This window comes from Vibrio sp. 2132-1 (assembly GCF_033344315.1).
The window spans coordinates 1-54,035 of sequence record NZ_JAWPON010000025.1 but is presented as its reverse complement, the minus strand read 5'-3'; the positions used below and the strand labels follow the sequence as shown (position 1 = coordinate 54,035).

The 54,035-nt window shown below is 45.3% G+C and carries 53 protein-coding genes and 1 riboswitch; of the genes, 36 read left to right on the top strand and 17 right to left on the bottom strand.

The features are described from left to right. Nucleotides 1–715 precede the first annotated feature (715 nt). Genes R8N47_RS21555 through hemC form a run of 4 tightly spaced genes read right to left on the bottom strand, consistent with a single transcriptional unit; the run spans nucleotide 716 to nucleotide 4,795 of the window. A complete protein-coding gene (locus tag R8N47_RS21555) occupies nucleotides 716–1,897 on the bottom strand; it encodes a heme biosynthesis protein HemY (protein WP_064354410.1) in 1,182 nt (393 codons plus the stop codon). Next, nucleotides 1,897–3,108 (bottom strand): uroporphyrinogen-III C-methyltransferase, encoded by a 1,212-nt coding sequence (locus tag R8N47_RS21550; RefSeq protein WP_005378751.1) that lies wholly within the window; start codon nucleotides 3,106–3,108, stop codon nucleotides 1,897–1,899. The genes R8N47_RS21555 and R8N47_RS21550 overlap by 1 nt, the downstream gene beginning before the upstream one ends. Nucleotides 3,109–3,125: 17 nt before the next feature. Then, nucleotides 3,126–3,854 (bottom strand): uroporphyrinogen-III synthase, encoded by a 729-nt coding sequence (locus R8N47_RS21545; protein ID WP_053350816.1) that lies wholly within the window; start codon nucleotides 3,852–3,854, stop codon nucleotides 3,126–3,128. 2 nt (nucleotides 3,855–3,856) lie between these two features. Further along, a complete protein-coding gene (hemC, locus tag R8N47_RS21540) occupies nucleotides 3,857–4,795 on the bottom strand; it encodes a hydroxymethylbilane synthase (protein ID WP_005383388.1) in 939 nt (312 codons plus the stop codon). Between the two features lie 346 nt (nucleotides 4,796–5,141). Between hemC and R8N47_RS21535 the strand changes: the two genes are divergently transcribed. Continuing rightward, nucleotides 5,142–7,670 (top strand): class I adenylate cyclase, encoded by a 2,529-nt coding sequence (locus R8N47_RS21535; protein WP_053350817.1) that lies wholly within the window; start codon nucleotides 5,142–5,144, stop codon nucleotides 7,668–7,670. A gap of 69 nt (nucleotides 7,671–7,739) precedes the next feature. On the opposite strand, the gene cyaY is transcribed toward R8N47_RS21535, so the two are convergent. Continuing rightward, nucleotides 7,740–8,054: an iron donor protein CyaY gene (gene cyaY / locus R8N47_RS21530; protein WP_005383391.1), complete on the bottom strand. Its 315-nt coding sequence runs from the start codon at nucleotides 8,052–8,054 to the stop codon at nucleotides 7,740–7,742. Between the two features lie 74 nt (nucleotides 8,055–8,128). Here cyaY and lptM point away from each other — a divergent pair, with 74 nt between their 5' ends. The 7 genes from lptM (at nucleotide 8,129) to R8N47_RS21495 (ending at nucleotide 15,374) form a co-directional block, all read left to right on the top strand. After that, complete coding sequence (gene lptM, locus R8N47_RS28865; protein WP_005378746.1) at nucleotides 8,129–8,245, top strand: LPS translocon maturation chaperone LptM; 117 nt, start codon at nucleotides 8,129–8,131, stop codon at nucleotides 8,243–8,245. A 61-nt stretch (nucleotides 8,246–8,306) separates the two neighbouring features. Further along, on the top strand, nucleotides 8,307–9,560 hold the full coding sequence (lysA, locus tag R8N47_RS21520; protein ID WP_005378745.1) for a diaminopimelate decarboxylase: 1,254 nt from the start codon (nucleotides 8,307–8,309) through the stop codon (nucleotides 9,558–9,560). A 10-nt stretch (nucleotides 9,561–9,570) separates the two neighbouring features. Continuing rightward, nucleotides 9,571–10,401, top strand: a complete 831-nt coding sequence (gene dapF, locus R8N47_RS21515; protein ID WP_005378744.1) for a diaminopimelate epimerase — start codon at nucleotides 9,571–9,573, stop codon at nucleotides 10,399–10,401. Next, nucleotides 10,395–11,126: a DUF484 family protein gene (locus tag R8N47_RS21510; protein ID WP_081248199.1), complete on the top strand. Its 732-nt coding sequence runs from the start codon at nucleotides 10,395–10,397 to the stop codon at nucleotides 11,124–11,126. The genes dapF and R8N47_RS21510 overlap by 7 nt, the downstream gene beginning before the upstream one ends. Further along, nucleotides 11,092–12,024, top strand: coding sequence for a tyrosine recombinase XerC (gene xerC / locus R8N47_RS21505; protein ID WP_005378742.1), 933 nt, complete (start codon nucleotides 11,092–11,094; stop codon nucleotides 12,022–12,024). Before R8N47_RS21510 ends, xerC begins: the two co-directional genes overlap by 35 nt. Nucleotides 12,025–12,032: 8 nt before the next feature. Beyond that, nucleotides 12,033–12,749, top strand: coding sequence for a 5-amino-6-(5-phospho-D-ribitylamino)uracil phosphatase YigB (gene yigB / locus R8N47_RS21500; protein ID WP_053350826.1), 717 nt, complete (start codon nucleotides 12,033–12,035; stop codon nucleotides 12,747–12,749). Between the two features lie 138 nt (nucleotides 12,750–12,887). Next, nucleotides 12,888–15,374: an EAL domain-containing protein gene (locus R8N47_RS21495; RefSeq protein ID WP_104979846.1), complete on the top strand. Its 2,487-nt coding sequence runs from the start codon at nucleotides 12,888–12,890 to the stop codon at nucleotides 15,372–15,374. 83 nt (nucleotides 15,375–15,457) lie between these two features. On the opposite strand, the gene R8N47_RS21490 is transcribed toward R8N47_RS21495, so the two are convergent. Together R8N47_RS21490 and R8N47_RS21485 are read right to left on the bottom strand one after the other, a co-directional pair. Continuing rightward, a complete protein-coding gene (locus R8N47_RS21490; protein WP_033907272.1) occupies nucleotides 15,458–16,054 on the bottom strand; it encodes a tRNA-uridine aminocarboxypropyltransferase in 597 nt (198 codons plus the stop codon). After that, complete coding sequence (locus tag R8N47_RS21485; protein ID WP_104979845.1) at nucleotides 16,054–17,604, bottom strand: COG3650 family protein; 1,551 nt, start codon at nucleotides 17,602–17,604, stop codon at nucleotides 16,054–16,056. Before R8N47_RS21485 ends, R8N47_RS21490 begins: the two co-directional genes overlap by 1 nt. A gap of 47 nt (nucleotides 17,605–17,651) precedes the next feature. On the opposite strand from R8N47_RS21485, the gene R8N47_RS21480 reads away from it, so the two are divergent. After that, the gene (locus R8N47_RS21480) at nucleotides 17,652–18,122 is read left to right on the top strand and encodes an EVE domain-containing protein (RefSeq protein ID WP_005378735.1); all 471 of its coding nucleotides are present in this window, start codon (nucleotides 17,652–17,654) and stop codon (nucleotides 18,120–18,122) included. A gap of 50 nt (nucleotides 18,123–18,172) precedes the next feature. Here the strand turns inward: R8N47_RS21480 and R8N47_RS21475 are convergent, their stop codons facing one another. Next, on the bottom strand, nucleotides 18,173–18,997 hold the full coding sequence (locus R8N47_RS21475; RefSeq protein ID WP_017636084.1) for a Cof-type HAD-IIB family hydrolase: 825 nt from the start codon (nucleotides 18,995–18,997) through the stop codon (nucleotides 18,173–18,175). Nucleotides 18,998–19,241: 244 nt separating this feature from the next. Beyond that, the gene (locus R8N47_RS21470) at nucleotides 19,242–20,252 is read right to left on the bottom strand and encodes an alpha/beta fold hydrolase (protein WP_005378733.1); all 1,011 of its coding nucleotides are present in this window, start codon (nucleotides 20,250–20,252) and stop codon (nucleotides 19,242–19,244) included. 65 nt (nucleotides 20,253–20,317) lie between these two features. Here R8N47_RS21470 and rhtB point away from each other — a divergent pair, with 65 nt between their 5' ends. From rhtB to R8N47_RS21435, 7 genes are all read left to right on the top strand, one after another. Further along, nucleotides 20,318–20,935, top strand: coding sequence for a homoserine/homoserine lactone efflux protein (rhtB, locus tag R8N47_RS21465; protein ID WP_005378732.1), 618 nt, complete (start codon nucleotides 20,318–20,320; stop codon nucleotides 20,933–20,935). 24 nt (nucleotides 20,936–20,959) lie between these two features. Next, a complete protein-coding gene (locus R8N47_RS21460; RefSeq protein ID WP_318070400.1) occupies nucleotides 20,960–22,183 on the top strand; it encodes an EAL and HDOD domain-containing protein in 1,224 nt (407 codons plus the stop codon). Between the two features lie 154 nt (nucleotides 22,184–22,337). Next, nucleotides 22,338–22,673: a metalloregulator ArsR/SmtB family transcription factor gene (locus R8N47_RS21455; protein ID WP_005378730.1), complete on the top strand. Its 336-nt coding sequence runs from the start codon at nucleotides 22,338–22,340 to the stop codon at nucleotides 22,671–22,673. A gap of 42 nt (nucleotides 22,674–22,715) precedes the next feature. Continuing rightward, the gene (locus tag R8N47_RS21450) at nucleotides 22,716–23,717 is read left to right on the top strand and encodes an ArsJ-associated glyceraldehyde-3-phosphate dehydrogenase (RefSeq protein ID WP_005383630.1); all 1,002 of its coding nucleotides are present in this window, start codon (nucleotides 22,716–22,718) and stop codon (nucleotides 23,715–23,717) included. A 13-nt stretch (nucleotides 23,718–23,730) separates the two neighbouring features. Continuing rightward, the gene (locus R8N47_RS21445; protein ID WP_137282443.1) at nucleotides 23,731–24,225 is read left to right on the top strand and encodes a cyclin-dependent kinase inhibitor 3 family protein; all 495 of its coding nucleotides are present in this window, start codon (nucleotides 23,731–23,733) and stop codon (nucleotides 24,223–24,225) included. 254 nt (nucleotides 24,226–24,479) lie between these two features. Next, nucleotides 24,480–25,697, top strand: coding sequence for an organoarsenical effux MFS transporter ArsJ (arsJ, locus tag R8N47_RS21440; RefSeq protein WP_137282442.1), 1,218 nt, complete (start codon nucleotides 24,480–24,482; stop codon nucleotides 25,695–25,697). A 283-nt stretch (nucleotides 25,698–25,980) separates the two neighbouring features. Next, entirely contained in the window at nucleotides 25,981–26,994 is a 1,014-nt protein-coding gene (locus R8N47_RS21435) for an acyltransferase (RefSeq protein ID WP_017821298.1), read from the top strand. On the opposite strand, the gene R8N47_RS21430 is transcribed toward R8N47_RS21435, so the two are convergent. Further along, nucleotides 26,991–27,320: a DUF2500 domain-containing protein gene (locus R8N47_RS21430; protein WP_005378719.1), complete on the bottom strand. Its 330-nt coding sequence runs from the start codon at nucleotides 27,318–27,320 to the stop codon at nucleotides 26,991–26,993. The two genes, R8N47_RS21435 and R8N47_RS21430, sit on opposite strands and share 4 nt — an antisense overlap. 328 nt (nucleotides 27,321–27,648) lie before the next feature. On the opposite strand from R8N47_RS21430, the gene R8N47_RS21425 reads away from it, so the two are divergent. The 4 genes from R8N47_RS21425 to R8N47_RS21410 all read left to right on the top strand — a co-directional run bounded on the left by R8N47_RS21425 (nucleotide 27,649) and on the right by R8N47_RS21410 (nucleotide 30,710). Continuing rightward, nucleotides 27,649–28,017 carry a hypothetical protein gene (locus R8N47_RS21425; RefSeq protein ID WP_005378717.1) on the top strand — a complete coding sequence of 123 codons (369 nt, stop codon included), beginning with the start codon at nucleotides 27,649–27,651 and terminating at the stop codon, nucleotides 28,015–28,017. 1,090 nt (nucleotides 28,018–29,107) lie between these two features. After that, nucleotides 29,108–29,728, top strand: a complete 621-nt coding sequence (locus R8N47_RS21420; RefSeq protein WP_005389670.1) for a lysoplasmalogenase — start codon at nucleotides 29,108–29,110, stop codon at nucleotides 29,726–29,728. A 69-nt stretch (nucleotides 29,729–29,797) separates the two neighbouring features. Beyond that, a complete protein-coding gene (locus R8N47_RS21415; RefSeq protein WP_005378711.1) occupies nucleotides 29,798–30,019 on the top strand; it encodes a YecH family metal-binding protein in 222 nt (73 codons plus the stop codon). Nucleotides 30,020–30,125: 106 nt separating this feature from the next. Beyond that, entirely contained in the window at nucleotides 30,126–30,710 is a 585-nt protein-coding gene (locus tag R8N47_RS21410; protein ID WP_005389671.1) for a YhgN family NAAT transporter, read from the top strand. A gap of 57 nt (nucleotides 30,711–30,767) precedes the next feature. Here the strand turns inward: R8N47_RS21410 and R8N47_RS21405 are convergent, their stop codons facing one another. Both R8N47_RS21405 and rsmD read right to left on the bottom strand, forming a co-directional pair. Continuing rightward, nucleotides 30,768–31,034, bottom strand: a complete 267-nt coding sequence (locus R8N47_RS21405) for a DUF1145 domain-containing protein (protein WP_005378704.1) — start codon at nucleotides 31,032–31,034, stop codon at nucleotides 30,768–30,770. Nucleotides 31,035–31,059: 25 nt separating this feature from the next. Continuing rightward, on the bottom strand, nucleotides 31,060–31,659 hold the full coding sequence (gene rsmD / locus R8N47_RS21400; protein ID WP_064354406.1) for a 16S rRNA (guanine(966)-N(2))-methyltransferase RsmD: 600 nt from the start codon (nucleotides 31,657–31,659) through the stop codon (nucleotides 31,060–31,062). A 230-nt stretch (nucleotides 31,660–31,889) separates the two neighbouring features. On the opposite strand from rsmD, the gene ftsY reads away from it, so the two are divergent. From ftsY to glpG, 6 genes are all read left to right on the top strand, one after another. Further along, the gene (gene ftsY, locus R8N47_RS21395; RefSeq protein ID WP_151514319.1) at nucleotides 31,890–33,110 is read left to right on the top strand and encodes a signal recognition particle-docking protein FtsY; all 1,221 of its coding nucleotides are present in this window, start codon (nucleotides 31,890–31,892) and stop codon (nucleotides 33,108–33,110) included. 22 nt (nucleotides 33,111–33,132) lie between these two features. Next, nucleotides 33,133–33,807: a cell division ATP-binding protein FtsE gene (gene ftsE / locus R8N47_RS21390; protein WP_005378697.1), complete on the top strand. Its 675-nt coding sequence runs from the start codon at nucleotides 33,133–33,135 to the stop codon at nucleotides 33,805–33,807. Continuing rightward, nucleotides 33,797–34,765, top strand: coding sequence for a permease-like cell division protein FtsX (gene ftsX / locus R8N47_RS21385; RefSeq protein WP_005378695.1), 969 nt, complete (start codon nucleotides 33,797–33,799; stop codon nucleotides 34,763–34,765). The genes ftsE and ftsX overlap by 11 nt, the downstream gene beginning before the upstream one ends. A 176-nt stretch (nucleotides 34,766–34,941) precedes the next feature. Next, nucleotides 34,942–35,799, top strand: coding sequence for an RNA polymerase sigma factor RpoH (gene rpoH / locus R8N47_RS21380; RefSeq protein ID WP_005378693.1), 858 nt, complete (start codon nucleotides 34,942–34,944; stop codon nucleotides 35,797–35,799). Between the two features lie 493 nt (nucleotides 35,800–36,292). Next, nucleotides 36,293–36,613, top strand: coding sequence for a thiosulfate sulfurtransferase GlpE (gene glpE / locus R8N47_RS21375; protein ID WP_005378691.1), 321 nt, complete (start codon nucleotides 36,293–36,295; stop codon nucleotides 36,611–36,613). Next, complete coding sequence (gene glpG / locus R8N47_RS21370; protein WP_047103977.1) at nucleotides 36,613–37,455, top strand: rhomboid family intramembrane serine protease GlpG; 843 nt, start codon at nucleotides 36,613–36,615, stop codon at nucleotides 37,453–37,455. The genes glpE and glpG overlap by 1 nt, the downstream gene beginning before the upstream one ends. Nucleotides 37,456–37,517: 62 nt before the next feature. On the opposite strand, the gene R8N47_RS21365 is transcribed toward glpG, so the two are convergent. Further along, nucleotides 37,518–37,928 (bottom strand): flagellar basal body-associated protein FliL, encoded by a 411-nt coding sequence (locus R8N47_RS21365; protein ID WP_005378687.1) that lies wholly within the window; start codon nucleotides 37,926–37,928, stop codon nucleotides 37,518–37,520. Nucleotides 37,929–38,089: 161 nt separating this feature from the next. Here R8N47_RS21365 and R8N47_RS21360 point away from each other — a divergent pair, with 161 nt between their 5' ends. Further along, the gene (locus R8N47_RS21360; protein WP_005378686.1) at nucleotides 38,090–38,629 is read left to right on the top strand and encodes a chorismate lyase; all 540 of its coding nucleotides are present in this window, start codon (nucleotides 38,090–38,092) and stop codon (nucleotides 38,627–38,629) included. Then, entirely contained in the window at nucleotides 38,630–39,484 is an 855-nt protein-coding gene (gene ubiA / locus R8N47_RS21355; protein WP_005378684.1) for a 4-hydroxybenzoate octaprenyltransferase, read from the top strand. 64 nt (nucleotides 39,485–39,548) lie between these two features. On the opposite strand, the gene plsB is transcribed toward ubiA, so the two are convergent. Further along, nucleotides 39,549–41,975 (bottom strand): glycerol-3-phosphate 1-O-acyltransferase PlsB, encoded by a 2,427-nt coding sequence (gene plsB / locus R8N47_RS21350; protein ID WP_064354404.1) that lies wholly within the window; start codon nucleotides 41,973–41,975, stop codon nucleotides 39,549–39,551. Nucleotides 41,976–42,343: 368 nt separating this feature from the next. Between plsB and lexA the strand changes: the two genes are divergently transcribed. The 3 genes from lexA to dinF all read left to right on the top strand — a co-directional run bounded on the left by lexA (nucleotide 42,344) and on the right by dinF (nucleotide 45,358). Next, nucleotides 42,344–42,964 (top strand): transcriptional repressor LexA, encoded by a 621-nt coding sequence (gene lexA / locus R8N47_RS21345; RefSeq protein WP_005378682.1) that lies wholly within the window; start codon nucleotides 42,344–42,346, stop codon nucleotides 42,962–42,964. Between the two features lie 194 nt (nucleotides 42,965–43,158). Further along, entirely contained in the window at nucleotides 43,159–43,953 is a 795-nt protein-coding gene (locus tag R8N47_RS21340) for a class I SAM-dependent methyltransferase (protein ID WP_005378679.1), read from the top strand. Nucleotides 43,954–44,008: 55 nt separating this feature from the next. Next, nucleotides 44,009–45,358, top strand: a complete 1,350-nt coding sequence (gene dinF, locus R8N47_RS21335; protein ID WP_064354403.1) for an MATE family efflux transporter DinF — start codon at nucleotides 44,009–44,011, stop codon at nucleotides 45,356–45,358. A gap of 57 nt (nucleotides 45,359–45,415) precedes the next feature. Here the strand turns inward: dinF and sthA are convergent, their stop codons facing one another. Then, the gene (gene sthA / locus R8N47_RS21330) at nucleotides 45,416–46,846 is read right to left on the bottom strand and encodes a Si-specific NAD(P)(+) transhydrogenase (protein ID WP_005389689.1); all 1,431 of its coding nucleotides are present in this window, start codon (nucleotides 46,844–46,846) and stop codon (nucleotides 45,416–45,418) included. Between the two features lie 263 nt (nucleotides 46,847–47,109). On the opposite strand from sthA, the gene fabR reads away from it, so the two are divergent. Further along, complete coding sequence (gene fabR / locus R8N47_RS21325) at nucleotides 47,110–47,751, top strand: HTH-type transcriptional repressor FabR (protein WP_005378632.1); 642 nt, start codon at nucleotides 47,110–47,112, stop codon at nucleotides 47,749–47,751. Continuing rightward, complete coding sequence (locus tag R8N47_RS21320; RefSeq protein WP_005378634.1) at nucleotides 47,751–48,116, top strand: YijD family membrane protein; 366 nt, start codon at nucleotides 47,751–47,753, stop codon at nucleotides 48,114–48,116. The genes fabR and R8N47_RS21320 overlap by 1 nt, the downstream gene beginning before the upstream one ends. 64 nt (nucleotides 48,117–48,180) lie before the next feature. On the opposite strand, the gene trmA is transcribed toward R8N47_RS21320, so the two are convergent. Further along, entirely contained in the window at nucleotides 48,181–49,290 is a 1,110-nt protein-coding gene (trmA, locus tag R8N47_RS21315; RefSeq protein WP_047104456.1) for a tRNA (uridine(54)-C5)-methyltransferase TrmA, read from the bottom strand. A 184-nt stretch (nucleotides 49,291–49,474) separates the two neighbouring features. After that, a riboswitch (cobalamin riboswitch) is annotated at nucleotides 49,475–49,675 on the top strand. 55 nt (nucleotides 49,676–49,730) lie between these two features. On the opposite strand from trmA, the gene btuB reads away from it, so the two are divergent. From btuB to murI, 3 genes are read left to right on the top strand one after another with little or no spacing between them, the layout of a single operon-like run. Then, nucleotides 49,731–51,566 carry a TonB-dependent vitamin B12 receptor gene (gene btuB / locus R8N47_RS21310; protein WP_005378674.1) on the top strand — a complete coding sequence of 612 codons (1,836 nt, stop codon included), beginning with the start codon at nucleotides 49,731–49,733 and terminating at the stop codon, nucleotides 51,564–51,566. 59 nt (nucleotides 51,567–51,625) lie between these two features. Then, the gene (locus R8N47_RS21305; RefSeq protein WP_005378675.1) at nucleotides 51,626–52,318 is read left to right on the top strand and encodes an ATPase; all 693 of its coding nucleotides are present in this window, start codon (nucleotides 51,626–51,628) and stop codon (nucleotides 52,316–52,318) included. Nucleotides 52,319–52,349: 31 nt separating this feature from the next. Then, nucleotides 52,350–53,153: a glutamate racemase gene (gene murI, locus R8N47_RS21300; RefSeq protein WP_064354402.1), complete on the top strand. Its 804-nt coding sequence runs from the start codon at nucleotides 52,350–52,352 to the stop codon at nucleotides 53,151–53,153. On the opposite strand, the gene R8N47_RS21295 is transcribed toward murI, so the two are convergent. Beyond that, nucleotides 53,116–53,571 (bottom strand): RNA-binding protein, encoded by a 456-nt coding sequence (locus tag R8N47_RS21295; protein WP_064354401.1) that lies wholly within the window; start codon nucleotides 53,569–53,571, stop codon nucleotides 53,116–53,118. The genes murI and R8N47_RS21295 overlap by 38 nt on opposite strands. Nucleotides 53,572–54,035: the final 464 nt, after the last annotated feature.

Genomic DNA, 54,035 nt, shown 5'->3' with positions numbered 1-54,035 from the left:
GGTTGAAAGCACCGGTCTTGAAAACCGGCATACGTTAATAGCGTATCTAGGGTTCAAATCCCTATCTCTCCGCCACTATTAAGAAGCCTCGCTAGAAATAGCGAGGCTTTTTTCATTTCCGCACATCTTTATTACTCTATCTATGCTTGCCAAAAATCAATTCCATATGCGATCTACTTTTCGACAAAGTAATATTGGTATCGGTATTGGTTGTGACGTTTTGATTTTTGCTAAGAAGTGCAGTTGCCTCTAACGCTGTTCATCCTCATCACTGCATGCTGTCCCGATATATATTGCCTTATTGTTCTCTTAAAGCACTACCATTGCTTCTCTAGCCCCTTTTACGGGATAGACCGAACAAATAAGCATACTCAAATAGTCACTGTTTCACTGATGTATCTTTTTGTTTTACTCAGTCTAGCGACGCGCGTGCTCTATTGCCTAAATCTAGCTACGTCTTAAAACCATACTTCTACAGGCTAAAGTTACGTATTCCTGCATCTTTTAAAATTGTTTTGGATTCTGCTGGAATGACAGGATCAGAGTGGTCAAAAGAGAAAAGGAAAGTGAAACGATAGTGAGTTGCTAGGAAGTTGAGAACTACTTGGGAGCCAATGAATTGGATAAACATATTGATGACTAAGGACTAAAGGGTTAATAGCAGGCAATAAAAAAGCCGACAGGTAAGCTGTCGGCTTAGTTAGGTCATCTTAAGTTAGTCATTCTGGACGAGCGTGAGAGCTTTACGAGAGACTTCGTGAGCAGCTTTGGTTAGATTTTGCTTCTCTAGTGTGTCTGCTAGGAATGCATAGTCAGAGACGTCAGAGCGAAGCTTTAAGGCGATCTCAAAGTGATCCTGGGCTTCTTGCCACTTCTCTTGACGGAAATAGAAGTGCGCTAATGCGCTATGGGCAGCGGCGTTATCCGGTTCTTTCTTCACTACTCCCTCTAAGAAGACCACGACAGGGTGGGTATCTGGCAGATTTAGATCTGGCAGTAGTTGATAAAGCTCTGGGGCTGGTTGTTTTTTTAATGCTTCTTTTAGCACGGTAAAGGCTTCTGCATCAGCTTTTCGTGTGATGAGTTCTCGAGCAAAACAGGCAACGAGGTGTGTGTCTTGTTTCACTTTACGTGAGAGGCTATTCCAATGGGAGATTAGCCCTTCGCTACCCTGTTGCTGCGCTACTTCATGGAGTAAGCCGCACTGCGCCTTTTGAATCAGCTCTGCATGTTCTTCTTCCGAGATGAGTTTTGCTTTGGTGAGTTGTGGCAAGAGGTCAATAAGAGGTTGCCACAACTTTAGCTGCATGTACGTTGTTTTCAGCAAGTTCAATACAATAGAGTTACTCGCATACTGACTTTTTAACGATTGCAAGGTATTGAAAGCGGACTCGAACTCGTTGTCGCGGATAAATTGTTTCGCTCGAGTCAGTTCTACTGCGAGATGGGCGTTCTCTTGTTGGCTCGCTAGCTCTAGATAGTGATCTCGTTTTGCTTTATCACCTTGGCCTTGTGCGGCTTCAGACGCAACCAAGTAGCAAAGCAGCGGCATATCGTGATGATTTGCCCAGCGAGTTACTTTCTTCTCAGCACCTTTCCAGTCACCTTCTAGAAGTTTAATAATGCCTTCATTGGTGTATCGGCGGGAATGGCGCATTTTGCGAACACTGAAGTAGTTCCATGTTGTAGAACTAGCATAAACTAACTTCTTAATCAGGTACTCAAGCAGAAAAAGACCTGCGAGTGCAGCGATAACGAAAACCACTAATGTCGTTACGCTCATCTCGATCGTTTTCTCGGCAATGGAGATGAGTACATAGCCTTGCTGACCAGAAAACTGGGTGCCAACAAATAGTCCTGCGCCTAGTACAACAAATAGGAAAATAAGACGAAACATTACTTATCCTCCATGCCTGTCATCGTTGTGACTTCACGACGTAGGCGTTCACGGATGACATCTGATAGTTGAGACTGACTTTGCAGTTTTGTTGGGTATTCCACTTGAATATTTTGCTGACTTAGTAGGTTAACCGTTTTGTTGAACTCTTTAACGGAATTATCGTCTTGGTTGAAGAAAGCTAATGCCCATTTGTCTGCTGTTTTTAGAGACGTGGTGTAAATTTCACCTTGCTCTTGGTACACCGCTTTTATTGCCGTTTCCAATTTGGCTTTGATGTTTTCTTTCAGGTAAAAGTGTTGCTCAGGAGAGAGCAGTGGAATGACGTTACCATCGCGCGTGCGGAAGGTAATGAAGTTTTCCGAAAAGTCCTTCAAAGAGGTCATTAAGTTATCTTGCCAGTTTGCGATATCTTCAGACACTTCTGTGTTTTCTACGGCTTCAGCTTCAGGTAGCAGTGCATTGGCGAGAGGGAGCTTGTCTACTTGCTGTTGCAGGGCAGTTAAGCGTAGTACCAATCCATCACGGTCAATTAGCGGGATAGTGCGAAGTTTGGTGATATCGTTTGCCATTGCTTTACGTAGTTTGACGAGACTAGGGTCATTCAGTGCTGCAATGCGTTGGTCTGCACTTTCCATCAGTTGAGTCGCGCTTTCTACATCGTGCTCTAAGAACAATTTACGACCAGCTAATTTGACAAGGTAATCGGCTTCCGCTAATAGCCAGTCGTTTGGTCGACGACCTTTCACATCGGCAACGGCGAGCTGTAAGCTTTCAATGCTCTTCTGTTGCTGTCCAAGTACCACTTCCGCTTTGTGTGTCACGGTTGTTGCTTTCTCGATGGTTTCTTCTTGTACCCGGCTGAGTTCTTGCTTCATGGAAGCTTGAGTGCTTTCTAGCTGACTTTTTAGTTGGGCGATCTGCGCTTGGTAATCGGCTTGCTGTTGATGCAGCTTGTACGCGAGGCCACCGCCAAAAATAATCGATAAGATGATAGCGACCGTACCTAGTTTGACACCACGTTTACCTTGTTTTTCTTCAAACTCGACTTTGGTTGGCTCTGCTGTTTTTGGGGGCTCGGCCGCTTGTGGTTGCTCTTTTTTAAGGTCCGCATCCTGCTGCGATGTGGTTTTTTCGACTAGCGGTGCCGATGAGGTTTCTTCGGAAAGGTTTTTATCGTTATTTTTTTGGTCGTTATTTTTACTTGTCATGCCTATATCCTGTGTAGCTAGGGCTGGAGAGCCGCCAGTAATTCTTGGTTGGATGCGCTTCCCGTGCATCTCACGCGAGTGAACCCCCTTTGAATTGCGATGTCAGCGATACGCTGACTGGGGATATACAACTCTTGTTGATTAAGCCAAGTCAATTGCTCCGACGTCAATTGGCTGCACAAATAATCCAGTTGTTCACCACTGGTGACAATAATCTGGTTAATTTGTAGGTTTTTCCATAGTGAGATACAGCTTACTGGATCGAATGGGATGAATTCTCTCTTGTAAGTCTCACTATAGTGAACTTTTGCGCCACGCCTCACCAATGCATCTTTGATCAGCTCTCTTCCGCCGTTACCACGAAGGATAAGAACTTGTTGTTGTGCCACATTGTTGAGCTCTGGCAGTCGCAATAAGTGTTCACTATCACTGACTTGGGGATAGTGTACTTTCTGTTGGGTACATTTGCTTAAATAGTGTGCTGTTTTTTGACCAACGGCAAGGTAAATAGCTTGTTTCGGCCATGACATCCCGTTGCTGGCTAAGATTTGCTGTGCACATTGCACTGCATGTCGACTAACAGCGATAACAATTTGAGCTTGATGTAGATGTTTAGAGAGGTGCGTGTCCGTGAGATCGGCGACAATGTCGATCAGAGGATGGTGATATGCGGAAATGCCGTGCCTTTCGAGCAGAGAGCAAAGCGCGCTGCCTTGCTCTCCCGGCCGAGTGACCAACACTGCCATGGTTATTCGTGATCTGCGTACAGCTTAGTTAGGATTTCACGAGCGCCGTTATCTAGCAGCTCATTGGCTAGCTGCACTCCTAATGCTTCGCCATCTTTACGATGGCCACGAATTTCACCACGAACAATTTCGCTGCCATCTGGTTCGCCAACTAATGCGCGTAGCCAAATGTTGTCGCCGTCTAGTAGGGCATAGCTGCCGATAGGTACCTGACAGCCGCCTTCTAGGGTCAGATTCATTGCGCGCTCACACAAAACGCGGTCTACGGTGTCTTGGTGGTTAAGTGGCTCAAGCAGCTTAAGCAGTCTTTCATCGTCAAGGCGGCACTCAATACCGACAGCACCTTGGCCTACCGCTGGTAGTGATTGCTCTGGTTCGATAAAGCTACGAATGCGCTCTTCAAGCTTCAATCGTTTAAGGCCAGCCGCAGCAAGAATGATTGCATCATACTCACCCGCATCTAACTTACCAAGGCGAGTGCCCACATTACCGCGAAGCTCTTTGATGATGATGTCCGGACGATATTCTTTCAGTTGGCATTGACGGCGCAAACTGCAAGTACCAACCACGGCACCTTGAGGGAGCTCATCAATGTGGCTATAGGTATTAGAGACGAAGGCATCACGAGGATCTTCACGCTCACAAATGGTCACGAGGCCAAGGCCTTCTGGGAAATCGACGGGTACGTCTTTCATTGAGTGAACGGCGAGGTCTGCACGTCCTTCTAGCATCGCGATTTCAAGCTCTTTTACGAACAAGCCTTTGCCGCCAACTTTTGCTAGTGGTGTATCTAAAATCACGTCACCTTTGGTCACCATGGTTACTAACTCGACTTCCAAGCCTGGGTGAGCGGCTTGAAGGGCGTCTTTAACAAAGTAAGCTTGCCATAAAGCAAGAGGGCTTTTTCGAGTTGCAATGCGAATCGGTGTGGATTGTGTCATGATCTTCTCAATGCTGTTTGGATTTGGGTTTATCCTACCATTCTCATCAAGAAATGCTTACTGTTAGTTCGTTATCTCTGAAGGCTATGAATGGAATTACATGACGTTATGAAAATAGTGTGACTGGATTCTCAATTAGACTAAGGACTATTATTAGTAATAGGTAATAAGAGCGACACTACCGCGCGATTAATTTTGTGACTAAAGTATGGTTTTGTATCCGGAGTGATACACGGGCGTGAAGCTTTACCCGCACCAATAAAAGTGTTAAATTGATCACGTTTTTAAGCCGTTTTGGTTTAAAACGTCAGCAGATTTTCGTGATTGTTCAACCAAGGAATTCCCCTTGCAGGCTTACACCCAAAAAATCATCCAGCGACTAGATAATTTGAATCAGCAGCGAGTTGATCGCGCGTTGGCGCTTATGGATTCGCAAAGCCAGCAAGTCTTCCACTTGATTCCTGCCTTGTTGAACTACAACCATCCTGTAATTCCTGGCTATTATGATGCCGATGTCCCGTTTGGTGTGCATGGGCTTGAACTAAATAGCATTCAGCAACAATTCATAGATGATATTCAACTTGCCATTGGTCAGCCGCTCAAGACGGTAGAAAAGCCCGCTATATTGGGTTTGTACACCATGGGCAGTACCTCCTCGATTGGTCAAAGTACTTCCAGTGATTTGGATATTTGGGTGTGTATTTCACCAGAGATGGATTGTGACGAACGCGAGTTATTGACCAATAAATGCCTACTCATCACGGATTGGGCACAAAGCAAAGGCGTGGAAGCGAACTTTTTCTTAATGGATAAAGAGCGCTTTAGAAGCAATCATTCTGAGGAGATGACAGGTGATAACTGTGGTTCATCTCAGCACTTACTTTTGTTAGATGAATTCTATCGTAGTGCGGTGCGTATTGCCGGACAGCGTTTGTTATGGCAAATCGTGCCGCCAGAAATGGAAGAGTGTTACGACGAGTACGTTTCTCAATTGTGCAGTGATGGTTACATCGATTGTAGTGAATGGATCGACTTTGGTAAATTGAACTGCATTCCTGCTGAAGAATACTTCGGTTCGAACTTGTGGCAGTTATACAAAAGCATCGACTCTCCCTACAAATCGGTATTAAAAGCCATCTTGCTAGAAGCTTACTCGTGGGAATACCCGCATACTCAATTGTTAAGCATCGACACTAAACGTCGTTTCTTTGCCCATGAGCCTGATCTCTATGGCATGGATGCGTACTACTTAATGTTGGAAAAAGTAACCCGTTACTTAGAGCGAATTCAAGACGATACACGTTTGGATTTGGTGCGTCGCTGTTTCTATCTCAAAACCCATGAAAAATTATCTCGTGAGCCGAATGTTGGCTCAGTAGCTTGGCGCCGTGAAGCGCTGAGCGATATGATTGCAAAATGGAATTGGGATGCAAGTGTCGTTGCAGAGCTCGATGACCGCCGTAATTGGAAGGTTGAACAAGTGAAGGTGGTACATCATGCATTGCTGGATGCGTTGATGCAAAGCTACCGTAACTTGATTCAATTTGCGCGTCGTAACGACATCACTTCTGCTATCAGTCCGCAAGACATCAGTATTTTGGCCCGTAAACTCTACGCTGCTTTTGAAGTATTGCCGGGCAAAGTAACGTTACTAAACCCACAGATTTCACCTGATCTGCACGAGCCTGACTTGAGCTTTATCGAAGTGAAAAAAGGGGGAGTGAACAAGTCTGGTTGGTACCTCTATAAACAACCGCTTATTGCGCACCGCATTTTGGGGCAACCATATCTAGAGCATCATGAATACTTGAGTAAGTTGGTTGCTTGGGCATTCTTCAATGGCTTGATCACTGAATCGACTCGTTTACATGCCGTGGTACGTGAAGCGCAGCTAGATATTGATAAGTTTTACCAAATGGTGAGTGACTTACGAAATACTTTTGCGTTGCGTAAGCGTCGTCCATCTATGCAGGCGCTAGCGAGTCCTTGTGAAATAAGCCAGCTTGCGATGTTCATCAACTTTGAAAATGATCCGACGTCTGAACTTTCTGGTCGTTCGTTGAAAGTGGATGTTAAGAACACCGATATTTTTAGCTTTGGTCCAGAACATAAAAATTTAGTCGGCAGTGTTGACCTTGTTTACCGTAACTCTTGGCATGAAGTGCGTACGCTGCATTTCAAAGGGGAAACGGCGATGCTGGATGCACTGAAAACCATTTTGGGCAAAATGCACCAAGATGCGTTGCCACCAGAATCAGTGGATGTGTTCTGCTATGCGAAGAACATGCGTGGTGTGATGCGCAATATGGTTTACCAGCTTTTAGCTGAATGTATCGACTTACGCTTGAAACCAGTAGAGCAAGAGAAACGTCGCCGCTTTAAAGCGATGCGTCTTGGTAACCAGACTTATGGGTTGTTCTTTGAACGTCGTGGTGTGTCGGTGCAGAAGCTAGAAAATTCCATCGATTTCTACCGCAGCATTTCCACTAACAAACTCAAAGGCTCGCCGCTGTTAATGCTCGATCGTGAGCAAGAATATCAAATGCCGGAAGCGGTGGATGGGTTTGCCAGTGAAGGTCTGGTGCAGTTCTTCTTTGAAGATAACGAAGATGGCTTCAATATTTATGTGTTGGATGAGTCAAATCAAGTTGAAGTGTATCACCAATTTAGTGGCTCCAAAGATGAAATGATTTCGTCTGTAAACAGTTTCTACACGTCGGTAAAAGACGATAGTCGCGTCGCGTCGAAGTTTATTAACTTTAACCTGCCTCAGTACTATCAAATTATTCACCCTGAAGAGGGGAATGCGTATATCATTCCTTACCGTAATGACGGTTGTTCACCGAGTCGCCCGACCAAAACTGTGAACGCGTAATTAAACCCGTATCAATAAACAAAAAGAGCACTTCGGTGCTCTTTTTGTTTTGGTGACGATTGACCAGAATTATGCCCAGTCAATGGCTTCGCCCGCGTGCTTTTCACATTCTTGCTTCACCATTTCAAATAGCTCCATACCCGTTTTTGAGCAGGTCCATTTACCTTCAATAAGTTTGAAGTGGAAACCACCAGATTTGGACGCTAGCCAGATCTCATGCATCGGCTCTTGGCGATTAATGATGATTTGGCTGCGGTCTTCAAATTCCAATGTCATTACGTTGCCAGTGACTTCGTAATCAATGTCTGCGCCTGAATCATCGATGGATTCTTCGATGATTTGCATCTGCGCATCCACCAGTTGATGAAATTCAGTATCGTTCATCCGTCTATCCTATTGCTTTTCCTGAGTGTGGTGCGATTATAGGGGGCATTGATTCAATAATCACGATATGCGAAATGAAAAAATTAGTTACTGTGTTGTTTGTGATGGTTGCCGCGACCTTAGCGGGGTGTGGTCAGTCTGGCTCACTATACATTCCAGATGACACTCAACAGAATGAGCAATCACAATAAATAACCGCACCTTAGGGTGAAATTAGGGTTCAGCAGTCGAATAAAATAAGGGAAGCGAATTTTGGATTACTTCAACTATCAGGATGATGGCCAGCTTTGGGCCGAAGACGTCCCACTTCAAGCTCTTGCAGAGCAATATGGCACTCCTCTTTACGTATATTCTCGAGCCACGCTAGAGCGCCATTGGAAGGCGTTTGATAGTGCTGTGGGTCAGCATCCTCACCTGGTTTGCTACGCGGTGAAAGCCAACTCAAACTTAGGCGTATTGAACACGCTAGCGCGTTTGGGATCGGGTTTTGACATCGTGTCGGGTGGTGAACTTGAGCGTGTGATTGCCGCAGGCGGTGATCCGAAAAAAGTCGTTTTCTCTGGTGTTGGTAAAACACCGGCAGAGATGAAGCGCGCTCTTGAGCTAGGTATCAAATGTTTCAACGTTGAATCTGAGCCAGAGCTAGAACGTTTGAACAAGGTTGCGGGTGAGCTTGGTGTGATTGCGCCAATTTCTCTGCGTATCAATCCAGATGTCGACGCGAAAACACACCCTTACATTTCGACTGGTCTTCGCGACAATAAATTCGGCATTGCGTTTGATCGTGCGCCAGATGTTTATAAATTCGCGCAAAGCCTGCCGAACTTGAATGTGCAAGGCATCGACTGCCACATTGGTTCTCAGCTGACCAATATAGACCCATTTATCGACGCGACAGACCGTTTATTGGCCCTGATTGATGATTTAAAAGCACAAGGCATTAACATTCGTCACCTTGATGTCGGCGGCGGTTTGGGTGTGGTCTATCGTGATGAATTACCACCTCAGCCTTCTGATTACGCCAAAGCGTTACTAGGCCGTCTTGAAAATCACCAAGACTTGGAGCTGATCTTTGAGCCAGGCCGTGCAATTGCTGCGAACGCAGGTATCTTGCTAACGCGTGTTGAGTTTTTAAAACATACTGAGCATAAAAACTTTGCGATTATCGACGCTGCAATGAACGACTTGATGCGTCCTGCGCTATACCAAGCATGGCAAGATATTGTGCCAGTTTCACCGCGAAAGGGTGAAGCACAGACTTACGACTTGGTTGGTCCTATTTGTGAAACCGGCGACTTCTTGGGTAAAGATCGCGCACTCGTTTTGCAAGAAGGTGATCTACTCGCGGTTCGTTCAGCAGGTGCCTATGGTTTTGTGATGTCTTCGAACTACAATACTCGTACCCGAGCAGCAGAAGTGATGGTGGACGGTAAACAAAGCCACTTAGTTCGCCAGCGTGAGGAGCTGACCAGTTTGTGGCAGCTGGAACAGATTCTACCGGAGTAACACACAACAAATGCATTTCCACTTTTCCAAAATGCACGGTTTGGGCAACGACTTCATGGTCGTCGACTGTATCACCCAGAACGTGTTTTTCTCGCAAGACCTGATCCGCCGCTTGGCGGATCGTCATACTGGCGTTGGTTTTGACCAATTGCTTGTGGTAGAGGCCCCTTACGACCCTGAAACCGACTTCCATTATCGGATTTTTAATGCCGATGGTAGTGAAGTTGAACAGTGTGGTAACGGTGCACGCTGTTTTGCCCGCTTTGTTCGCTTGAAGGGGCTGACCAATAAATACAGCATCAGCGTGAGCACCAAGAAAGGAAAGATGATTCTCAACATCGAAGATGATGGGGAAGTGACGGTCAACATGGGCGTGCCAGAGTTTGAACCGAACAAAATTCCTTTCAAAGCGAAGCAAAAAGAGAAAACTTACATCATGCGAGCAGGCGACAATACCTTGTTTTGTGGTGCTGTGAGCATGGGTAACCCGCACGTAGTGACCGTGGTCGACGATGTGGATACGGCAGAAGTGGAAACTCTCGGTCCGCTGCTTGAGTCGCATGAGCGTTTCCCAGAGCGCGTCAACGCTGGCTTTATGCAGGTGATGAGTCGTGACCATATTCGTCTTCGAGTTTACGAGCGAGGCGCAGGAGAGACACAAGCTTGTGGTAGTGGTGCATGCGCGGCAGTCGCGGTTGGGATTCTGCAGGGCTTGTTGGATGAAAACGTTAAGGTTTCTCTACCTGGTGGTGAATTGCGAATTGCATGGCAAGGCCCTGGCAAGCCGTTGTTTATGACCGGACCTACAACGCATGTATTTGATGGTCAATTGTCTTGCTAGTTGAAGAAAAAGGAAACGGTTTGTCTCAAGTAGAAGCAGATGCCTTAACGGCTGAAGTAGTGGCCGAGTACCTCAAAGATCATCCAGACTTTTTTGTGCAACGTCCGGAGCTTGTGGATCGTTTATCTTTCCCACACTCAGACTTAGGCGCGGTATCTTTGGTACACATCCAAATGAATCGCCAACGTCAGCGCATTGAAGAGTTAGAGGAAGAGATCACTACACTAATGTCGCTTGCGGCGAACAATGATCGCACCTTTTACGAATTTATGGATTTGCAGGGGCAGATTCTAAAGTGTGGTGACTTTAAACAAGTCATTCATTCTATCGAAGAGAAAGCCAAAGCATTGGGCTTACGTGCGTTTGTTCGATTGTTTAGTCAATGCGACGCATCGATTCAATTGAGTAAGGAAAGTTATCAACGCTTTGCGGCCACTCACTTAAATGGCAAAGATGCGTACTTAGGACGTCTTCGCAAAGTGGATCGTGAAGCTTTGTTTGGCAACATGGAAGTGCCGGAAATGGGGTCCTATGTGGTACTGCCGCTCGTGAAACAGCAAACTCTGGGCGTGCTTGCTTTTTCTAGTGAAGATGGCGGCCATTTTCAGCCAGATATGGATACCTTGTTTTTGCGTCACCTATCATTAGTAGTGGCACATCTCGCTCAAACACTGGTATGGCAAAGTTACGATGACGACAACTCCCAACACTCCTCTGCCAAATAGTCTGCAAAAGCCTCTTGAGCGCTTCTATGAATTCTTACGAAGCGAAAAGGGGCTTAGCCTACATACTCAGCGCAATTACAAACAGCAGCTAGAAACTATGGCGCAGCACTTAGCTGAAATGGGGCTCAAAGATTGGTCTCAAGTGGATGCTGGTTGGGTGCGCCAATTAGCAGGTAAGGGCATGCGAGAAGGCATGAAAGCCAGCAGTTTGGCAACGCGACTCTCATCGCTGCGTAGCTTTTTCGATTTCCTTATTCTGCGTGGCGAGATGTCGGCTAACCCAGCCAAAGGGGTTTCAGCACCTCGCAAAAAACGCCCGTTGCCCAAAAACCTCGATGTTGACGAAGTGAGCCAATTACTTGAAGTCAACGAGGACGACCCGTTGGCTGTGCGCGATCGCGCCATGATGGAGCTGATGTATGGCGCCGGCTTACGTTTGGCTGAACTGGTGGGTGTGGATGTACGTGACGTACAACTGCGTAGTGGTGAGCTTCGTGTTATTGGTAAAGGCGATAAAGAACGTAAAGTGCCGTTCTCTGGGATGGCAACCGAGTGGGTTGGGAAGTGGCTACGCGTTCGTGGTGATTTAGCCGCTCCAGGTGAGCCCGCCTTGTTTGTATCTAAGCTCGGAACGCGTATTTCGCATCGTAGCGTGCAAAAGCGCATGGCTGAATGGGGGCAGAAACAGTCTGTCGCAAGCCATATTAGTCCGCATAAATTGCGTCACTCATTTGCGACACATATGCTCGAATCAAGCAATAACTTACGTGCGGTGCAGGAGCTTTTAGGGCACGAGAACATTTCGACGACCCAAATCTACACGCACTTGGATTTCCAACATTTGGCGCAAGCCTACGACCAAGCCCACCCACGCGCACGCAAAAAGAACGGGGAGTGAGCCGAAGTATGAAATTTTATCGCCGTATCGAGCCTATTAAGGCAATGACCTTTGACCTAGATGATACCCTCTATGACAACTATCCTGTGATCGTTCGCATGGAGCGTGAGTTGCTATCTTGGCTCAAGCACCATCATCCAGCGGTTGCTCATATGAACAAAGCGGATTGGTTTGCTCTCAAACAGCGAGTTGTGCAGCAACAACCCGAGCTGAAGAGCGATGTCACTTTATGGCGTTTAGTGCAACTTCAGCAAGCCTTCTCCCAAGTAGGCTACGACGAAGACGCAGCACATGCCGCCGCGAAAGCCGCAGTAGACGTTGCGTTGGACTGGCGTAACCGTTTTGAAGTGCCGCAGCAAAGCCTCGATGTACTGGAGGAACTCGCGCAGCACATCCCGTTGGTGGCAATCACCAACGGTAATGTGGATTTAGACCGCATCGGTCTTACGCCTTATTTCCAACAGGTACTTAAAGCAGGACCAGATGGATTGGCGAAACCCGCAACCGATATGTTTACTAAAGCGAAGCGATTCTTGGATATTCCTGCGGAGAATATTCTGCATGTCGGTGATCATCTAACCACGGATGTGCATGGTGCAAAGTTGGCTGGTTTTGCAGCCTGTTGGTTTAATGATATGAATAAAAATGTCATTAACCATTCAAAAACACGTACTTTACCTGATATTGAAATCAATAGTTTGCAGCCGTTACTCACACTTTTTTAATTGCTTTCGCATTAATCCATTCTAATCTCATTTTGTGTCTAGAAAAGCAGCTCAAAGCCACGTAAATTATTCTCTATTAAATAAAAATAGTAACGCCACACGTCGTGGTGAAGATAGTGTTACGGCAGTGGTAGGTCCATGCGAGCTTTTTCAAAACTGGTTCACGATGTCAGTCAACTGAATGACTTTTTAGTCACTTTTCCGACTTCCTCAGATAAACAATATTTAGTACAAATATTGTCGACGCAATCGCGCGAATTTACGACCACACTTGCAGACGCCGTTTTGTCGTCGCTGCCGAATGCTCATGTTATGGGGCATAGTACGCGTAATGTAATTCTGGAAGGGGAGATATTTACCTCTGGTTGCCTAGTGAGTGTGATTGAATTTGAGCAAACCACGCTGACTTCTGCGGTACAAACATACTCTTACTCCCCTGACATTGATGGCGGGGAGCTCAAGCGCTCTCTTCTAATGCAGCATAATTCACAGGTGATCCTCAGCTTTGCTGTGCAAATTGAACGACGTGACTATCCCTTGTTTCAAACCTTCGCCAGTGAAGAAGTAGTGATTTCTGGAGGGTTGGCGCAGAGTATTGACGATGGCTGCTGGGTGCTATATCAAAACCGAGTTTACGATAACGCTGTGGTTGCCGTAGCTTTGCACAGTGATACTTTGAAGCTATGGACTAATGCGTATTCGGAATGGAACCCGATTGGCATGCCACACAAAGTCACTCATGCAAAAGGAACGCGCTTGTATTGTTTAGGTGAGAAGAAAGCGCTGGAAGTATACAAGCGTTACTTGGCGGATGGCCATGACGTGACGCTGAGTCAACTGCTCAGCTTTCCTTTGTATCGAGAAAGCTTAGGGCGAAAGGAAGTTTGTACGGTAACGGAGCTACACGCTGATGGCAGTATGAGCTTCGACAGGCCCTGGTGTCTTGGTGACGAAGTGCAATTTTGCTATAACCATCCCTCGTTAACGCTCGAGCAAGTGCGGCATGGTGTGGTTGAGTTAGCCATGCACCAACCTGAAGTCGTGATGATTTTTAACTGCGCGTCACGGTTAGACTTTATTGACAGCAGCGACGAAGTCCAAGCCTTTAAAGATATTGCGACGACGTTTGGTAGTTACTGTATGGGGGAACTGCATGGTGGTATTGGTCAGCCCGAAATTCTTCATCACAGCCTGACGTATTTAGCGATGCGAGAGGGAGACGAAGTGCAAACATTGAACTTGCCTAAGTCGCCCGTTAGCTCCTCTATTTCACCGTTGTTTAGCTTGATTCGAAATGCGATCGGCGATCTCAACCATATGAACGCGCATATGGGATATCAACTCGATCGCCAAACGCGCAAGTTACAAGAAAGCTATCGACGCGACAGTCGCACGGGGTTACAAAACCGGGTCGCATTGCAAGAGCGGCTGAGTAACATCGATTTGGATGAGCATTTGTTGACTCTAAAGCTACTTAACTTTAGTCATATTAACGAAAAATACGGCTACCGAGTGGGAGATCAATTACTCAAAGATCTCTCAATGCACTTTACGAATCGACTACGAAAGCGTTTCGGCATGCCAACGGCTTTGCAGCTTTATAGTATTGGGGTTGGTGAATGGGCGTTCATATTTAAAGCTGATCAAAGCAGCGAGACCATCAAACAGCACTTTACGCGTTTTGCTGACGCGGTAGAACAAACTAATTTTGAGCCAATTGGCCTACGTGAAATAGATTATCTTTCTATCTCGCTATGCGGCGGCTTAGTGAGTCGCCGAGATTTTCCATCCGCTTCAGTGGATGAGCTCTTACTCAAAGGCATCGAAGCGAGACGCTCCGGTGTACGCAGTAATACTCATATCTGTAATGCGAAAGATATTGAAGTCAGTGAGGATGTGCGTAAAGAGCAACTTGGATGGCTAAGTTGCGTCAGTAGAGCCATTCTCAAACAGAACATCATCACTTATAGCCAACCCATTGTGCATGCTGGTAGCCACAAATTGGCAAGCCAAGAATGTTTGGTTCGTATTCTGGAAGCCGATGGAACGGTGATTGCGCCAGGGCGTTTTCTGCCAATTATCTCTGATACGCATCTTTACACTCGACTAAGTCGGCACATGATTCATTCTACGTTGCATTATATGCGAGATAAGCAAGGTGACTTTTCTATAAACTTATCGCCGCAAGATTTGCTCAGTGATAAAACTTTAATGCTTTTAGAGCATGAAATTAGCCAGCTAAATGACCCAAGGCGAATTGGTTTAGAAGTGCTGGAATCTGAGCAGATCAAAGACTACGGCCGAATGATAGAAGTGTGCAGTCATTTTAGAAGCTTAGGGGCGCGTATCATTGTTGATGACTTTGGGTCCGGTTATTCGAATATCGATGAAATCCTAAAGTTGGAGCCAGAAGTCATAAAGCTCGATGGCAGCTTGATTCGTGATATTGATAAAGACTTAAAACAGCGCAAGATCGCTTCCCAGTTGGTGCGTTTGTGCCAGGTGTTTAACGCGGAGACGGTGGCGGAGTTCGTCCACAATCAGGAGGTGTGTACCATTGCACAAGACATGGGGGTGGATTATTTGCAGGGTTACTATCTTGGCGAGCCGACTCGACTGTTTTAATGATGTTTCACGTGAAACTTCTTGTCGTAAAAAACGCAGCGTAGGCTGCGTTTTTTGTTTGGTTCTTCTACTGAGCTTAATGGTTAACGCTTAAGAGCGTGTCCACTCTTTTCAGCTTGGAACAGAGCGAGGTAATGGGCAAAAAAGCGCTGCATTTGTTGTTGGTTGTTTTGTTCTCCAAGTTGCCCGAGCAAATGTGCAGCGACTTCAAACGTACACAAATTACCTTGTTGTTGGTTGCGTCGCAGCTGATATTGTGAGTCCGCCGACGCAGACAATCCCATAGTAGGGATACCTTCTAACCAACGGCTCTTATTGATCATCTTGCGCGCCTCTTGCCAGGTGGCATCTAAAATAATAAACAGCGGAGTTTTGGTTTGTTGCTGGCTTTGGAGTACCACATGTTCGAGTGTGATACTTTCTTCACAGGGGAAGAGCAACACCGGATACCGCGACGGATCAGCTAATAGAGTGAGCAATTCTGCTGGTGGCTGTTTGCGATCCCAGATTACTCGCTCAATGTTGAGTTGGCACTGCTCTAGTAGCTGGCCGGTATTAGTATCACGCTTCAGTTCATTCGGATGCATTAACAGCAGGATGTTGTGCTCACTGTTAAGTTTCGGCATTAGCGAGCACATACAATTGAATTGAAAACCGCAGGTTGGACACGGTTGTGACATTACAGACGAACTCCTTCGCGCACCGGGCTTATCCCATCAGAGAACAGACGCACACCACTGACTTGGTTCGGCGTTGCCGTTGGCGCCATGCTTGGGTTGAGTGGGTAGCTAACCCCAGTGTATTGCATCACGTGTTGAGCCGCTTTAGCTCCGCCACCGCTGACATTAAAAATCAGATCTCGCCAACCATGAGAGGTTTGTTGGCCGAGCATAATCGGGCTTTGCACTAGTGTAATGCGGCTATTAAATCGCCATTCCTTTTCGTGATGTTCAAATATCAGCAATGTACAGCCACCGGAACCACACCAATCCAACTGTACCAATAGCTCTTCGTTACCATCGCTGTTGAGGTCGTAAGTTAGCCAACGGTATTGGTTATTGTTGGGGGTGGTTTGATGGATAAAGAAGTAGTTGCGCACCGCGGCATCTACTTTTGAATCAAACTCTGCACTAGAAGGGACGTCAGCACTACCGATGGGGTTGTTGGTGCGTTTTTCGGCTGGTTGCATGATGCCTTCATCACGAACGGTGGCAGGATAAAGGACTAAACCACCATCGGCGATTGGGTATACTAAGTTACCGACTTTTTCTTTGGTCGCTTTGAGCTGATTGCCTTCTCGAGTAAACAGTCGCTCTGACATCAGTCTTTGCTGTTGATGATGCGTCATGACAACTTGAACCTGAGACGGACTTAACTGTTGCCAGTAACCACGCTCGATTAATGGTGCTTGTCCATTGGCGTAACGGTATTTTGTTGTGGCGCTGTGGTCTGGGTTTAAGGTCATTTGTACTTCAAAACCTTGTGATTGAGTTGAGGTCGCGACATAGGTATTAGCCCAGCCAAGCGTTGCATCGACGTTTGCAGCCATACCACAACCTTGATACGTCTCGCCATCATGTTTTAGTGTTGCTTTCCAGCCATACAAAGAATCGCTCATTGTGTCTGAGCAGAGGTTTTCTGTTAAGCGAAGCTCACCACCTTGCAGTTGATAAGTGCGCTGGCGAGGTTGAAGCTGACTGCTGTTAATCGCTAATTTTGTGGTTTGTTTGCCGATTTGCTGGAATGTTAGTCCATTAGCCTCAAAGCTTGCCGACCAAGAAGGCTCATTACCAAACACGCGAGTTGGTTTGTTTGGTTGCTGACAACGGTTTGGATTTTCCGTTGTGAGGAAGTTCACTTGTTCCACGACAAAGTTAGCATCGAAATCAGCAGAAAACCCATCGATGCCCGGTGGGTTGAGGTGGCCGATAACCTCGCCATACATAGTCTGGTAAGGCTCGTTATTTAACTGAATTGCTCGTTGCATTTGCTGTGGTGATAGTTGCAACCAATATTGCTTGTCGCTGCCACAAGGCATGATGTATTGGCTCTCGTGACCGACGATCACTTTTCCGCGCAGCATAAAAGTTTGAGGTTGAATGGTTTCAGGCTTATCTAAGGTTGCTGGTGGAGAGGTTAGGTCAGCAGCACCAGATTGTGGCGGCTGTGAACTACATGCTTGCAGAACCAGCAGGGTGGCAAGCGCCACTGGGTTTTTCAAAGCCTTCATGTTATATCTTCCTCATTATTGTTACTCAATCGGCATCGGATGGCATTATGGCATATTGGTTATTTAAAACTGAACCAGATACCTTTTCTATTGACACGCTTCGAACCCAAAAGGTTTCATGTTGGGAGGGAGTTCGTAATTATCAGGCGCGCAATATGATGCGTGACCAAGTGAAGGTGGGCGATTTAGTCCTGATTTACCACTCTTCTTGTAAACATGTTGGCGTGGCAGGTATTGCTAAAGTTGTGAGAGAAGCCTATCCCGATCATTTCCAATTCGATCCCGAAAGCGATTATTACGATCCAAAGTCAGACCCAGACAACCCGCGTTGGATTATGGTGGATGTCGAGTTTGTACGTAAAACGGCGCGAGTGATTCCGTTGTCGGTGATGAAAGCGATGCCAGAACTTGAGAACATGCCGTTGGTGAAACGTGGAAATCGCTTGTCGATTATGCCCGTGACAGAAGAAGAATGGGACGCGATTCTTGGCAAAGAGAAGCTGCCAAGTCAGCGATAAAAGAAAAGGGCTGCGAATGTGCAGCCCTTCATTATTTGGAGTATTGAAGCTTACAGCAAGTGTTCTTGTAGGTAGTGTGCAACCGCATCTTCTGCATTGCTGCCAATTACTTCATTATTTGGTAGAGCTTTCATCACTTTTTCGTGTGATGTACCCATAACTAGCCCTTTACCTGCCATCGACAGCATTTCTACGTCATTCATGCCATCACCAAATGCTACGCAGTTTTCTAACGTGAGGTCGAGTTTTTTCGCTACCGCTTCAAGAGCATGACCTTTAGACACGCCAGCGCTCATTACTTCCAAACACCAAGGCGTTGAAAATGCGATGTTCAGCTTATCACCAAACTGCTCACGTAGTTTGTTTTCAAATACGACCAAACGTTCGTGGTCTTCTCCTGGATGAGTAAAGAAAACTTTCGCAATACCGTCAGTTGGGGCGTGGTCTTCATCAAATAAGACGTAAGTGAATTCATCGTGGAAGTCACGTAACGTTTCATCATCCTTGTTCATCAACCAGCTATCATTTTGATACATGTGAATAAGTATTTCTTGATCATGTTTGATCGTGTCGATCACGCCTTGTACCAGTTCCGCAGGGACATTCTCGCTGTACATTAGCTGATCTTCCTGGTCATGCACTCGGGCACCATTCGACGTGATCATATAAGCTGGAATGCCAACTTGGCGACGGATGCTCGCAACGTCTACGTGGTGACGGCCGGTTGCAAAGACAAAGGTATAACCCTTTTCATGCAGCGCTTTTAGCGTCTCTTTTGAGTAAGCACTGAGCTGATGGTTAGGTGCGAGTAACGTGCCATCCAGATCAGAGGCAACGATTTTGGTGATCTCTTTGCAAGGTAGCGATGTGCTCATGAAGTCCTCGTAAACGGTTTGGATAGTGTGGAACAGGTGAATTGCAAACGGAGTACAGCAGACTGACTAGATCGTACTGCTCCGAATGCGGGGGAACTTGGGCCCGTAGCACTATGCGGTTAAACACTGTGTCAAAGTAGCCAAGTTCAAGCAGTGTACGCCAAAATGAGGATGAAAAAGAGGGTAAATCGATGTGTAGACATTTCCTCTTTAATCTTAGTCGTGAAATGGTCGCCTAGAGTTCTTATTGTGCTTGTTCGTTTGATGGCGATTTAGGGTCATTCATAAAGCGGAAAATCGCATCGAGCGCTTGATTACGATACTTGTCGGTCTCGAACAAGATTTCATGCTGTGCGCCTTCGATAGAAAGCAGCTCCGCGTGCGGGTTGGTTTTCCGCAATTTATCAATAAAACGCTTTTGCGCGAGGTTGCTAACAATCCGATCGTTTCCGGCTTGGATTAGGATTACTGGTATTTTGACTTGGCGAGTTAATAAAAAGCACTGCTTAGCGGCCATGAGCCCTTGCCAAACCCAGCGAGTGCTTGGCCCACCGACTTGCAGTTCCGGTTTTTCCGTATATAGGTTTCGGAACCATTGGTAGCGGCCGTAACTTTGGCTAAGTGGGTTATCTTCAAAGGGCTTAGGGAAGTAGGCCTGATGTCCTGGTGCATAGCGTGGCAAAGTCGATACCGCTGACATAATTTGTGTGACCGGAATCGCTATTGGTGAGAGGTACCATGGCAGGTTAATGCCAAACATGGGCGCACTTAGAATCAAACCAGTAAAAGGGTGTTCTGGGTGAGTTTGCAGGTAACGTGTGGCGATCGCGCCGCCCATAGAGTGCGCGATGATGAAGCATTGTTGATATTCGCTAAGGTCGTGTTTTTTTACGACGATGTCCATATCATCAATATAATCAGTAAAGTCATAGACGTGACCCATATCTGAGTCAGATAATAAACGATCTGATAAACCTTGTCCGCGGTGGTCAAAGGAATAGACATCGAAACCTTGGCGGTAGAGATCGTAAAACAGCTCTTGGTATTTCCAGGAAGACTCAATGCGTCCATTTACGATGAGCACGGCTTTTTTATGCTCTGGGTTGGTTAGCTTGCACCAGTAAATGTTCTTTTTCTCAGTCCCTTTAACAAAGCCCTCTTGGCGAGTTTGCCAAAGTGCTGCGATCGGACCACCAATTGCTTGCTCAAATAATGTCTCTTGAGTATAAGTCAAAGGTGAATGGTTAGTCGCCATTAGTTGATTACCTGAAGATACGTTGTTTACGCGATGTATCATCGAAGAATTAGTGAGGAAATGCAATGGATACCCATGTCTGGTTAGCTTATGTAGTAACAGCAATCGTTTTTAGTTTGGCTCCGGGTTCTGGCACGGTGAACTCAATCAGTAATGGTTTGAGTTACGGTACCCGTAAATCACTGGGTGCCATTATTGGCTTACAAATTGGTTTAGTTATCCACATCGCGCTGGTGGGGGCGGGTATTGGTGCGCTTGTCGCGCAGTCAGCAACCGCATTTTCTGTCATTAAATGGGTTGGTGCCGCTTATCTGGTTTGGTTGGGGATTCAGAAATGGCGCGATACATCAAGCTTAGTCGCAGCTGAAAACCACAACGAGATGTCAGGCACGGCGCTGTTGTACAAGGCAGTGTTAATTAACCTCACCAACCCTAAATCGATTGTTTTTCTGGTGGCGTTGTTCCCGCAGTTTATTGACCCGGCAAAAGACCAAATCACGCAACTGTTGGTGCTTGGCGTCACTACGGTCGTGATTGATGCGTGTGTAATGTTGGGTTACACGAGCTTGGCAGCACAAATGGGACGCTTTATTCGCTCCGATAAAATCATGGGAAAAATAAACAAAGTATTCGGTTCAATGTTCATGGGTTGTGGTGCATTATTAGCAGCTGCAAAGTCATAAGCCATTTATAGGTCCTTCTTTAGCATGAATACAACGTATGTCGCTCGCCAGCCGATCTTTAACCGAAAAAGACAGACGCTGGGTTATGAATTGTTGTTTCGAGACGGGGAGAGTAACGCATACCCTTCACATATTGATTCAAATCGAGCGACATACCGACTGATCGTCGAAAACTTCCTATCACTGGGTACTAACCCAGTGATTGCCTCTTCTAGATGCTTTATTAACTTTCCTCATCAAAGCTTGGTGCGACGTTTGCCGCGCAGTTTGCCGAAAAACAAAATTGTCATCGAAGTGTTGGAAACGTGCCAACCTACGGATGAGCTTCTTGATGCGATTCGTGAGTTTTATCGAGAAGGTTACTTGATCGCTTTGGATGACTTCACCCTAACACCAGAATGGCGCCGTTTTTTGCCATATGTGCATATTGTGAAGCTCGACATTATGGCGATGGGACTCGAAAAGGCCTGTGAACTGGTCAAAACACACCTTGCCAAACGCGTCAAATACCACTTTTTAGCAGAACGTGTTGAAACCGCAGAAGAGTTTGAGCAAGCGAAAGCGGCTGGCTTTAAATTTTTCCAAGGTTATTTTTTTAGCAAGCCACTCGTCTCGCAGACTAAATACGTCAGTCCTGAGCAAGTGTTGGCATTGCAACTGTTTCGTGAAGTTTGTGCTCCTGAGCCTGACTTTACTCGTATCGAGTCCATCATTACGCAAGATGTCGCGCTGTCGTATAAATTATTGCGTTTTGTAAATACGCAAGCGCCGAATTTGGCTGTCGAAATCAGCTCTTTTCGTCAGGCATTGATTTATCTTGGCCAGGATAACCTTAAGCAGTTTGTCTCTTTGGTTGTGGCATCGTATATCTCCAGTAACAAGCCTCGAGAGCTGTATCACCTTTCATTGCAACGAGCTCAATTTTGCCAATTGATGTCGCGCTATCAGCCATTCTCTCACCTCAACGAACAAGGTTTCATGGTTGGTTTGCTGTCGATTCTAGATGCGTTGCTGGATCTTTCGGTGGAATCTTTAGTTAGGCAGTTACCGCTTAGTCATTCAGTACAACAAGCGCTATTACATCACAAAGGGGTTTATGGTGCACTTATTTCCCTCGAAGAGTGCTACGAGCGTGCCGATTGGTCGGGGGTTGAAAAAATCACGATGCAATTGGGGTTGCCTTTAGAGGAAGTGAAGCTCTCCTTAGGTGAAGCGGTTCGCTGGAGTCAAAGCATCGCGACTGCATAATCTCTGGTCTTATCTTTTATCTCTTTGAATCTCTCTCTGTACAATCAAGCTGTTCGTTAGATGTGAAACTTTTATGACGATGGACGGTTTCCTCTTGACGATATACCTTAATTAAATAAACATATACGCATATCCATATATAGGTATGTTCATTATGCTTCCACATCAGTTTTTTAAGCTGTTATCCGATGAAACACGCGTACGTTGTTTAATGCTCGTGGCCCGTGAAGGTGAAACTTGCGTTGGTGATTTGGCGTTTGCTCTACAAGAGAGCCAGCCGAAAGTTTCTCGTCATCTTGCTCAGTTACGATCCAGTGGCATCTTGGTGGATAAACGCCAAGGGCAATGGGTGTATTACGAGTTATCACAGCAATTACCAGGTTGGATGCGAAAGTTAATTGAAGACTTAGTGGCATCAAACTGTTTGAAGCAGGAATACCAAGACGACATCACACGCTTACACGATAAAAGTCGTGAGGCTTGCTGTTAACAGCGAATAGAGATTCAAGGTAGAAGGTTAGAGGGTAAAACTATGACAATTAAAGTAGGAATTAATGGCTTTGGCCGAATTGGTCGCTTAGCGCTGCGAGCGGCATTTGATTGGCCAGAATTGGAGTTTGTGTTAATCAACGATGTCGCAGGTGACGCAGCTACGCTTGGTCACTTATTAGAATTCGATTCAGTGCAAGGTCGTTGGCATCATGGAGTTCAGGTCGAAGGCAGTGAGCTCGTCATCAACGGCAAGCGTGTCGCCACGACTCAACAACGCGATATCGATGCGGTGAACTGGTCTGATTGTGATGTTGTGATTGAAGCGACAGGCGTACATCGCAAAACATCATTCCTAAATAAATACCTAGAGCAAGGCGTGAAACGTGTCGTGGTAAGCGCACCTGTGAAAGAAGAAGGTATCGCGAACATTGTGGTGGGCGTGAACGACCATATTTTCGACCCTGAAAAACATCGTATCGTGACAGCAGCTTCGTGTACGACTAACTGTATCGCACCTGTGGTTAAAGTCATTCATGAGAAATTGGGTATCGAACAATCTTCTTTTACGACCATTCACGACCTGACGAATACGCAAACTATTTTAGATGCGCCACACAAAGATCTACGCCGTGCAAGAGCATGCGGCATGAGCCTTATCCCGACTACGACGGGTAGCGCGAAGGCGATTGTCGAAATTTTCCCAGAATTAAAAGACAAAATTAATGGTCATGCGGTTCGCGTACCTCTAGCAAACGCATCGTTAACAGACATCATTTTTGATGTGAAGCGTGATACCACAGCAGAAGAAGTGAATGCACTGTTAAAAGAAGCATCTGAAGGTGATTTGAAAGGCATCCTTGGCTTCGAAGAGCGTCCTTTAGTTTCTATCGATTATAAAGGCGACCAACGTTCAACCATCGTTGATGCGCAATCAACCATGGTTGTGGGTTCTCGTATGGTTAAGATTTACGCTTGGTACGATAACGAAATGGGTTATGCAACGCGCACAGCAGAGCTGGTTCGTAACGTTGGTTTGGCTTAAAAAGGGGGTCACAATGTCTCATCCTACATGGCAATTAGATTTGGACTCCGGTGCTTTAATCTTAACACCGTGCCCAGGAACGAAAGGTGTCGATTTGCATGCGTCGTTAGAACAGTTGAAAGAGCAGGGTGTTCAAGCGGTCGTTACTGCATTAGATGATAGTGAATTAGCTGCGAAGAATGTCTCTGCATTGGGTGAAGCCACTCAGCAACTGGGTATGAAATGGTTCCAGATCGAGATTGAAGACGACTGCGCACCAAATGAAGAATTTGCGACGAAGTGGCAACAAGCCAGTCCGGAACTGCACGCGATTCTTGCTCAAGGTGGCAAAGTTGCGATGCATTGCATGGGTGGTTCGGGGCGCACAGGTTTGTTCGCTGCTCACCTACTCCTAGAAAAGGAATGGCAGTTAAAAGATATCGTGCGAGAAGTGCAGGCATTGCGCCCTGGTGCATTTACAAAACCTGTGCAAGTTGAGTACATCGAACGTGTGGCTCAAGACGCTTGATCAGCTTAAATAGCTTTTGGTTCATCATGATCCAAAAGCTAAATTCGAGCTTCTTCAGGATACGACTGTTTACAAAAAATGCCATTAATATTAACTAATGCATTGTTTTTAAGGTGTATTTTGCTTTTTATTGATGTTGGGGCATTTTTGGAAAATCACAGCAACATTATATTGGTCAATGTTGCTGTACAGGTTAGGAAGTATTTAGAACATGATGATCTAAATGCTTCTATCGCTGTACATATGAGGTCAATATGATTTCTCAATTAAGCAAAAGTATTCGTCAGTACATGTTAGTGACGTTTAACTATTGGAACTTTACGGTGACCGATGGCGCACTGCGTATGCTGGTGGTGCTCTATTTTCATGACTTAGGTTATTCCACGTTAGCTATTGCCTCACTGTTTCTTTTCTATGAATTTTTTGGTGTGGTGACAAACCTGGTTGGTGGTTGGTTGGGCGCAAGGTTAGGCCTAAATAAAACCATGAACATTGGTTTAGCGATGCAAGTGTTTGCGTTGCTGATGCTCGCAGTACCAAATGCATGGCTGACCATTCCTTGGGTGATGGCAGCGCAAGCTCTGTCGGGGATTGCCAAAGATCTGAACAAAATGAGTGCTAAGAGCGCGATTAAAACGCTAGTACCAGACGAACAGCAAGGTGCGCTCTACAAATGGGTAGCGATTTTGACTGGCTCGAAGAATGCACTCAAAGGAGCGGGCTTTTTTGTTGGTGGCTTGCTGCTGTCTTGGGTGGGTTTTCAAAACTCGATGTTTATTATGGCGGGTGTACTTACATTAGTGTTTGTTTGCAGCATGATCTGGCTAGAAGCGGACATGGGTAAAGCAAAGAGTAAACCTAAGTTTCGCCAAATATTCTCCAAGTCTGAATCGATAAACATTTTATCCGCAGCACGCATGTTCTTGTTTGGGGCGCGTGATGTGTGGTTTGTCGTTGCTTTGCCTATTTATCTTGGTAGCGTGTTTGGCTGGGATCACTTGTGGGTTGGTAGCTTTCTCGCTACGTGGGTCATTGCTTATGGGTTTGTGCAAGGCTTTGCGCCGCGTATTACTGGAAAAGCGCAAGGTCGCGTGCCTGATGGTAGTGCAGCATTAGTATGGGCAGGAATTCTTGCGTTAATTACGGCTGGTATTGCTTATGGTGTGCAAATCGGTTGGCAGCCTGAATTGGTGATTGTGGTAGGTTTGATGATTTTTGGCGCTGTGTTTGCCATTAACTCTTCGCTGCACTCGTACTTGATAGTGAGCTACGCTAAAGGCGATGGCGTCTCGTTGGATGTCGGTTTTTACTACATGGCCAATGCGATGGGACGTTTGATTGGCACGGTATTATCGGGTTGGATCTACCAAGAGGCTGGTCTTGCAGCGTGCTTATGGGTTTCTTTTGCTTTCTTGGCACTGACGACGCTGATTTCAATTAAGTTGCCAAAAGCTAATGTTGCTACTGCGTAACTACCCCCAGTATCGCTATCTGTAGATGGTATAAATGGCTCCAAATCGGAGCCATTTTTGTTTCTTATGCGCCGTTTGCTGTAATCAGATTGTTTCGGTTTGGCATCGAGAGTGAATACTGATGCTTGGTTTTTGGTTCTCGTTAAGTGATTAGAGTGGTGATGAAATCCCCGTTGTAGGTCATTGTTGAGTTAAAAATAAGCAAAAACAGATTGTTAACTATTTCACTGGTTGAGATTTACCCTATGCTATAAACGATAAGCGACTCAAAGTAGGGAAAGGTATGAGAGAAAGGGTTCTGTTTTTTGATTTATTGCGCTGCTTCGCAGCGGTAGCAGTGATCGCCATTCACGTCTTGGCACCGTATCGAAATGAGTTAGGAGTGATTCCATTTGACCAATGGCTGACAGCGGTAGGCGTGAATAGCGTAACCCGCTGGGCAGTGCCAGTTTTTATTTTGATCACTGGAGCGCTAATGCTCAGTGACACTCGACCATTTGACGGTAAGTATTATATCAAAAGGCGTTTGGGCAAAGTTTTAGTTCCATTTCTTATTTGGTCGATGTTTTATGCATACCTTTCAGGCTGGACTTCTCAAGGCTTTGATTTTGAAACCGTAAAAGAGGTATTAAGCAATAGCCCATTCCACGCAACGTATTACCATCTCGGCTTTTTCTATTACTTTATACCACTGTATTTTGTGATTCCGCTGTTTCAATGGATGGTACGCAACGTGGATGACAACGTCTTGTATACCTATCTCGCATTTTGGCTTTTCACCAGCACTCTGTTCTTGTTCAAGATTGATGGCCCTTGGAGTAATCAGATGTGGCTTTATATGGGTTACCTTCCACTGGGGTATGTTTTATTTCAAAAGGTACCTTTGAATCGCTCTATGGTGACCTTATTTGTTGGGCTAGGACTCGTGGCGTTGGCAGTGACCTTTACGATGGTTGTGACAAATAGCTTAGAGGCGGAGAAGTATACGGTTGGGCGCTGGCTCTCTTATAAAACACTGAATGTGATTCTAGCGGCTTCGATGATTTTTATGATCGGGCGTTACTTTGGTGAAGGCTTATCACCAAAAGTACAAAAAGCGGTCAGTGTGATCAGTCAGCACAGCTTGGGGATTTACTTACTTCACCCTATTTTCTTATGGCCGATGAAAGAGTTCGGTTGGTACACAGGACATCCTGCTTGGGTGATTCCAGTCTGGATCGTTCTAAGTGGATCTGGAGCCTTGGCGATGAGCTATCTCTTTTCTCGTTCTGCCAAGACTCGTTGGTTGCTGCCTTAACGTTTGATAGCGAAGTGAAGGAACTTGTTGCCGCGATAGGTCAGTGTTCCCTTATCTCCAGGGTTGAGTGCATGGTAGTAATGCACTCCAATTTGGAATTCACGCTTTGGACCGATAGAACCACGTTGAACGTAAATCCAATACTCTTGATCGTCTTGACCTGGTGGTGCGTTTGGTATGTCTATCGCTTGTTTATCTAAAACCGTTACCTGCGCGCTTTGCTCTGGAGCGTCTTCGCCCACATAGTGCTTACTATAAAAACGGAAAAACACCCACGCGCCCAAGGCAATAAGGGCGAATAGGGCGAAAATAAGTGAGATTGGCATATTAACCTCCAATGTTTTATCGGGTCCCATTCTACAGAACTCGCTGACGAAACGATGAGTTGAGGTAACTTATTCATAATCTAATGAAAGGGACATGAATTTTATTCGGCGCACTTCACGGTTTATCTCAATGGGGACGCGATGAAATTGTTGCTTCATCTGTAAGCTACGTCACTAAAGCTGAACTAAGCAGCTTTCACTTGTCTGGCTATATGAGCTCAAGGGCACAAATTGAAAGTAAAATTGCACTTAACGGCTCGAAAAAGCTCTAAATTTATAGAAGAATAAAAATAATGAACATAGGAAGGGTCTGGTAAGGAGGGTTACGATGTCAGATATTGAAAAAGTAGTCATGCGTACCCGAACGATCGAAAAACTTTTGCGTACTCAGTACCATGCAGAAGGAAAAGGGTTGCACCAACTTATTAATAGTTGTGAAGAACGTTTACCGCATGACGTGATAGCAAAGCTTCGATTCATCGCAACCGTGCGTAACAAAGTGGTGCACGAAGACGATTACAAGCTGGATGATCGTAAAGGCTTTATGGCGGCATGTGATGCTTGTGAAAAAGAGCTGACACCAAGAAGCTCTCGCTTTATTTGGCGTACAGCAATTTTGCTAATGACGTTGATTACGCTGGCCGCTCTTGGTTTCTACTATATGCACTGGGATATTTTGTCTAAGCACATTCAGTAGAGCTATACAGATAAATAAAAAAGGACGCATTTGCGTCCTTTTTTATTTTAAATCATTGGTTTAGTACATCATTGGCAGTGTCATTAAACCCACAACCACTGCAATCATAACCAGCCCTTGTTTTTGAGAAGATGAAATCACAACACTACCCCTTAATCTTTGATGAACTCGATGAATTTAATATAGCACTGTTTTTGGGGTTTGATCAACATATGCTCGTTAATCTTTTCAAAAACCACACTTAACTTGTCTGGTTTTACATGATTCTGACTAATGAAACTATGTTTTTTGTGCTGTATTTAAAGTGTTCACATTGTTTTATTTCTATCCTTTTTTGTTTTAAGTGTATGATTTTATAATGTTAAATGGTTTGTGATGTTGGCTTTGTAATTGTTTTTTGTTTCGAATGGTATGTTGGGTGTTTATTTTGTCTGTATTTCTCAAAAATTGAGAAAATTAAAAAATGTGCTATGAGGTTGCATCGTCAAATCGAAAGCATGGAGTGAGATTTTCTTACCTTATGAGAAAATATGGGCTTCAAAAGTGTTTAGTGATTTTATGGTTTATGAAGTCCGCACTTTTATCTGTTATTGAAATTATGGTTTTATTTATCATTGACTTACTTTTCTTGTCTGATGTTTTTTTTACTGAATTAAGGTCGGTTTTCTTAGTTTTTACCCCTAGTCATCAGTGGTTTCTCCTCTCTTAGAGCGCTACTAAGACTATTTTCTATTTTGTGTCTGTTATTTATTCTTGTTGCCTGCATTACATACATCCTGGTGGTTTAATCGTCAGTTTGTGAAATGGCGGCTTACCTGGAGCACTTATCTGTTTTTCAGTTAAATAGTTTTAGAAAGCGTTGGTTATTGTGTCGTGTGATTTGATGGGTTCGGCTGATGAGCAAAGCTTGGCCCCAATGTTTAGTGGCATCATTCAGGCTCATCGGCTTTATTATCTTTATTATTACGTAGGCTGAGGGTTACAAAATGTTTCGAATCGCTAGCGAGATCCAACTTTCGTAGATTGTGTCTTTACATCAAAACTGGTCTACCTAGACTAGCGGCGAGTTTAAGTAAAAGGTGTATACTGCATGTGGAGTTGGCTGGCGATAGGGCTATCAGGTGTGTATTCCGTGTTGGGAGCAAAGCAAGCTAACCCGACACAATCCCTCGTGTTTAAAATCTTTACTCTGCTACTTCTTCTTGTGTTGGTGTTAACTCAAGGTGCATCCGCAACATATACCTACTGGATTGCGGGTGGGCTTATTGTGTCTATGGTGGCAGATACGCTGCACTCGTTTAAAACTCGTAAGCTAATCTATTTTACGGCTTATCTGGTTGCCCAGGTATGCTACAGCAAGTCATTTTGGGTGCAGCTTAATGGTGAGATTGTCTGGTGGCTGTTGGCCCTGCTGCTTGCAGCGAGTATCGTGGCGTTCTTTTTGTTGCTGCCTCAACTCGACTCTCTGGTATTCCCTGTTGTGATCATGGGGATGATGCTGGTTCAACTTGCTTGGGCAGCAGGTGAAGTTTGGTTACAAGTGCCGAGTTACGCCAATGCTATCGGCTTTAGCGGAACCTTAGTTCTCATCTATTCGGCGCTGGCATACGCGATACACGGTTATCGAAAACCGATGAAACACGCCTATTTGTGGGTGAGTGGCAGTTACTTTTTTGCTCATGCCCTCATTGTTGCCTCAATCATTTACTAATTTAAGTCAAAGCAGCTCTTGAGGATTTCAGTAAACTGAACGCATTGTTCTTAATAACTGGAGTCAATAATGAGTGAAATCCATGCTCACGAGCTGCTAAACCTACTTAGAGAAACACCAATGGATCGCGAAGCCCTCACACAGCACTTTGGCGCTAGCGTTCGCTTTCACACCTGTAAACTGAATGATCTAGACTTAGATGCATTACTAGCATTTTTGCTCAAGCGCGACAAAATTCGTGAGCTTGAAGGTAAGTTTGTGGTCAATATGGCGCGAGTTTGCAATCACTAAACGGCGGCTAAGATCGAGGGTGAATATGGTGTTTTCGCCCTCAGTCATATACTCATGTTGTCAGTTTGCTATACACTGGCCGCCATTTTTGAGGTGAGGCCAGAATATGGACATTCTTTCTGCAGCGACCATGCTGTTTCTAATCATGGACCCTCTCGGTAACTTGCCGATTGTGTTGTCTATTCTCAAACATATCGATCCCAAGCGTCGTCGTAAGGTATTGATTCGTGAACTACTGTTTGCCTTACTGATTTTGATGCTGTTTCTGTTTGCAGGACAAAGCATCTTAAGTTTTTTGCATGTCCAGCCAGAAACGCTCAGCATTTCAGGTGGCATTATTCTCTTCATTATTGCGATTAAGATGATTTTCCCGAGTGCTGGCAGCATCACTGGACTGGCAGCAGGCGAGGAGCCCTTTATTGTTCCGATGGCCATTCCTATGATCGCGGGCCCTTCAGTGATTGCTGCCTTGCTTTTACTGTCTTCGCAACATCCAGAGAAAATGTTGGAAATGTCAGCATCAGTTGTAATTGCGTGGGGCGCAACATTTTTTATACTGATGTTTTATGGCTTCTTTAATCGCTTGTTGGGTGAACGTGGCTTGAAGGCGGTAGAACGCTTAATGGGCTTGTTACTGGTGATGATCTCCACTCAAATGTTCTTGGATGGTGTAAAAAGTTACATTGGGTGACGAACGAAACGCAGAAAAAAAGCCGCTCACAAGAGCGGCTTTTTCGTATCTTAGCGATTACATCATGTGTTTACGACGAATATCGAGTAGGGCAAAAATACCAAAAATCAGGATTGAATATTTTTCCCAACTGCTCATTTTTATTTTGTCGCCAAATGCACCAATGAAGATGGCCATTTGTAAACCGTGCATGATGAACAAAAAAGCGGTCATGATGTATAGCGCAATCGCGGCATTGCCGGGAAAGGGCATAAAAATATTTAGGATTAATACTAACCAAACAAAGGCGATAGCCGCTTTGGCCAGCATAATTAGTGCTTTCATTTAAGTATCCTTTTAAATCGAGGCGTTATGCGGAGGTACGTTCGTACAGACGATAGCTCACTTGGCCTGCTGTTTTTTCTCGATGTAATTGCCAGTTTTCTGGTAAGTCGGCAATATTGAGTTCTTTTTCTGTTTCAATATAAATCATCGCATCTTCCGCGAGCCAGCCATTTTGTTCTAGCAGAGCCACGGTCTCATCCAATAGACCTTTGTGAAACGGTGGGTCAATAAACACCACATGGTGAGCAGAACCCGGTTGCTTCAAAAAACTCAGTGCGTCGGTATTTACCACTTGGATGTTGTTCGCGTTAAGAGAGGCAACATTCTTTTGTAACTGTTGGAAAGCTTGTGGGTTTAGCTCAACCATGGTCACTTGCTCTGCTTGGCGCGAAGCTGACTCAAATCCCAAGCCGCCAGAGCCAGCAAACAAGTCGAGACATTTTGCCTGTGGTACATCTTGAGCTAACCAGTTAAACAGCGTTTCTTTGACGCGATCTGTCGTGGGGCGTAAGCCTTCAGCATCGTGTACAGGAAGTTTTCTGCCTCTCCATAAGCCACTAATAATGCGAACAAAGCCCGTTGTTGGCTTTTTTTGTGATGAGTTTTGCTGGCGACGTCTTACCATAGATTTTTTGACCGCTAATAAAGTGATACTATATCTAATCGCCCAAGCAATGAGCTTGGAGCTTGGATACAGCCCAGAATATTCAAGATGACAGAGTGTAACACTAATAAGATTAGAATTACCTAATCGGAAAGTTTTCAGAACTTTGTCATTAGCCTTTTTTAGACAGATAATAATCTTGTCAAAAAAGAGTCATTAATAGATAAAAGAACAATCTAGGATAGCCCCAGATGACGGAAAAAAAGAAGCGCGGATTACTTTCGTGGCTAGGTTTTGGTGACGAAGAACAAAGCCCAAAACCAAAAACTGAAGAAACAGTAAAAGAAGAAGCAGTGGAAGCGCCTTCTGAAGAGCAGCAAACAGAAGCGGTTGCTGAGCAAGCGGAAGCAACACCAGAACTTGAAGAAGAAGAGAAACAATCAGAGGCTGCCCCAGCAGAAGCAGAAGCAGAAGCAGAAGCAGAAGCAGAAGCAGAGGAGCCAGAAGTCGTATCGGCCGCGCCTCGTGTTCAAGAACAAGAAAAGCCAACAGAAAGCTTTTTTGCTCGTCTTAAACGCAGCCTAAGCCGAACAAAAGCAAATATTGGTGCTGGCTTCTTCGGTCTATTCAGCGGTAAGAAAATCGATGAAGACTTATTTGAAGAGTTAGAAGAGCAACTGCTTATTGCTGATGTGGGCATGAATACCACAACAAAAATCATCAACAACCTGACAGAAAAAGCCACACGTGGCGATCTGAAAGACGGCGAAGCCCTTTATGGTTTGTTGAAAGAAGAAATGGCTGAGATTCTTTCTAAAGTCGAACAGCCACTAGAAATCGATAGCAACAAAACGCCTTACGTCATCTTGATGGTGGGTGTAAATGGCGTGGGTAAAACCACGACCATCGGTAAGCTAGCGAAGCAGTTCCAAACTCAAGGCAAAAAAGTGATGCTTGCAGCGGGAGATACTTTCCGTGCCGCAGCGGTTGAGCAGCTACAAGTGTGGGGTGAACGTAATAATGTTCCTGTGATTGCTCAACATACTGGCGCAGACAGTGCCTCTGTTATCTATGATGCGATTGAAGCGGCAAAAGCACGTGGTGTGGATGTGGTGATTGCTGATACAGCAGGTCGTCTACAGAACAAAGCGAACCTAATGGAAGAGCTGCGTAAGATTGTACGTGTGATGAAGAAAATTGATGACTCTGCACCACATGAGATCATGCTAACGCTTGACGCAGGTACAGGACAAAATGCCATTAGCCAAGCGAAACTTTTCAGTGATGTTGCCCCTCTAACCGGGATTACTTTGACTAAGCTGGATGGTACAGCCAAGGGCGGCGTAATTTTCGCTATTGCTGATCAGTTCGGTATTCCAATTCGTTACATTGGTGTGGGTGAAGGTATCGAAGACTTGCGTCCATTTGAAACTCAAGAGTTTATTGACGCACTGTTTAGTCGTGAAGAATAAAAAGAGTTAGAGGAAATCAACGGTGATCAAATTTCAGCAAGTAAGCAAAGCTTACCGAGGTGGTCGACAAGCACTGCAAAAAGTCGATTTTCACCTGAGGCGCGGTGAAATGGCGTTTTTAGGTGGACATTCCGGGGCTGGTAAAAGTACCTTGCTGAAATTGATCTGCGCGATAGAGCGACCAACCGATGGCAAAATCCATTTTAATGGCCACGACATCACGCGTATTCCAGGCAAAGACATCCCTTTTTTGCGCCGCAATATTGGGATTGTTTTTCAAGATCATCGCCTATTGATGGATCGCAGTGTGTACGACAATGTCGCTCTGCCAATGCGTATCGAATCGATTTCTGAAAACGAAATCAAACGCCGTGTTTCTGCGGCGTTAGATAAAACGGGCTTACTCGATAAAGCTCGTTGTCTACCTAGTCAACTTTCTGGTGGTGAGCAACAGCGCGTCGGTATTGCCCGTGCTGTGGTTAATCGACCAACGTTGCTGGTGGCTGATGAGCCTACGGGTAACCTTGACCCAGAATTATCCAACCGTGTGTTGCGTCTATTCGAAGAATTTAACCGTGCGGGCGTGACTATCCTACTTGCCACGCACGATGTGGGGTTAGTAAACACTCGCCCACAGTATCGTCATTTTGAATTGAACCAAGGCTTCCTAAGTGAGGTAGAAGACTATGGCAGGTAACAAGCACTCCCAAAAGAAGGGGAAAGGCCGTAGTGCCAAGCGTGCGAATACCGATGGTTTTTTCTCTGTCCACGCAAAACAAGCTAAATCCTCTTTTAGCGCCTTATGGCAACGACCACTAGGCAACATTCTGACCCTAGCGGTCATCTCCATGGCACTTGCCATGCCAGCTTGTTTGTATCTATTGGGGAAAAACGTTGCGGGGGCAGCGGAAGATGTCGCTTCTCCTTCACAAGTTAGTGCTTACTTAGTTGAAGGCATGCCGGATGCGCGAGTGATGGTTCTCAAAGATCAAATTGAAACTTGGCCTTTGGTAAAAGAGGTAGAATATATTTCACCGCAACAAGGTCTATCTGATTTAAGCCAATATGCAGGGTTCGACCAAGCTATCAGTCTTTTAAGTGGCTATGCGCTACCTGGTGTGTTGGTGATTACGCCAGATTCGGAGCTAAAAAGTGATATTCAGTCATTAGCCAAAGACGTTCGAGAGCAACAAGATGTGACCGACGTGAGACTTGACGAAGACTGGCTGGCGCGTCTTGATGCCATCAAAACTCTCGCGAGTATTATTGTCATTACCCTGACAGTATTGATGCTCGGTGCGGTATTTTTAATCGTTGGCAATACATTGCGATTTAATGTGCTGGCGAATAAAGAAGAGATTCAAACCATGAAACTGATCGGTGCGACGGACAGTTTTATTCTGCGCCCTTACTTGTACACAGGTATGTGGTTTGGCGTGTTAGGTGCCACTATTGCGTGGTTGGTAACGGCTTTAGTGACCATTGTCATGAATAGTGCGGTGGAAGACCTTGCTGCGTTGTACGATAGCCAGTTCCGCCTGATTGGTCTAAGTTGGGATGAATCTTTGTTACTAATCATCATTGGGAGTCTTTTGGGATGTATTGCGGCGCGCTTTTCTGCGCAACGACATTTAAAAGAAATTGAACCAGTTTAAGTGATGGCGGTCTTATTACTTGGATTTCATTAGCACTAGCTAATTTTGAACCCTTGCTTAGACCAAATGTTTATGGATAATTGCTTCCCCTTCTTGAAACTTGTTCATTTTGAGTTCAAGATATCGAAGCTAAATTGCAATGTAATGCTCCAGATCAGAGATTGATGAGGAATTGAATGACAAAAGAAGCGTATCCGATGGCTCTAGTCACGCAAGATAGCCTTGATAGCTATATTCGCTCAGTAAACAGCTACCCAATGCTGACTGCAGACGAAGAGCGTGAGCTGGCAGAACGATTACACTATAAAGGTGAGATTGAGGCTGCAAAAGGTCTAATTCTTTCGCACTTACGATTCGTTGTTCACGTTGCTCGTGGTTACTCTGGCTACGGTTTGCCAATGGCGGATCTTGTGCAAGAGGGTAACATCGGTCTAATGAAAGCCGTTAAGCGTTTTAACCCAGAAGTAGGGGTTCGCTTGGTTTCTTTCGCTGTCCACTGGATCAAAGCAGAGATCCACGAATACGTGCTACGTAACTGGCGTATCGTGAAAATTGCGACCACTAAAGCGCAACGTAAATTGTTCTTCAACCTGCGTAAGTCGAAAAAGCGCTTGGGTTGGTTTAACAACGGTGAAGTAGAAACCGTTGCGCGCGAGTTAGGTGTTGAGCCTTCTGAAGTTCGCGAGATGGAATCACGCTTAGCGGCGGTGGATTCAACCTTTGATATGCCAACTGATGAAGACGACAGCTCAAACGCTTACACAGCGCCGATGCTATACCTAGAAGACAAATCGTCTGATGTGGCCGACAACATTGAAGCCGCCAACTGGGAAATGCATACCAACAATCGCTTGGGTCATGCATTAGCGAGTTTGGATGAGCGTAGTCAGCGCATCGTGCGTTCTCGTTGGTTAGATGATGAGAAAGCAACATTGCAAGACTTAGCTGATGAGTTCGGTGTTTCTGCCGAGCGTATTCGCCAGCTAGAAAAAAATGCAATGAAGAAACTAAAATTGGCTGTGGGTGAATTTTAATTTCCACTGCTAATTGAAAGTAAGATTTTCATAGAAAGCCGAGATCATGTGATCTCGGCTTTTTTATTGTCGATCGAAAATCGATAGCGTTTGCGATCCGGATTTTATGTGCTGCCTGTGTATAACTCTGTGAAGTAATTATTTATCAACTGTTCGAAACCCGGACAAAATAAGGGATTCAAGCACTTTTCGATCTGGGGATAGTTATAGATATACACACAGTTAGATCAGGATCATCACTACATATTGTGGATCAAAAGATCCAAATACACTTTATCAACGCAATTCACAGCTTTATCCACAAATGGTTGGAATGTGTACACTTTTGAAAAGCCTGATTATCCATGTGTCTAAGTTTGCCGTTGGATAGGTTACAATAGCGGCAGTATACCCAAGCAGCTTCAAATATGGATTTTATGCTGTACCACGGGTGCTGATTAGTACGTTAGGTTCGAGGTTGCTTGGGTATATTAATAAGACAATGAGAAAGTAAATGGATCAGTTTAAGCATATCGATGTACAAGGTGCGCAAGCGCTGCTCGAGCAGGGTGATGCGAAGCTTGTAGATATCCGTGACCCTCAATCGTTTGCCGTTGCGCATGCGGAGTCCGCGTATCACTTAACTAACGATACGATCGTTGCGTTTATGGATGAAGTGGAGTTCGAACAACCTATTCTAGTGATGTGTTACCACGGTATTAGTAGCCAAGGTGCGGCGCAATATTTGGTTAACCAAGGCTTTGAACAGGTGTACAGTGTAGATGGTGGCTTTGAAGCCTGGCATCGAGCAGAACTACCGATAGTGAGAAGTTAATGAAGAGATTGGTAACGTTAAATAATCCACGTATGGCGCAAGCCTTTATTGATTATATGGCCTCTCGCCAAATTGACATCGAAATGATGCCAGAAGGGGATGGGCAATTTGCGCTGTGGCTGACTGATAGCCAGCATGAAATAGAAGCGGAAGCCGAACTTAAGCTGTTCCTTGCTAACCCGTCTGATTCAAAATACAGCGCCGCCTCGTGGGACGTTGCCGATACTCGTAAGAGCACATTTCATTATTCCAGCCCGAGTATCATAAGCATGGTCAAAGCGAAAGCTGGCCCCATGACTTTGCTGATCATGACAGTCTGTATCATCATCTACTTGTTACAAATGTTTGGCTTTGGCAATGGCGTGTTTAAGTTGTTGCACTTCCCGGCTTTTGAGGGGCAACAATGGCAAGTGTGGCGATGGCTAAGTCATGCGTTACTGCACTTTTCAGTAACTCACATCGTGTTTAACTTACTATGGTGGTGGCAGTTGGGTGGCGACATCGAACGTCGTCTCGGTTCCGGTAAGCTATTGCAACTCTTTGTGGTGTCGGCAGCGTTTTCAGGGGCAGGCCAGTTCTATGTTGAAGGGGCTAACTTCGGCGGCTTGTCTGGCGTGGTCTATGCACTGCTTGGTTATTTGTGGATATTGGGTTACCGCTTGCCACATTTAGGCCTTACGCTACCCAAGCCAATCATCGTCTTTATGTTGGTATGGTTAGTTCTTGGTTTTGTGCAGCCATTTATGGCGATTGCAAACACCGCTCACTTAGTTGGGCTACTGTCGGGGATGGCGATTGCGCTGTTTGATTCAGGCAAGATGAAATACCAACAGCAAGCCTAAAGCAGATGAAATGAAAAGACCGCTCAAGAGCGGTCTTTTTTATGTTCAAAACGGATTTGGGTTTATTGATAAAGGTATTTTGTAAACAACAAATCGGCAATGATGGTTTTACCTGTTTCAGGCAAAAGCGTTTCGTTGAGGGTCGTCACTAAGGTTTTGCGCAGATCTTCTCGGCCAGACAGGGACTTAATCGTATCTTCTGTTTGCTTACCCAATAATTCAATCACTGCATCGCGAATCAAAGGTTGGTGATGCTCAACAACTGATAAATCTTGTTGACTCATTACCATGATGTCGATGCGCACTTGCACATAACCTAACTTTTTGCCTTTGGTGTAAAAGTTAGTAGTGAGGTCAGGCTCTAGGGTAAAGTATGCCAACTTAGGTCCAGCTTCTTCCGTTTCAGCCCAACTTGGTGCGGCGAATAGTATGGTTAACGCAAAAATAATTTGGGCTATATAACGTTTGTACATATTTCTAACTTTTCTTTCTCTGGATCGCGATATTCGAATCGCTTCAGTCTTGATACAATGGGCCGTCTATAACAAATAACGGAACTTACGGTTACATACATTACTATGGACGGTAAGTTGTTGCTTTATTGTACGCATAAAGCCTCCAATTGAATACTAGTATGAATCAGCCAACATCACTCTATCTTGCTTCTTTATTGGAAGTAGAGTGGCAAAACCCCGAAGAATTCGAATTTCCAAATGAATTTGCCAAGCATTGGCTTGAAGAGCAAGGGTCTTTGTCACGTCGTTTAAAACAGCACTGCCAAGCGTTAACGGTAGAATTGTTACAAAATCAGATCGTCACTGCAGCGACATTAAAACAGGACGAAAGCCAGTTATTGTCCGAACAAGATTGCTTACTGAGAGAGGTAATTTTGTGCGGTGACAATAATAACTGGGTTATTGGGCGGACATTGATTCCTCGTTCAACCTTAGTTGATCAGCAGTATGATTTGGCTCAACAAGGGGATATCCCATTAGGACTAACGGTGTTCAGCGCAGATAACGTTGAGCGGGACTCTTTGCAAATGGGATGGGTAGCCGTACCAGAAGGACGTTTGTTAGCGCGACGCTCAAGGTTGTGGATGAATCACAAACCGATGCTAGTCGCCGAGTTATTCTTATCTAATTCACCAGTTTACGCTAAGGAGACAGTGTAAATGTCCGCAGAAAAAGCCAAAGCATATTGGCAACTGATGCGCATGGATCGCCCGATTGGTTCACTGTTACTGATGTGGCCAACGATTTGGGCGCTAATTATCTCAGCCCAAGGGATGCCAAGTTGGGATGTATTCATCGTGTTTGTATTGGGGGTATTCCTAATGCGTAGTGCGGGGTGCGTGATTAATGATTTTGCAGATCGCAAAGTCGATGGCCATGTAAAGCGTACTAAGCAACGTCCACTGCCATCAGGGAAAGTGACAGCAAAAGAGGCGATTGGATTATTTTTGGTTTTGGGTATCAGCTCGTTTTTGTTAGTGCTGACCATGAACCCGCTGACGATTCAGCTATCCTTCGCTGGTATTGTGTTGGCGTTCATCTATCCATTTATGAAGCGTTACACTCATATTCCACAACTATTTCTAGGCTTGGCTTTTAGCTGGGCGATTCCAATGGCGTGGGCTGCACAAACTGGGGAATTACCATTGATTGTTTGGTTTTTGTTCCTCATTAACGCTTTGTGGACCATTGCGTACGACACTCAATATGCGATGGTAGACCGAGATGATGATCTAAAGATTGGCATTAAATCGACGGCAATTCTGTTTGGTCGTCATGACAAGCTTATTATTGGTGTGTTGCAACTGATTACACTCGCGATGTTGGTTTGGTTAGGGCAGTTCTACCAATTGGGACAAAGTTACTACTGGACCCTTTTGATTGCAGCGTCGTTGTTTGTTTATCAGCAGCACTTAATTCGTCACCGTGAGCGTGAGTTGTGCTTTAAGGCTTTCCTTAACAACAATTATGTTGGCATGGTGATAGCGATAGGGTTACTGGTCGCATTTTGGTAAGCGAAGAAATAGAAAAAGGCATCCGATTGGATGCCTTTTTTCTTATTGGAAGAAGGTAAAACGGTTACGACCGAAGTTGGTGAATACTCTCTTCGATCGTCAGTTTCACTTCTGGATAAAGCAGAGTGAACAGTAGCCATGCAAATTGCTGCGTTTTCTTCGTGTCACAGTTACCATCGTTATCGAGGTATTTTTGCTGTTTGAGCGTATTGAACATCGCGGTAAACACACCTTTATCGAAGAATTCTGGCGCATTAATACCGTGCAAACGCCCTAGGCGCTGAGCAATATCTTGGCTCTTCTGCTCTAGGTCCGATTTACCCAGCTCAGGGTAAGCAACAAGCAAGTTCATCGCGATAGAGTAGCGTTGCAGCGTTTCAGTTATCGTTCGACCTAACAGAACCAAAGGCTGGTTGTTCGATTGATTGATCTCTAGCTTATCACCATCAAGACTAATCATTTTCTGATCGGCAAATTCATGCAGTGTTTTAACGACCAATTCATCTAACTCGTCTTCTTGGTAACTTAAGAACAGCTCTTTCTTCAAGAATGGGTAGATTTGCGCGACATTCGCTTGAATCTTGGCTACCGAAAGGTTGCGCTGACGAATGAGCATTTGGGCAATTAATGACGGCAGAGCGAACAAGTGGATGATGTTGTTGCGATAGTAGGTCATCAGGATCGATTGGCTACGGTCCAGCGAAATGATGTCACCCATGCTATCGGTTTCAATCACGAACTTATCAAGCGAAATTGCATGATCGACCAACTCCTCAGCACTTTCGGTAGGGATAGTGGAGGTGCTTGAGTACGGGTTATTTTTGAGTAGCTTTAAGTAACACTCAATCTGATTGATCAGCGAGTCACGAGAAAGTGCACGTTGACGAGAAGCAAGCAGTGCGGTTGCACACAAGGTCAACGCGTTTGCCGCCGCCGCATCGTTGATGTGCGTCATCATCTTATTAGCAAGGTCGTTCACCACAGGATTCATCCATTGTGGTTTGTTACCACCCATGCTGTCGATGTCTTTCGTCCACTCAGGAGCATGCTCGTTCAAGTATTGGTTGAGCTGAATTGGCTCACCGAAGTTCACATAGCCCAAACCAAAGTTACGCAGTTTACGCAGAGTACGCAGTACAAGCCCTGCGTTTTCTTTCTCTTTGCGTTTGCCACGCAGCTCTTTCGCGTAAGTGCCCACTTCCATTACGTGCTCGTAGCCGATGTAGACCGGCACTAGCGTTACTGGGCGGTTTAAACCACGTAGCATTGCTTGGATGGTCATAGCCAGCATACCCGTTTTCGCTTGCAGTAAGCGACCTGTACGTGAACGACCACCCTCACTGAAGTACTCGACTGAATAGCCTTTGGCAAACAGCTCAGCTAGATACTCACGGAAAATGGTTGAGTACAGTTTGTTGCCTTTAAAACTACGACGAATAAAGAACGCCCCACCGCGACGGAAAAGAGGACCGGCCGGGAAGAAGTTCAAGTTAATGCCTGCCGCAATGTGCGGAGGCACCATGCCTTCATGGTATAAAACATAAGACAACAGCAGGTAGTCCATGTGACTACGGTGACACGGAACGTACACAATTTCGTGGCCGTCTTGCGCTAAACGACGCACAGTCGAGGCGTTATTGATGTGCAAACCTTGGTATAGTTTTGTCCATAACCAACTCAGGATGCGGTCGCCGTTTTTCACCAGACTATAGGAGAAGTCGGCGGCGATTTCATCCATGATGTCGTGGGCTTCTTTACGTGCCTTATCAATCGAGATGTTTTTGCTCTTGGCTTCGTCAGCAATCGCCAGTTCAATAGCTGGAGATTTTAGTAAACGAGCAAACAACACTTGGCGTTGTGGCAAGTTTGGGCCTGAAGCAGCCAGTTTCTGGCGTGAGAAGTGGATACGCGCCACGCGAGCCAGTTTGTGCGCAATTGCGCTGTCGGTACCGTGAGAGTCTGCCATATAACGCAGAGATACCACGGGACTAAAGCGAACTAAGCAGTCGCGTCCCGCCGCCATTACTGCTTTGGCTTTTTGCGGACCATTCATCGGTTGAAGGTAAGGCTTTTGGTTCTCTTCTTTACCTGGCTTACGACCCCAAAGCACGGTTGCAGGGATCATTTGAACATCCAACTCACTATCCAGCTTGTGCAGTTCCAGTAAGTCAGTGAACAGAGAGACAGAATCGGTTGGGACATCATTATCGTTGTTCATCACAGTTGGACGCGCAGCGATAAAGACGAAACGGTTCAGCGTTTTGCCATTGATTTCCAGCGGGCTGAGCGGGTCGGGTAGACCAAGGCTCATGGCTTGTTTTTGCAGTGTCAGCAAATCCACGTTCGAGCGGAACGGCAGGGCATATACAATCGGTTTAGTTAGGTCGATGTTCAGATCTTCAATCGGGTTCGACGGGATTGTGGTGCCCTTTACCAGTACCGATAAAGGTAGTTTTAGTAATGAACGTGAAAATGATTGTCCAGAAGACATAAAGTTCACAGCCTCAATAGGTATTCAAACAGGCCTAACCTTATTTCAGTTTCCGCGTTGCATGTCTTCTCTATAAAAAGAGATGAGTACGGCAATAGAAATAAGCCTAGGCGATAAAATTTAAGCGCTGCAAGGATACCAGAAACTGGTCAAACCTTTTAATTTTATTGGCTGTAAATTAGTCGAACCCCTAAGTTATTGCTTTGACTTGATTAACTGAAAAGTCGGTGTTTTAAACGAATAAAGAATGAACTTAATCGGTAAGCTGAAAGCTCTCCACAAATAAATTAAAAAACAACCAATTGGGTTTTCATTTGAGCATTTACTGGATATACTCACAGTTAACTGTATAAAAAGACAGGTGAGACATGAAGCCGTTAACGCCACGCCAACAACAAGTCTTCGATTTGATTAAAAGTAAAATCGATGACACCGGAATGCCACCAACTCGTGCAGAGATTGCGCGTGAGCTTGGCTTCCGCTCTGCGAATGCCGCAGAGGAACACCTAAAAGCGCTTGCTCGTAAGCAAGCAATTGAAATTATTCCAGGCGCTTCTCGTGGGATTCGTATCCTGCTTGAAGACGCAGCCAATGATGAGCAGGGTTTGCCATTGATTGGTCAAGTTGCAGCGGGTGAGCCAATTCTGGCTCAAGAGCACGTAGAGGCGCACTACCAAGTCGATCCTGCGATGTTCAAACCGCAAGCGGATTTCTTACTTCGTGTAAATGGCGAGAGTATGAAAGACATCGGGATTATGGATGGCGATCTGCTCGCGGTGCATAAAACCCAAGACGTGAGAGACGGTCAAGTTGTCGTTGCGCGTGTTGATGATGATGTGACTGTGAAGCGTTTGGAGCGCAAAGGCTCAACCATATTACTGCATGCTGAGAATGAAGAGTTTGCCCCAATCCAAGTGGACTTAACGTCTCAGCACCTTACGATTGAAGGCTTAGCCGTTGGTATTATTCGTAATACCGATTGGATGTAAGTGTATTTAAGCAGCCCAGTTGATCTGGGCTGTTTTGTCTTTTCTCTTCTTTTCTCTTTTTCTACTTCCTCCAAAAGCTTGCTCATCATCTTGACCTTGTTTGTTTTGGCCAATTTATAAGCTTGATAATGTAATTGATATTCATTATCATCTTTATTAATGTCTATGTTTTCTCTCTGGCGCAGGAAATGCCCATGTCTCAGTCTAAACATCAAGTTCCTAACCATCTATTGAAGCCACTGTTATTGCGTAGCCGTGAAAGCATGGTCGACAATGGCTTGGTGTACGATCCGATAGCAGCTAAAGCGTGTTTGAGCTGTAAGATGGCGCCGGATTGTTTGAGTGGTGATATTGCGCAGAAGCAATTGCTGCACGTGACGCTGACTCAGCTTTGTGACCAGCAGGTTAGTCACTTCTTACAGCAGTATCCCGATGCCTGGATAATCAATGTCGGAGCGGGGCTGGATACCCGCTTTTATCGTTTGGATAATGGACGCTGCCATTGGATAGAGCTGGATGTGACGGAAAATTTGGTATGGCGTCAGCGCTTGTTCCACAAAAATGAACGCTATGAACATCGCTGTGGCAGTGTGGATGAAATGTCGTGGCTAGAGACGTTAGCCATTCCAGAGCAAGCACCGGTACTCATTTTATGTGAAATGGCACTGCTCGATTGCACAGAGCGTCAAGTCGCGAAATTTATTCAAACCTTAGGTCGACATTTTGTTTCTGCTGAACTGTGTATGGTGCTGGCAGGAGATTTAACGGAAACCAAGTGGGGACAAAAGCTTGGCTCTGATCGTTATGCTCATGGCTTTGAAGCACCTGCAGCACAGATATTGCAATGGTTACCATGGGCACAATGGGTGAAAGCTTTCTCGCCATTCGATAGATTCTGTTCTCGTTGGAAAGCTTGGCAGCGTTGGCTTAATAAGATTCCAATGTTGAAGCATCGCCTCACGCCAGTCCTCGTTCACATCAAGTGGTAATTGGCTAGTCGTTAAGCGCTCAGGTACACTCGTCGATCTTACTGATGAGGTGCCTGTGACAAATTCAATCTTCTATCCTTTATCTAACCCAAAAGTTCATCGCCAAGTTTTAGCTTTAGCGATACCTATGGTGCTGTCGAATATTACTGTTCCATTGCTCGGTTTGGTTGATGCTGCGGTGATTGGTCATCTAGACCACGCTTGGTATTTGGGTGGTGTTGCGTTGGGCAGCACCATGATCAGCGTGACGTTTTGGCTGCTTGGTTTTTTGCGTATGTCGACTACTGGGTTGGCGGCGCAGTCCTATGGCGGTGAAGACCGAAAGCAACTTGCCTTGGTGTTTATGCAAGGCTCACTTATGGCGCTGCTGTTTGCGTTAGTCTTCCTTATTGCCCATAACCCGATTGCTGATTTGATCTTTGGCTGGAGTGACGCCAGCGCAGAGGTAAAACACTACGGCATGCAATATTTCTCTATCCGTGTGTGGAGTGCCCCCGCTGCGCTAATGAACTTTGTGTTGTTGGGGTGGCTGCTCGGGACGCAAAATTCCAAAGCACCAATGTGGATGGTGATCATCACCAACGTGACTAATATTGCCCTCGATTTGTTGTTTGTGATTGGTTTGGGGTGGAAAGTAGAAGGCGCTGCGCTGGCATCGGTGATTGCTGACTACTCAGGCATGGCGTTTGGCTTGATGTGTGTGTGGAAAACATGGCGATCGCGTCAGTTGCCATCACCTAAGAGCCTGCTAACCGATACTCAACATGGGCTAGGGCGGTTCGTAAAACTCAATCGCGATATCTTCTTACGCTCGCTATGTTTACAAGCTACGTTTAGCTTTATGACTTTCCAAGGTGCGAGCTTTGGTGATGATGTGGTTGCGGCTAATGCGGTATTGATGAGTTTCTTGATGATGATTTCCTATGGCATGGACGGATTTGCCTATGCCATCGAGGCCATGGTTGGCGAAGCGATTGGTGCCAAAGACCGAGCGCAACTCAGTGCTTCGTTGATTGGTACTTTCTTCTGGAGTCTGATCATCTGTTTAGGTTTGACTGCGGTATTTGGTTTGGCGGGATCGCACTTGATCGCCATGATCACTTCGATTGAAGCGGTGCAGCAGCAAGCAGCGGTGTATCTACCTTGGCTGGTGGTGATGCCACTTGCGTCGATGTGGTGCTTTCTATTGGATGGCATTTTTGTCGGTGCAACCAAAGGCAAAGACATGCGCAATAGTATGTTTGTCGCGACCAGCAGTTTCTTTGTTGTCTTTTACTTGTTCGCCGAGTGGGAAAATCACGCGCTGTGGTTTGCAATGACGAGCTTTATGTTGATGCGGGGTATTGGTTTAGGGGTTATCTTTCTCTACCAATGGCACAAGGATACCTTCCTCGCACAATGTTGATATAAAAACAGCAGGTCCAAGCCTGCTGTTTTTCTGTCTGCTATCAAGAAGCATAGATTAGAACAAGCGGTTCAAACCATTCAACGCAGCGACACGATACGCTTCGGCCATTGTTGGATAGTTGAAGGTGGTATTGACGAAATACTCGATGGTATTCGCTGAGCCTTTTTGCTCCATAATGGCTTGACCGATGTGGATAATTTCCGCGGCACGTTCGCCAAAACAGTGAATCCCTAAAATTTCTTTGGTTTCACGATGGAACAATATCTTCAAGCTACCGATGTCTTTCCCTGCGATCTGTGCACGAGCTAGATGCTTGAACGAAGAGCGTCCTACTTCATACGGTACTTTCGCAGCTGTTAGCTCTTGCTCGGTTTTACCCACAGAGCTAATCTCTGGGATGGTGTAGATACCCGTTGGAATATCATCAATCAGATAGTTTTCTGCCTGACCTTTCGTAATGGCTTGTGCGACAAATCGCCCTTGGTCATAAGCGGCGCTTGCAAGGCTAGGGTAACCGATGACATCGCCTACAGCGTAAATGTGCTCAATATCGGTTTGGTAGTTACGGTTTACTTTTAGTTGTCCGCGAGAGTCCGCTTCCAGACCCACAGCACCCAAATTCAACTTATCGGTGTTACCTGTTCGACCATTCGCATACAACAAGCAGTCCGCCTTCATCTTCTTGCCAGATTGTAGGTGAATAATCACGCCATCTTCTGTGCCTTCGATTTTTTCATAGGTCTCATCATTACGAATTACTACACCGCTGTTCCAGAAGTGGTAAGACAGCGCATCTGACACTTCGTTATCCAAAAACTCCAACAAGCGGTCGCGGGTATTGATAAGGTCGGTTTTCACTCCAAGGCCGCGGAAGATAGAAGCGTATTCACAACCGATAACGCCCGCACCGTAAATGATGATATGGCGAGGGTCGTGTTTCAGGCTCAAAATGGAATCACTGTCGTAGATGCGCTCATGCAAGAAATCTACGTCGTTAGGCTGATACGGGCGAGAACCCGTCGCGATGACAAACTTATCCGCAGAATAGATTTCTTCTGTACCGTCGCTTTGCATCACTGCAATTGAGTAGTTATCGATAAATCGCGCGGTTCCGAACAAAAGTGTGCATGAGTTACGGTCATAAAAGCCCTGACGAAGTCGAGTTTGCTTATCAATGACCGATTTAGCATGACCTAAAATGTCAGAAAATGTTGCATGAACGCTGGTGTTGTTTCGACAAAATAGCGGGTTGCTATTAAATTCGATGATGCGGCTAACGGCATGACGCAGTGCTTTTGATGGAATGGTACCCCAGTGAGTACAACCGCCGCCGACACTGCTTTCTTTCTCGACAATGGCAACATTCAGTCCCGCTTTGGTTAATCCCATTGCAGCCCCTTCTCCGCCAGGGCCACTACCGATTACGATCACGTCATAGTGATTAACATGCGCCATGATGCCTTCCTTGTTATATTTGCTTAACATTGCTTTAGCGCGATTTTAACTCATTTACTCTATTGGTACACGTAATGCCTGTTAGAGAGTGGAAGTGATCACGCAGAATCGACCAAAAGGGTGATTTGGTATGTTGTATGTCTATAAATTGCATCGAGAACATTGCAATTAGATGCATGCCAATAGTAACGTTCTCGGCGCTCAGAGCGAGCGAAGCAACATATCTTTCTCCGTAGGAGCAAATTGCGTTATATTGAGGCTCTTGTACCCTACAGAAAAAGAGCAAGTTAAGAATGAAATCGATGGGAATCCGCGCACAGCAAAAAGAGAAGACACGTCGATCATTGATCGATGCGGCATTTAGTCAGTTAAGTGCGGATCGCAGCTTTTCCAGCCTTAGCTTGCGAGAAGTCGCCCGAGAGGCAGGGATTGCACCGACTTCTTTTTACCGTCACTTCAAAGATATGGATGAGCTAGGCTTAACCATGGTCGATGAAGGCGGTTTGCTACTACGTCAACTGATGCGTCAGGCGCGTCAACGTATTGTGAAAGAAGGTAGCGTAATTCGTACCTCGGTCGAAACCTTTATGGAATTCATTGAAAGTAGTCCGAACGTTTTTCGTTTGTTGTTGCGTGAGCGCTCCGGCACTTCTGCTGAATTTCGTACCGCTGTTGCTCGAGAAATCCAGCATTTTGCGGCAGAATTAACCGAGTATTTAATGAGCACCGGCGTGACCAGAGAAGAGGCGTATACTCAAGCAGAAGCGTCTGTGACTTTGGTTTTCAGTTCGGGGGCTGAAGCTTTAGATTTAGATCGACGTGAGCGCGATGAACTCGCCGAGCGATTGATCATGCAATTGCGAATGATAGCCAAAGGGGCCTATTGGTATCGCAAAGAACGTGAACGTAACCGATTAAAAGGCGGGATAGAATAATGTCGAATGGAAATAAATCTGAAAAGAAAACGCTGATTTTGGCACTGGTTGCAGGTATGTGTGGTGATGCTTTGTTGTCATGGTTGACCATGAGTGAAGTGTCTTTTTCAATCTTCCCATTGATTGCACTCGTACTGGCTGTACAAGCTCTTTACCAAGAGTACCTAAATAATCCGGTATCAGAAGATATCCCATTAGTTGGCTTGGCGTGCTTCTTCGTAGGTGCGTTTGGTCACTCTGCGTTTATTAAAGCGCAATACCCAGAAGCAGGCTCAAACTTCTTTGCGATCATGGTTTCAATGATCTTACTCGCATGGATTGGTAAGAAGCTAGGTTTTGTCAGTAAGAAGACTTCTGCGGAATAAGCAAACGAATCAAATAAAAAAAGCGAGCCATTGAGCTCGCTTTTTTTGTATTTGACGCCGTGGGTTACATTTTGCGTTCCAATAGCACGCCCGCTTCCATATGGTGGGTATAAGGGAATTGGTCAAACAGAGCAAAACGCGTCACGTTGTGTGTTTCGCATAGAATGTCCAAGTTCTCTTTTAGAGTTTCAGGGTTACAAGAGATGTACATGATGCGCTCGTAACCTTGCACCATTTTACAAGTATCGACATCCATCCCAGCACGTGGTGGATCGACAAAAATCGTGTTGCAGTTGTAGCTCTTCAGATCCACACCTGCATCTTGTAGACGACGGAATTCACGCTTACCTTCGATCGCTTGAGTAAATTCCTCTGCTGATAGACGTAAGATTTGTACGTTATCAATCTTATTGGCAGCGATGTTGTACTGTGCAGATACCACAGATGGCTTCGCTAGCTCAGTTGCCAGTACGCGGTCGAAATTCTGTGCCAACGCCAGCGAGAAGTTACCGTTACCACAGTAAAGTTCTAGTAGGTCACCAGTGCTTTCTTGGGTACAGTCGACAGCCCATTCCAACATCTTCTCTGCGACTTTGCCGTTCGGCTGAGTGAAGCTGTTCTCTACTTGTTGGTAGATGTAGCTTTGACCATTTACATCGAGCTTCTCGATCACGTAGTCGCGGTCTAGGACAATCTTCATCTTACGAGCACGACCAATGATGTTTAGATTGAAGCCTTCATCATTTAAACGCTGTTTAAGGGCTTTCGCGTTTTCAATCCACTCTTCATCAAGTTGGCGATGGTAAAGGAGTGAAACCAGAATCTCACCACTTAGTGTCGATAGGAAATCCACCTGGAACAGTTTACGACGTAGTGAGTCGTTGTCTTTCATCGCTTCAACCAATAGCGGCATCAGGTCGTTGATCAGACGGCTTGCAGCAGGAAATTGGTCAACACGGTATTTCTCACGAGTTTCTTGGTTGAACATGATGTAGTAAAGATCTTCGCCTTCATGCCAAACACGGAACTCAGCACGCATGCGGTAGTGCTGCTCTGGTGATTCAAACACTTCCAGTTCTGGCATGTTGTATGGCGCGAACATATCCGTGAGACGTTCGACTTTTTCTGCCAGTTGTTCTTGGTAGCGTTGTGGGTTTACATCAAGAGTAGCCATGATCTTACCTTTTATGGTGCATTCAATTTAAGAGCGCAGATTTTATTCAATCTCAATAGGATGTCCAGTTTTGTACTGGAATTGATTTAAAGATAGTGCGTACAGGCAGAGTAGAAAGCAAAATCAATCAAAACGTTACAACTTCTAAGGGCAATATTGGCTGGACAAATAATCAATAGCTGAATAATATTTGCCTCAAGTTGGTGCTATCTAGCAATCTAGATGGCTGAAATGGGAATCTGGTGTAAATCCAGAACTGACGCGCAGCGGTAAAAGAGAACGAACGCTCATCAGACACTGCATTAGTTTATGTGGGAAGTCGAGCAAGTAGGCGGTACACCCGTGCTCTTGAGTCCGAATACCTGCCAACAACTGAGCCACAGCACTGGACTGTCATGACGACAGGGCTCGGAAGGAATTACGCGATTTAGGACAATACAATGAGAAAATCCGCACTGGCGATCACTTTGGCATCGCTGCTTTCACCTGTCTCTTATCTACAGGCCCAGGAAACCTCCACTGACGAAACCATCGTTGTTACGGCAAACCGTTTTGAGCAAGCCGAAAGCCGTACGTTGGCAGATGTCGAAGTAGTTACTCGACAAGACATCGATCGCATTCAAGCGAAAACCCTACCAGATGTATTGCGTCGCCTTACCGGAATTCAAGTTTCACAAAATGGTGGTCGTGGTCAGTTAGCGTCTTTATTTGTTCGTGGAACCAGTTCCGACCAAGTTTTAGTACTGGTTGATGGCGTACGTTTTGCACGAGCAGCGAAGGGCGCTGTGGACTTTAACCAAATCCCACTTACTTACGTTCAACGTATTGAGTACGTGCGTGGTGCGCGTGCGTCACTTTACGGCTCAGAAGCGATTGGTGGCGTGATCAATATCATCACCATTGCGCGTGCTGACGAAGAAGGAACGAAGTTAAGTGCGGGTTTAGGTAGTTTAGATTATCAAGAATTGAGTGTGGCATCTGGTATTAAAGTCACAGAGAGCGGCCAGCTAAATATCGCGCTTGGTAGTGAAAGTGATGATGGTTATAACGTTCGTCCTGTACCGGGAGTTAATGACGGTGATCGCCATGGCTTTGATACAAAGAATGGTCTGCTAGGTTACGTGCATAACTTCAATGACCAGTGGTCTGCATTTGGTAACCTACGTGCTTACGAAAATGTTTATCAATATGACAGCAGCTACGGTAGTCGCGGTTACTACGAAGCAGAAAAAGACGATCTTTCTGTCACTCTGGGCGGTAAGTATCAGTCTGATAATGTGATGTCAGAACTACAAGTAACAGCACAGAAACAGAAGTCTTGGAACTATGAGCAAGCAAAAGGCAAACACTCAGGTACTGAAGATGAACTTGAGCAGCAAAATGTCCAGTGGACCAACAGTTACTTGCTAAACAACAATACGACGTTGGCTGGTGGTATTGATTGGCGCAACGAGTCTTATAAAGACAAGAGTGCGAATAAAACGTTTGATCGTACCAATGGCGCTCTGTTTGGTATGGCAACCACTAGTATTGATAAAGCAATGCTCGAGGGCAGTGCTCGCCTTGATGATAATGAAGAATACGGTAGTGAGTTCACTTACAGTTTAGCGGCTGGTTACCAGTTTGTACCAGAGTTTGGGGTTAAAGCCTCTTTTGGTACTGCGTTTAAGGCTCCAAACCTATATCAGCAGTATGACCCGACATACGGTGAGAAAGATCTGAAGCCGGAAGAGTCAGATGCTTGGGAGCTAGCATTCAGCGGTGATGTCCAAGGCGTTTTTTGGTCCGTCACGGGTTATGACTATAAAATCACGAATCTTATCGATTACCATCCAACCACGTACAAATATTTGAATGTCGATGGTGAAACACATATCCAAGGTGTGGAGCTTGTTGCTGAGTTTGATACAGGGATTGTGCAGCACCAGTTGAGTGCAGATTACAAAGATGCTGAAGACGATAAAGGGCATCAGTTGCAGCGTCGCGCTAAAGAAATGTATAAGTGGAATGCTTTAGTGAGCTTCGATAAAGTGGACTGGTCGGTTAGCTATCAGTACGTCGGTAAGCGTCCAGATGTGGATTACAGCACTTGGCCTTCACAAGATATCACGCTTTCTTCTTACTCGTTGGTTGATACGGCAGTGACTTACTATCCGAATGAGTCGACCTCTATTAGCGCTCGTATCGATAATCTACTTGATGAAGAGTATGAGATGGCAAAAGGTTACCCCGCTGCAGAGCGAGCGTACTATATCAACGTTGGCTACGAATTCTAATCGTGAATGAGCACAAACCGCCTTCGGGCGGTTTTTAATATTTTGTGGTGGAAAATCGAATGAAGAAACCCAAGCGAGTGGTGATCAGTTGGTCCAGTGGTAAAGATTCGACATTAACGCTTGAGCGCCTTAACGAGAATCCAAATTATCAAGTTGTCGGTTTGTACACGACTTACGTAGGGAAAGAAGTCCCTTTCCAAGCAACTCCGCTTGAAGTCGTACAAATGCAAGCAGACTTACTTGCGCTTCCGCTCATTACTATCGAGCTACCTGAAATCTTTCCAAGTAACGACATTTATCAATCGACCATCGTTAATGCATTACAAAGTAGTGGTCTGAACATAGAAGCTGTCGCATTTGGTGATATGTTTTGTAATGGCATTGCCGATTACCGACGCAGCTATATTGAACCTGTTGGCTGGGAATGCGTCTTTCCTCTATTAGGGGAGAGCAGCGAAAAACTAGCGATGGAAATCATAGAGCGTGGTATTCAAACTATGTTAATCACCATCGACGGAAGAGTTCTCCCTCCAGAATGGTGTGGTCGCTGGTATGACAAAGCCCTAATAGAGTCATTACCAAGTCAAATTGATCCCTGTGGGGAAAATGGTGAATTTCACACATTGGTCACGTCTTCGCCATCTTTTCAAGGACATATCGAGTTGACGAAGCGAGATGTAGAATCTGGAGATAGATTCAGCCATCAAAGATACCATGCTAAAGCATTGCCAAAACAAATCTACGCAGTATGATCGCAACGTTTCTGTTCTTTAGGTAAGACTCGTGCGAGTAGCAAGTAAGAAAAAAGTCCTAGTTTTTGACTCTGGTGTTGGTGGTCTTTCTGTATTCCAAGAGATACATCGCCTATTGCCCCAGCTAGACTACTTATACTTATTCGATAATCAGGCTTACCCTTATGGTGAACTCGATCAGGCTGTACTCGTTTCACGAGTTAACCAACTGGTCTCTTCTTTAGTCGAAGAACACCAAGTCGACATTGTCGTCATTGCTTGCAACACGGCGAGCACCATAGTGCTTCCTTCCTTACGCGAAAATTTATCGATTCCCGTTGTTGGTGTTGTCCCTGCGATTAAACCCGCATCGCTTTTAGCATCAAAAGGGGTAGGGCTGATCGCCACTCCGGCGACAGTAACACGCCAATATACTCACGAGTTAATACGAGACTTTGCGCAAGGCAAACCAGTTGAGCTGTTGGGATCAACTCGCTTGGTGGATATGGCCGAAGAGAAGTTGCGAGGCAACAGCGTTTCTCTAGACGAACTGACAAAAATCCTGCTTCCGCTTCGCGATAAAGTAGACGTTGCGGTGCTCGGTTGTACTCACTTCCCTTTAATCAAAGAGGAAATTCATCAAGCTTTGGGTGGGGACGTTACTTTAATTGATTCGGGTGCAGCCATTGCACGTCGAGTAAAAGCATTACTATTAAGTGATGAAATTGAGGATACGGAAGAGGGAAGTAAGTCGATTTATGCCAGTGCAACTCCTTGGCAGGAAGATGCACTGAACATTTGTTTAAAGAAGCTAGGTTTTAATCCTGTTCTGGTTTACCACCATCCGGGTGTTTAGGATCGTTCGCAATTCTAACTTTTAGCGTTCTTTCCATATATTCCTTTTCATTAAGTTTAGCGATAGCTGGCTTGGCATCTGCCGCAGCCATCACGACAAAACCAAACCCTCTTCTTTTTCCAGTGCGCTTATCTTTCATTAAGCGTACTGCATAGACCTGTCCATATTCAGCAAACAAATCGCGAACGTGACTCTCATTGGCCTTATAAGGAAGGTTGCCGACATACAGAGTTTTAGTCGATGGATCCGAGTCCGTTGATTGAATAGAAGGTGTCTGGCTAGAAAATGAAAATAAAAAAGCAGTAGCGATAACACCAATGAGAAAACTCAAGGCTGGTGGGATGGTGACTTGAGAGAAGACGATTCCCCCAACGACGGCCAGCCCAACACATAAAATCAGATTTTTTTTAGACGTCATTTTAATTACTACACATAGTGATAAAGAGATCGATTGTCCATTAACAGAATAGACACATGAATCTTACGTATATGGTTGGTGTTTTTCCAACCAATTGCTGTGATATGTCTCAAATGTGACGAAGAAATATGCAAATATCACGCTTTTGGCTAACTAATGACCTGTTGAAAGTTTTTTTGCAAAAAACGCTTGTACTAATTTCTCAACTCCCTATACTGCGCATCCACCGACACGGAGTGAGACGAAAGTCACACAGCGAGTCGGAATTGAGAGAAAAGAAATTTGAAAAAAATGCTTGACTCTCTCACGGTGTGAAGTAAGATACGCACCCCTAACGGCGAGCAACTAAGTTGCTGAAAATGTTAGAAAAGCTCTTTAAAAATAAGAACCTATCAATCTGTGTGGGCACTCGTTGATGATAATCCAATTCGATACCTCGGTATCAAATTAGGTTTCAATGAAAC

What these genes read in the sequence shown, in the direction of transcription:
- R8N47_RS21320 (WP_005378634.1), top strand. Translation starts at nt 47,751, where the DNA reads ATGTCGAATGGAAATAAATCTGAAAAGAAAACGCTGATTTTGGCACTG.
- R8N47_RS21420 (WP_005389670.1), top strand. Translation starts at nt 29,108, where the DNA reads ATGTGGAGTTGGCTGGCGATAGGGCTATCAGGTGTGTATTCCGTGTTG.
- R8N47_RS21430 (WP_005378719.1), bottom strand. Translation starts at nt 27,320, where the DNA reads ATGCCAATCTCACTTATTTTCGCCCTATTCGCCCTTATTGCCTTGGGC.
- plsB (WP_064354404.1), bottom strand. Translation starts at nt 41,975, where the DNA reads ATGTCTTCTGGACAATCATTTTCACGTTCATTACTAAAACTACCTTTA.
- R8N47_RS21495 (WP_104979846.1), top strand. Translation starts at nt 12,888, where the DNA reads ATGCGAGCTTTTTCAAAACTGGTTCACGATGTCAGTCAACTGAATGAC.
- R8N47_RS21410 (WP_005389671.1), top strand. Translation starts at nt 30,126, where the DNA reads ATGGACATTCTTTCTGCAGCGACCATGCTGTTTCTAATCATGGACCCT.
- xerC (WP_005378742.1), top strand. Translation starts at nt 11,092, where the DNA reads ATGACGACAACTCCCAACACTCCTCTGCCAAATAGTCTGCAAAAGCCT.
- R8N47_RS21480 (WP_005378735.1), top strand. Translation starts at nt 17,652, where the DNA reads ATGGCATATTGGTTATTTAAAACTGAACCAGATACCTTTTCTATTGAC.
- lexA (WP_005378682.1), top strand. Translation starts at nt 42,344, where the DNA reads ATGAAGCCGTTAACGCCACGCCAACAACAAGTCTTCGATTTGATTAAA.
- R8N47_RS21295 (WP_064354401.1), bottom strand. Translation starts at nt 53,571, where the DNA reads ATGACGTCTAAAAAAAATCTGATTTTATGTGTTGGGCTGGCCGTCGTT.
- R8N47_RS21470 (WP_005378733.1), bottom strand. Translation starts at nt 20,252, where the DNA reads ATGGCGACTAACCATTCACCTTTGACTTATACTCAAGAGACATTATTT.
- rpoH (WP_005378693.1), top strand. Translation starts at nt 34,942, where the DNA reads ATGACAAAAGAAGCGTATCCGATGGCTCTAGTCACGCAAGATAGCCTT.
- yigB (WP_053350826.1), top strand. Translation starts at nt 12,033, where the DNA reads ATGAAATTTTATCGCCGTATCGAGCCTATTAAGGCAATGACCTTTGAC.
- R8N47_RS21545 (WP_053350816.1), bottom strand. Translation starts at nt 3,854, where the DNA reads ATGGCAGTGTTGGTCACTCGGCCGGGAGAGCAAGGCAGCGCGCTTTGC.
- R8N47_RS21405 (WP_005378704.1), bottom strand. Translation starts at nt 31,034, where the DNA reads ATGAAAGCACTAATTATGCTGGCCAAAGCGGCTATCGCCTTTGTTTGG.
- R8N47_RS21415 (WP_005378711.1), top strand. Translation starts at nt 29,798, where the DNA reads ATGAGTGAAATCCATGCTCACGAGCTGCTAAACCTACTTAGAGAAACA.
- fabR (WP_005378632.1), top strand. Translation starts at nt 47,110, where the DNA reads ATGAAATCGATGGGAATCCGCGCACAGCAAAAAGAGAAGACACGTCGA.
- ftsX (WP_005378695.1), top strand. Translation starts at nt 33,797, where the DNA reads ATGGCAGGTAACAAGCACTCCCAAAAGAAGGGGAAAGGCCGTAGTGCC.
- arsJ (WP_137282442.1), top strand. Translation starts at nt 24,480, where the DNA reads ATGATTTCTCAATTAAGCAAAAGTATTCGTCAGTACATGTTAGTGACG.
- hemC (WP_005383388.1), bottom strand. Translation starts at nt 4,795, where the DNA reads ATGACACAATCCACACCGATTCGCATTGCAACTCGAAAAAGCCCTCTT.
- R8N47_RS21450 (WP_005383630.1), top strand. Translation starts at nt 22,716, where the DNA reads ATGACAATTAAAGTAGGAATTAATGGCTTTGGCCGAATTGGTCGCTTA.
- R8N47_RS21445 (WP_137282443.1), top strand. Translation starts at nt 23,731, where the DNA reads ATGTCTCATCCTACATGGCAATTAGATTTGGACTCCGGTGCTTTAATC.
- R8N47_RS21460 (WP_318070400.1), top strand. Translation starts at nt 20,960, where the DNA reads ATGAATACAACGTATGTCGCTCGCCAGCCGATCTTTAACCGAAAAAGA.
- lptM (WP_005378746.1), top strand. Translation starts at nt 8,129, where the DNA reads ATGAAAAAATTAGTTACTGTGTTGTTTGTGATGGTTGCCGCGACCTTA.
- R8N47_RS21425 (WP_005378717.1), top strand. Translation starts at nt 27,649, where the DNA reads ATGTCAGATATTGAAAAAGTAGTCATGCGTACCCGAACGATCGAAAAA.
- btuB (WP_005378674.1), top strand. Translation starts at nt 49,731, where the DNA reads ATGAGAAAATCCGCACTGGCGATCACTTTGGCATCGCTGCTTTCACCT.
- rsmD (WP_064354406.1), bottom strand. Translation starts at nt 31,659, where the DNA reads ATGGTAAGACGTCGCCAGCAAAACTCATCACAAAAAAAGCCAACAACG.
- R8N47_RS21550 (WP_005378751.1), bottom strand. Translation starts at nt 3,108, where the DNA reads ATGACAAGTAAAAATAACGACCAAAAAAATAACGATAAAAACCTTTCC.
- R8N47_RS21455 (WP_005378730.1), top strand. Translation starts at nt 22,338, where the DNA reads ATGCTTCCACATCAGTTTTTTAAGCTGTTATCCGATGAAACACGCGTA.
- R8N47_RS21365 (WP_005378687.1), bottom strand. Translation starts at nt 37,928, where the DNA reads ATGTACAAACGTTATATAGCCCAAATTATTTTTGCGTTAACCATACTA.
- trmA (WP_047104456.1), bottom strand. Translation starts at nt 49,290, where the DNA reads ATGGCTACTCTTGATGTAAACCCACAACGCTACCAAGAACAACTGGCA.
- dapF (WP_005378744.1), top strand. Translation starts at nt 9,571, where the DNA reads ATGCATTTCCACTTTTCCAAAATGCACGGTTTGGGCAACGACTTCATG.
- R8N47_RS21340 (WP_005378679.1), top strand. Translation starts at nt 43,159, where the DNA reads ATGTCTCAGTCTAAACATCAAGTTCCTAACCATCTATTGAAGCCACTG.
- sthA (WP_005389689.1), bottom strand. Translation starts at nt 46,846, where the DNA reads ATGTTAAGCAAATATAACAAGGAAGGCATCATGGCGCATGTTAATCAC.
- rhtB (WP_005378732.1), top strand. Translation starts at nt 20,318, where the DNA reads ATGGATACCCATGTCTGGTTAGCTTATGTAGTAACAGCAATCGTTTTT.
- ftsY (WP_151514319.1), top strand. Translation starts at nt 31,890, where the DNA reads ATGACGGAAAAAAAGAAGCGCGGATTACTTTCGTGGCTAGGTTTTGGT.
- R8N47_RS21485 (WP_104979845.1), bottom strand. Translation starts at nt 17,604, where the DNA reads ATGAAGGCTTTGAAAAACCCAGTGGCGCTTGCCACCCTGCTGGTTCTG.
- R8N47_RS21555 (WP_064354410.1), bottom strand. Translation starts at nt 1,897, where the DNA reads ATGTTTCGTCTTATTTTCCTATTTGTTGTACTAGGCGCAGGACTATTT.
- R8N47_RS21490 (WP_033907272.1), bottom strand. Translation starts at nt 16,054, where the DNA reads ATGTCACAACCGTGTCCAACCTGCGGTTTTCAATTCAATTGTATGTGC.
- glpE (WP_005378691.1), top strand. Translation starts at nt 36,293, where the DNA reads ATGGATCAGTTTAAGCATATCGATGTACAAGGTGCGCAAGCGCTGCTC.
- R8N47_RS21435 (WP_017821298.1), top strand. Translation starts at nt 25,981, where the DNA reads ATGAGAGAAAGGGTTCTGTTTTTTGATTTATTGCGCTGCTTCGCAGCG.
- cyaY (WP_005383391.1), bottom strand. Translation starts at nt 8,054, where the DNA reads ATGAACGATACTGAATTTCATCAACTGGTGGATGCGCAGATGCAAATC.
- glpG (WP_047103977.1), top strand. Translation starts at nt 36,613, where the DNA reads ATGAAGAGATTGGTAACGTTAAATAATCCACGTATGGCGCAAGCCTTT.
- ubiA (WP_005378684.1), top strand. Translation starts at nt 38,630, where the DNA reads ATGTCCGCAGAAAAAGCCAAAGCATATTGGCAACTGATGCGCATGGAT.
- R8N47_RS21305 (WP_005378675.1), top strand. Translation starts at nt 51,626, where the DNA reads ATGAAGAAACCCAAGCGAGTGGTGATCAGTTGGTCCAGTGGTAAAGAT.
- R8N47_RS21475 (WP_017636084.1), bottom strand. Translation starts at nt 18,997, where the DNA reads ATGAGCACATCGCTACCTTGCAAAGAGATCACCAAAATCGTTGCCTCT.
- R8N47_RS21360 (WP_005378686.1), top strand. Translation starts at nt 38,090, where the DNA reads ATGAATCAGCCAACATCACTCTATCTTGCTTCTTTATTGGAAGTAGAG.